Source organism: Blautia sp. CGZ-1-C1 (assembly GCF_056504575.1).
In genome coordinates this window covers 1-42,348 of the sequence record NZ_JBWLUT010000171.1, presented here as the reverse complement: position 1 = coordinate 42,348, position 42,348 = coordinate 1, and the positions used below count along the sequence as shown (strand labels likewise).

31 protein-coding genes, 1 pseudogene and 2 riboswitches are annotated in these 42,348 nt (G+C 40.8%); of the genes and pseudogenes, 7 read left to right on the top strand and 25 right to left on the bottom strand.

The window, feature by feature from the left end:
• The 11 genes from AC058W_RS15820 to AC058W_RS15770 form a co-directional block, all read right to left on the bottom strand.
• Positions 1 to 2,442, bottom strand: a 2,442-nt coding sequence (locus AC058W_RS15820; protein WP_479390299.1) for a hybrid sensor histidine kinase/response regulator, incomplete at its 3' end; no start/stop codon positions are given.
• A 247-nt stretch (positions 2,443 to 2,689) separates the two neighbouring features.
• Entirely contained in the window at positions 2,690 to 5,638 is a 2,949-nt protein-coding gene (locus tag AC058W_RS15815; RefSeq protein ID WP_117675971.1) for a hybrid sensor histidine kinase/response regulator, read from the bottom strand.
• A 5-nt stretch (positions 5,639 to 5,643) separates the two neighbouring features.
• Complete coding sequence (locus AC058W_RS15810) at positions 5,644 to 7,494, bottom strand: ABC transporter substrate-binding protein (protein WP_118630571.1); 1,851 nt, start codon at positions 7,492 to 7,494, stop codon at positions 5,644 to 5,646.
• On the bottom strand, positions 7,494 to 9,677 hold the full coding sequence (locus tag AC058W_RS15805; RefSeq protein WP_117675967.1) for an ATP-binding response regulator: 2,184 nt from the start codon (positions 9,675 to 9,677) through the stop codon (positions 7,494 to 7,496). Before AC058W_RS15805 ends, AC058W_RS15810 begins: the two co-directional genes overlap by 1 nt.
• Positions 9,661 to 10,476 carry a substrate-binding periplasmic protein gene (locus tag AC058W_RS15800; protein ID WP_118630570.1) on the bottom strand — a complete coding sequence of 272 codons (816 nt, stop codon included), beginning with the start codon at positions 10,474 to 10,476 and terminating at the stop codon, positions 9,661 to 9,663. Before AC058W_RS15800 ends, AC058W_RS15805 begins: the two co-directional genes overlap by 17 nt.
• A 13-nt stretch (positions 10,477 to 10,489) precedes the next feature.
• The gene (locus tag AC058W_RS15795; RefSeq protein ID WP_479390298.1) at positions 10,490 to 12,688 is read right to left on the bottom strand and encodes an ATP-binding protein; all 2,199 of its coding nucleotides are present in this window, start codon (positions 12,686 to 12,688) and stop codon (positions 10,490 to 10,492) included.
• Between the two features lie 146 nt (positions 12,689 to 12,834).
• Positions 12,835 to 14,679 carry an ABC transporter substrate-binding protein gene (locus AC058W_RS15790; protein WP_118137257.1) on the bottom strand — a complete coding sequence of 615 codons (1,845 nt, stop codon included), beginning with the start codon at positions 14,677 to 14,679 and terminating at the stop codon, positions 12,835 to 12,837.
• Positions 14,680 to 14,779: 100 nt separating this feature from the next.
• A riboswitch (cyclic di-GMP riboswitch) is annotated at positions 14,780 to 14,855 on the bottom strand.
• Between the two features lie 171 nt (positions 14,856 to 15,026).
• Positions 15,027 to 16,016 (bottom strand): Gfo/Idh/MocA family protein, encoded by a 990-nt coding sequence (locus AC058W_RS15785; RefSeq protein ID WP_117845906.1) that lies wholly within the window; start codon positions 16,014 to 16,016, stop codon positions 15,027 to 15,029.
• Between the two features lie 103 nt (positions 16,017 to 16,119).
• Positions 16,120 to 17,178: a threonine aldolase family protein gene (locus tag AC058W_RS15780; RefSeq protein ID WP_117845908.1), complete on the bottom strand. Its 1,059-nt coding sequence runs from the start codon at positions 17,176 to 17,178 to the stop codon at positions 16,120 to 16,122.
• A 151-nt stretch (positions 17,179 to 17,329) separates the two neighbouring features.
• Positions 17,330 to 18,661 (bottom strand): MATE family efflux transporter, encoded by a 1,332-nt coding sequence (locus tag AC058W_RS15775; RefSeq protein ID WP_117675955.1) that lies wholly within the window; start codon positions 18,659 to 18,661, stop codon positions 17,330 to 17,332.
• 9 nt (positions 18,662 to 18,670) lie between these two features.
• Positions 18,671 to 18,886, bottom strand: a complete 216-nt coding sequence (locus AC058W_RS15770) for a DUF1284 domain-containing protein (RefSeq protein ID WP_279219948.1) — start codon at positions 18,884 to 18,886, stop codon at positions 18,671 to 18,673.
• Between the two features lie 104 nt (positions 18,887 to 18,990).
• On the opposite strand from AC058W_RS15770, the gene AC058W_RS15765 reads away from it, so the two are divergent.
• On the top strand, positions 18,991 to 19,428 hold the full coding sequence (locus tag AC058W_RS15765) for a MarR family winged helix-turn-helix transcriptional regulator (protein ID WP_117675951.1): 438 nt from the start codon (positions 18,991 to 18,993) through the stop codon (positions 19,426 to 19,428).
• The gene (locus AC058W_RS15760; protein WP_118137265.1) at positions 19,421 to 20,071 is read left to right on the top strand and encodes a YczE/YyaS/YitT family protein; all 651 of its coding nucleotides are present in this window, start codon (positions 19,421 to 19,423) and stop codon (positions 20,069 to 20,071) included. Before AC058W_RS15765 ends, AC058W_RS15760 begins: the two co-directional genes overlap by 8 nt.
• 184 nt (positions 20,072 to 20,255) lie before the next feature.
• Here the strand turns inward: AC058W_RS15760 and AC058W_RS15755 are convergent, their stop codons facing one another.
• A complete protein-coding gene (locus AC058W_RS15755) occupies positions 20,256 to 20,708 on the bottom strand; it encodes a family 1 glycosylhydrolase (RefSeq protein WP_445291950.1) in 453 nt (150 codons plus the stop codon).
• Between the two features lie 29 nt (positions 20,709 to 20,737).
• The gene (locus AC058W_RS15750) at positions 20,738 to 20,863 is read right to left on the bottom strand and encodes a DUF6783 domain-containing protein (protein WP_334295146.1); all 126 of its coding nucleotides are present in this window, start codon (positions 20,861 to 20,863) and stop codon (positions 20,738 to 20,740) included.
• Here AC058W_RS15750 and AC058W_RS15745 point away from each other — a divergent pair.
• Entirely contained in the window at positions 20,816 to 21,061 is a 246-nt protein-coding gene (locus tag AC058W_RS15745; protein WP_334295145.1) for a DUF6783 domain-containing protein, read from the top strand. The two genes, AC058W_RS15750 and AC058W_RS15745, sit on opposite strands and share 48 nt — an antisense overlap.
• Here AC058W_RS15745 and AC058W_RS15740 read toward each other — a convergent pair.
• The 4 genes and pseudogenes from AC058W_RS15740 to AC058W_RS15725 all read right to left on the bottom strand — a co-directional run bounded on the left by AC058W_RS15740 (position 21,024) and on the right by AC058W_RS15725 (position 27,300).
• The gene (locus AC058W_RS15740) at positions 21,024 to 21,899 is read right to left on the bottom strand and encodes a DMT family transporter (protein WP_117675947.1); all 876 of its coding nucleotides are present in this window, start codon (positions 21,897 to 21,899) and stop codon (positions 21,024 to 21,026) included. The two genes, AC058W_RS15745 and AC058W_RS15740, sit on opposite strands and share 38 nt — an antisense overlap.
• A gap of 241 nt (positions 21,900 to 22,140) precedes the next feature.
• Positions 22,141 to 23,031, bottom strand: a complete 891-nt coding sequence (locus tag AC058W_RS15735) for a ribokinase (RefSeq protein WP_117675945.1) — start codon at positions 23,029 to 23,031, stop codon at positions 22,141 to 22,143.
• A 208-nt stretch (positions 23,032 to 23,239) separates the two neighbouring features.
• A pseudogene (locus tag AC058W_RS15730) lies at positions 23,240 to 23,740 on the bottom strand (hypothetical protein); the annotation flags it as partial.
• Between the two features lie 257 nt (positions 23,741 to 23,997).
• On the bottom strand, positions 23,998 to 27,300 hold the full coding sequence (locus AC058W_RS15725) for a DUF5107 domain-containing protein (protein ID WP_117675943.1): 3,303 nt from the start codon (positions 27,298 to 27,300) through the stop codon (positions 23,998 to 24,000).
• Positions 27,301 to 27,587: 287 nt separating this feature from the next.
• On the opposite strand from AC058W_RS15725, the gene AC058W_RS15720 reads away from it, so the two are divergent.
• Positions 27,588 to 28,457: an AraC family transcriptional regulator gene (locus tag AC058W_RS15720; RefSeq protein WP_117675941.1), complete on the top strand. Its 870-nt coding sequence runs from the start codon at positions 27,588 to 27,590 to the stop codon at positions 28,455 to 28,457.
• Between the two features lie 133 nt (positions 28,458 to 28,590).
• Here the strand turns inward: AC058W_RS15720 and AC058W_RS15715 are convergent, their stop codons facing one another.
• The 3 genes from AC058W_RS15715 to AC058W_RS15705 all read right to left on the bottom strand — a co-directional run bounded on the left by AC058W_RS15715 (position 28,591) and on the right by AC058W_RS15705 (position 32,163).
• Positions 28,591 to 29,586 (bottom strand): arabinose ABC transporter substrate-binding protein, encoded by a 996-nt coding sequence (locus tag AC058W_RS15715; RefSeq protein WP_117675939.1) that lies wholly within the window; start codon positions 29,584 to 29,586, stop codon positions 28,591 to 28,593.
• A 68-nt stretch (positions 29,587 to 29,654) separates the two neighbouring features.
• Positions 29,655 to 30,662, bottom strand: a complete 1,008-nt coding sequence (locus AC058W_RS15710) for an ABC transporter permease (RefSeq protein WP_117675937.1) — start codon at positions 30,660 to 30,662, stop codon at positions 29,655 to 29,657.
• The gene (locus tag AC058W_RS15705) at positions 30,655 to 32,163 is read right to left on the bottom strand and encodes a sugar ABC transporter ATP-binding protein (RefSeq protein WP_118517010.1); all 1,509 of its coding nucleotides are present in this window, start codon (positions 32,161 to 32,163) and stop codon (positions 30,655 to 30,657) included. Before AC058W_RS15705 ends, AC058W_RS15710 begins: the two co-directional genes overlap by 8 nt.
• A 388-nt stretch (positions 32,164 to 32,551) precedes the next feature.
• Between AC058W_RS15705 and AC058W_RS15700 the strand changes: the two genes are divergently transcribed.
• The gene (locus AC058W_RS15700) at positions 32,552 to 33,802 is read left to right on the top strand and encodes an aldose epimerase family protein (protein WP_118517011.1); all 1,251 of its coding nucleotides are present in this window, start codon (positions 32,552 to 32,554) and stop codon (positions 33,800 to 33,802) included.
• A 117-nt stretch (positions 33,803 to 33,919) separates the two neighbouring features.
• Here AC058W_RS15700 and AC058W_RS15695 read toward each other — a convergent pair whose 3' ends face one another.
• On the bottom strand, positions 33,920 to 35,503 hold the full coding sequence (locus AC058W_RS15695; protein ID WP_118517012.1) for a GxxExxY protein: 1,584 nt from the start codon (positions 35,501 to 35,503) through the stop codon (positions 33,920 to 33,922).
• 172 nt (positions 35,504 to 35,675) lie between these two features.
• A riboswitch (TPP riboswitch) is annotated at positions 35,676 to 35,779 on the top strand.
• Positions 35,780 to 35,838: 59 nt separating this feature from the next.
• Here AC058W_RS15695 and thiW point away from each other — a divergent pair.
• Both thiW and thiM read left to right on the top strand, forming a co-directional pair.
• Positions 35,839 to 36,426 (top strand): energy coupling factor transporter S component ThiW, encoded by a 588-nt coding sequence (gene thiW / locus AC058W_RS15690; RefSeq protein WP_117675929.1) that lies wholly within the window; start codon positions 35,839 to 35,841, stop codon positions 36,424 to 36,426.
• Entirely contained in the window at positions 36,356 to 37,147 is a 792-nt protein-coding gene (gene thiM / locus AC058W_RS15685; protein ID WP_117845913.1) for a hydroxyethylthiazole kinase, read from the top strand. The genes thiW and thiM overlap by 71 nt, the downstream gene beginning before the upstream one ends.
• Before the next feature lie 278 nt (positions 37,148 to 37,425).
• Here the strand turns inward: thiM and AC058W_RS15680 are convergent, their stop codons facing one another.
• From AC058W_RS15680 to AC058W_RS15665, 4 genes are all read right to left on the bottom strand, one after another.
• A complete protein-coding gene (locus AC058W_RS15680) occupies positions 37,426 to 38,754 on the bottom strand; it encodes an MATE family efflux transporter (protein ID WP_118248032.1) in 1,329 nt (442 codons plus the stop codon).
• A 405-nt stretch (positions 38,755 to 39,159) separates the two neighbouring features.
• Positions 39,160 to 40,311 (bottom strand): double-cubane-cluster-containing anaerobic reductase, encoded by a 1,152-nt coding sequence (locus AC058W_RS15675; RefSeq protein WP_117675925.1) that lies wholly within the window; start codon positions 40,309 to 40,311, stop codon positions 39,160 to 39,162.
• 39 nt (positions 40,312 to 40,350) lie between these two features.
• Positions 40,351 to 41,112, bottom strand: a complete 762-nt coding sequence (locus AC058W_RS15670) for an acyl-CoA dehydratase activase (protein ID WP_294441442.1) — start codon at positions 41,110 to 41,112, stop codon at positions 40,351 to 40,353.
• Positions 41,113 to 41,355: 243 nt separating this feature from the next.
• Positions 41,356 to 42,348, bottom strand: a 993-nt coding sequence (locus AC058W_RS15665) for a chloride channel protein (protein WP_479390297.1), incomplete at its 5' end; no start/stop codon positions are given.

Sequence of the window (42,348 nt, the reverse complement as noted above, 5' to 3'; positions counted from 1 at the left end):
CATCAGAATCACATCAAAGTATCCGGGCTCTGAATTCTCAAATATTTCTACAGCTTCCCGTCCATTCCATGCCTTTGTCACTATCATTTTTTCTTCTTTCAGCAGGAACTCAGCAATTTCCATATTCAGCTCATTGTCTTCCACCAGCAGAACCTGAATTCCTTCCACTGAACAGTTCTGATACATCTGGGATCTCTTTTCCGATTCCTCAGCAGAGATTTCAAAAGAAATATGAAGAATAAATTTAGTTCCCTTTCCCTGTATACTCTCAAAGGAAAGGGTTCCACCCTGCAGCTCTATCAGCTTTCTGGCAATGGCAAGTCCCAGACCGGTACCTGCATAATTTGTTCTGGCTGACTGCCCTTCCTGGGCAAAAGGCTCAAATGCCTTTTTCTGAAATTCCTCACTCATGCCGATTCCGGTATCTGTACAGGTCAGTTCATATTCCGCAGTGGTATCCGTATAGGAAACCTCACGACAGGTAACTGTCACAGAACCACCATCATAATTATATTTTACTGCATTGCTGCCGATATTCATCAATATCTGCTGGAAATGCACCGGACTTCCTATCAGCTGTGTATGGATGATTTCTCCATCTTCTACATAATAATTAATGCCGGATTCATTTGCCTGCATCCTGGTGATTTCATTCGTGTTATGCAAAAGTTCCAGCAGATTAAAGTGCTTTCTCTCCAGCTGTATATTGCCGGATTCCAGCTTATTCATATCCAGCACATCATTGACAAGATTTAAAAGATAACCGGAAGCAGTCCTGATTTTGGTACGTGCTTCCTGCTGAAGCTCCAGATCATCGGGATAACGGTCTGCAATATCCACACATCCCTGAATCCCGTTGATCGGTGTGCGGATATCATGACTCATTCTCCTAAGGAAATCTGTCTTTGCCAGATTGGCTTTCTCAGCCTCCTGGGCAGTTCTTCTCAGTTCTTCCCGGCTCTCCAGCTCAGATATTTTCTGGTCATTAATATCTCTCGTCACATAGAGAACATTGGTCACTTCCCCTGCTTCGTTTCGCAGTTTCACAATAAATCTGGCCTGGTGCCAGACTCCGGTTATGGCTCTGTATTCTGTGGAAATCTCCTCTCTGTTCTTCAGACGTTCTGCCAGCGTGGAAACATCCAGGAATTCTCTCATTCTTTCCTGAAATTCGGGAGCTACGATTTTCTCTCTGGCTTTTGTAAACTGAACAGAAATCTTTCCACTTCTGCCGGTCAGACGGTGCATGGATTCCTTGCTGGAAATCTCCTCATAGGTATCATGGATCAGATCCATCCGGTAGATGATCCAGTACATTTTGCTGATTGCAGAGATGATCTCATTATTCATTTTCAGATCAGCCATAGTCTCTTCCATCTGCTGCTTCTTTTTCATATCCTCCTGCACAATATCATCAATATAGCGAAATCCCATAATGATCTTATAATCATCTCTGTTGCCTGTCTCCAGACGGATCACCTGCAATTCAAAATACTCATGCCCGGCATGGTTTTTCACTGACTGATAACGATATGCAAAACGTTTGTGATTCCGCAGATACTCTATGAGAGCGTGACGTTCCATCTTCCGGAGAAAATCCGGTGCTGATTCCCGGATTACATAATGATCATAATAATATCTGATTCCAGAGGTATAACTGGATTTCAGCTCCGGCATCTCATCAATCTCTGCCCAATTGGAATGTATGCTCTGTTTGATCATTTCCAGAGTATCATTTGCCAGATCACATAAATAAAATGAGGTATAATCTACGCAGAGAGCTTCCAGGATATGCTTCTCCTTCTGAAGTTCCTCCAGATTGCTCTCCAGTGTTTTCTGTTTTTCCTCAAGCATCCTGAACATACGCAGATTATTCAGTGTACTGGCAAGATGTCCGCCTGCATTGGAAAGAAGCGATATGGAAACACCGGGATTAACCAGCTCCGGATTATCCAGACCGATAAAACCGCTCAACTGCGTATTTGCAAACAAAGGTAAAACCAGCAGAGAATGAATGTCCTGAACCTTCAGGATATCATATTCCGAAGGCATGGTTTCGCGTATTTTCTCCAGATCATGAATAATTATGGTTTCTCCACGAAGAAATTTCTCATGCCACACCGGCATACTATCGACAGAAATACGAATCAGATTGTCAATCTGTGGGATGATCCCTTCTCTGCACCATTCGAAGGTATTGCTGTAATAATCCTGCTTTTCAGACATCAGTTCAAAAATATATACTCTGTCTGCATCTGTATATTCACCGGTGTATTGAAGCAATGCAGGAATACAGTCCTTCACTTCTTTCTCATCCGACGCCTGATTGATGTCTGATATCAGAGACAGAATCTGATTCAGCAGTTCCAGCTTTTTGTTAAATTGTCTGTAGTTAATCTCATGTTCTTCACTCTTATTATCATTTGCCTTAAACTTTTTCATATAATCTCCCAACATCATCATATAGAAAATATCACCTATCATATCACATTTGCCGTCATTGCAATGATAGGTATGCATGTTTTATCCTTATCTGGCAGATACCTGTTTGCCTGCGTTGCTTTATAACTGTTCATTTTGGACATCGGGAGGATTCTGATGAAGCATTCTACGTTTTCCTGTATCCTCAAAACAAGCTGATTCATTTTTCTTACTTGAAAGAACAATGTTTATCACTTTAACACAAAACTCACTTTAGGTTATTCTGTAATGTATTGATCAATTCTTCAATAACTATCGGCTTGGATAAAAATCCATTCATACCACATGCCAGTGCTTTCTTTCTGTCTTCGTCAAAAGCATTGGCAGTCATGGCAAGGATCGTGATTCCCGCCAGTGAAGGATCATCCAGTGAACGGATCTGCTCAGTAGCCTCATATCCATTCATTACAGGCATCTGCACATCCATAAGCACCAGGTCATAATCACCTTGTGTTGAATTCTTAACTTTCTCCACAGCCTCTGCTCCATCTTCCGCTGTATCAACCCGAAAACCATATTCACTAAGGAGCGCTACTGCAATTTCACTGTTCAGTTCATTATCTTCCACAAGCAGTATGCGCCTGCCTCTGAAATCTGAATCTGCTGCCGGAAGGATATTATCCTCTGCCTCAGCCTGCTTCTGGCCGATAGCAGCCATCAGAGTCTCTCTGATATCTGACATAAACATAGGTTTGGCACAGAATGCAGTCACCCCTGCTGCCCTGGCTTCCACTTCAATATCTGACCAGTCATAAGCAGTCAGGATAATGATCGGCGTATCGTCACCAAGACTGCGGATCTGACGGGTAACTTCAATGCCGTTCATATCCGGAAGACGCCAGTCAATGATATAAGCATGGAATGCATCACCCATTTCCACAGACTGTCGTGCGCGGAGAACAGCCTCCTTACCGGAAAGTGTCCATTCCGAACGCATTCCAACCTTCACAAGCATCTTAGTCACACTGTCACAGGTATTGAAATCATCGTCTACGACCAATGCCTTCAGACCTTCCAGCTCTGCGATTTTCTCTATACGGTGGTTCTCAGGCTGAATCCGCAATGGCAGACGGATAATAAATTCAGTACCTTTGCCCTGTTCTGTCTGAACCTCAATGGTTCCGCCCATCATATCCACGATGTTCTTGGTAATGGCCATGCCCAGTCCTGTACCCTGAGTCCTGCTTACAGTGGAAGTCCGCTCTCTCTCAAAAGGAGAAAAGATCTTCTGTACAAATTTCTGACTCATGCCGATTCCGTTATCCTTTACCCGGATTTCGTACAATTCACAGCCTCTCTGTGTACCCGGATACTCTCTCAGCCGGACAGAAACGGTTCCGCCTGCAGGAGTAAACTTGATCGCATTGGACAAAAGATTCAGGAGCACCTGATTCAGCCTCGTCTTGTCACAATAAACATCCTCATTGGTAACATCCATGACATCCATGTAAAGCTCCAGCTGTTTCGCATGGATCTGTCCGCTGATAATGGTTTTCAGATCATGAAGAACCTCTGACAGACTGACTTCCGTTTCTTCCAGATGAATCTTTCCGCTCTCAATACGGCTCATATCCAGGATATCATTGATCAGTGAGAGCAGATGATTACTGGAGGAAAGAATCTTACCCAGATAATCCCGTACCCTTTCTTTATCATCAATGTTGCTTACAGCCAGTGTGGTAAAACCAATGATCGCATTCATTGGTGTCCGGATATCGTGAGACATATTGGAAAGGAAGGTGCTCTTTGCCTTGTTTGCAGTCTCCGCAGCGCGGACCGCCTCAGAAAGCGCCTGATTCATTTTTCTGTCAGAGGTACGATCTGACATAACCAGGATATATTTCTTTTTCCCGTTTACCTCGCTGCCCATTGCAACATTATGAAACCAGCGGTGTTCTCCTGTTTTCTGATGAACATATTCAAAATCCCATTCCTGCTGCTCATGAACCTGGATTTCTTCCAGATAATTCTTCTCCGGATCTTCAACATCCCCGGGATGCAGTTTTCCCAGGACACAAATATCTTTACGGATCTGTTCTACTGTAATACCCAGCAATTTTTCCACATTGGGACTGACGTAATCTGCTTTATATGTTTTGGCATCCAGCATCAGGAAAACATCATCCACACTCATTGACAGCTTTTGAAACAGCTCGTCCCTGTAAAGGATCTCCGTATCCTTTCTCTTCAGGTTTACCCTGTTTTTCCAGAGAATAATTCCAATAAAAAGACCGGCAATACACACCGCTACTGCACTTACAAGCAGCATAGTGCTACGCTGCAGAACATTCATACTGGCATTAACGATATCAGCCTGGACAAGTCCCAGAAAGATCCAGTCCTGAGGTTTGGATTTCTCATAGACCAGATAGTAATCCTTTCCATCCAGATTTATCAGCATTGCATCTGTATGTCCTTCCTTAAACTCTTCTGAAAGTTTAAGGATCTCTTTTTCAGACATATTGGAATGCTCTCTCAGAATCCCAAAGAAATTATACACCTCTCCCCATGACTCAGAGGAATGATCCACAACAACACGACCATCCGGATGAACCACATAACTCTGGGCATTTCCATTAAAAGCAGAAATATTCAGCACATTTACGATATCGGAGTTTTCATAGGCAATGGCAATTGCATCATATTCAAAGCCCTGATAACTTCCATGAGGCTTGGGAGTGGCAAAAACAAGGAGCTGGGATTTTCCGGGAACTGTTGCATTGGTTATCACATCATTTCCCTGCCGGATCTCATCTTCAATATTTTCCTGTAATCCCAGATAGCCGGTTTCACCTGTTACCATCTTATAGTTCCCGTCCGCTGACAGGAAATAAAAATCTAAAAAGCCTGCATCTTCCTGTGCTTTCTCTATATACTCACGAATTTCACTTTCATCGGAAGTATTCTGCAGATATTCCCCCCATATATGGAGATAAGTCAGATTCTTATTTGTCAGCTCACTTAGCATATTATCAGACTGATGAAAAATTTCTGTCAGGTGAGAAACACTTTCCTCATAAACAGTCTTCGATACAAACTCCAAATATCGGAAAACAGTCAAAAGGATTCCAATGAATAGAACAATAAGAACTGCTGTATTCCATCGTTTTCTCACAACCCGTTTCTTTCTGTTTGTATTATGATTCTTAACATCCATTCTTCTCACCTCAGAGTAATATAGTCTTCAGGCTCTGCAAGAATGGCATTACCATCTGAAACATATGTTGTCCAGGTATCTTCCACAGAGGTATCCCCTCCATCAAATGCAATATTTTCCTCTGCCGCATAAGCTTCCATATATTGTGGTTCTGCAAGGCAGGTCACAGTAAAAGTATCCTTGTCCTGAATCTGTTTTCCATTCTTTGTAACTTTACTCAATGTATAACCATCATCCGTTTCCTTAATTTCTACAGAAATACCACTGAACACAGGCAGAGAGCCTCGATTAAAGGGGATAAAGCCTCCCTGGCAGCCTTCTACGAAGTTTCTGACCGTTTCCTTCAGTTCTGCCCCACTTATTTCGCTGCTATAAGCGGAAAGCTCGTTTGGCATGATCATGTCGCCCGCCATTTTTTCTGTATAACCGGCCTTCAGTACATTTCCTGTAAAGCTGTTTCCTGTTGCAATCAGCACATCCGTCCCATAAATACCGCGCAAAGTGTTTGCCATAACAGAATAGGCTTCATTGCCTCCGCTGGTATGGAAGCGATTGGAATAAGTTTTCTTTGAATCCAGCACAATATCCTCAGAAGTGGATTTTTCCTCAAGAAGCTGGGTGTTAAATGACTGATAAGCCTGCTCTGCATTATATTCTCCTGAAATCATCTTAGACACCACATCCCTGGAAATGGAGAAAAAGTCATTTGACGCAATACGGATATACATATGGTTTTCTTCAATCACAGGTTTCACATCCTTCAGATATTCTGTAAGCTTGAGACCCACATCCTGGCTGTAGCTTAACAGATCCTGTCCATCATAAATGATCCGGTTCTGCGCATCCTCTGAAAGCATTGTGTTCAGTACCTTCATTGCTTTCTGCCGGCGTGTTTCATCCTTTGTCAGGTCACGGTTTAAAGCTATCTGGAAATATGGTGTAGTCATCAGCCACTTTTCGCCGTTCTGCTGAAAGAATGGCAGGAATGTTGTGTTAATCCCCTGATCCTGGAACATTTTTACGCCGGAAGAACTGCCGAAGTACATGGCAAGCTTACCACTTTTGTACATCTCAACCACATCATCATAATTCATATCCAGATCATCCTGGCTCAGCCCTGTATCCTGAATAAACTGCTCCATACGTTCAAAAGCCTCCGGCCAGACGGTACTGTCCAGACCTTCTCTCTTTGTATTATCCGGGTCACTGTAGGTGGTACGCCACTTACGTCCATCCACAGAAGACAGCTCTGATGCAGACAGACCCTGCAGTGTTTCCATACAGGTATAATCATAGTAATAGTCTGCAGTAAACCCACGGATACCCACCTCATCAAATGCCTGGCAGGCAGAAACGAAGCTTTCATAATCCGTTGGAAGAGGAATATCATACTTTTCAAAAAGGTCTTTGTTCACTACAAAGCCATGGGTATCTGCACACACAGGAAGCCAGTTTACGGTGCCATCCTGATTTCTGAAACTGTTAAGGTATGTATCATAGACAGCACCTGCCTCATTGGTTGTGGAAAGATCCATCAGGCTGTCCTTCAGGGGACTTGCATCATGGAGGGAAAACCTGCAGCAGGTTATAATATCCGGTAATCCGCCGTTTTCATCCAGAAAACGATAGAAATCCAGATTATTATTGCCTACTACAAATTCAATGTTGATATCCGGGAGCTGTTCCTGGATGTATGATGCATATTTTTCATACAGACTTGTGGTCCATAAATACACTGTGATGGTTTCTGCGTCTTCTTTTTCCGCACTTTTCCCGCCACAGCCAGACAGAAGTGACATAACCGTCACCATCACCAAAAGTCCAGAAACTAACTTGTTCCATTTTTTCTTTTTCATTATAACTGCTCCCTCTGATTGTGTTTTACTAACTCATTGATTACTTTTACTAATAATTTCCTATCAACAGGCTTGGCAATATGTTCATCCATTCCCGCTTCCTTTGCTCTCATTCTGTCCTCAATGAACGCATTTGCTGTCATTGCAATGATCGGTATCACTTTTGCATCCTCTCTGTCCAGAGAGCGGATCATCTTTGCTGCTTCATATCCATTCATGACAGGCATCATAATATCCATAAGAATGACATCAAATTCACCAGGACTGCTTTTTCTGAATATGTCAACAGCCTCCTGTCCATTCCATGCTTTGGTCACCACAGTGCCTTCATTCCGAAGTACAAATTCTGCAATCTCCATATTCAGCTCATTATCCTCTGTCAGAAGAACATGGAGCCCCTGGATAGATGTTTCCGTTTTTTCTTCCGTTTCAGTCCTGTCCTTCCTATCTGTGTCAATCCGGAATGGAATCCGAATCACAAATGTAGTCCCTGTGCCTTCTTTACTTTCAAAGGAAATGGTTCCGCCCATTTTCTCCACCAGTTTTTTTGTAATTGGCATTCCAAGTCCTGTTCCGGCGAATTTTGTGCGGCTTCCTGCATGTTCCTGTGCAAATGGTTCAAAAATGCGTTTCTGGAATGCCTCTGTCATTCCAATCCCGGTATCTCTGCAGACAAATTCCAATGTGGTCATTGCTGTCTGTTCCGATGGGATTTCCCGACAGCTGATATAGACATATCCGTTTTCTTTGTTATATTTCACCGCATTGGACAGAATATTCATCAGAACCCGTTTTACATGCCCCGGACTTCCGATAAGATTCCAGTGTGTAACTTCTTTTTCTTCCCAAAGGATCCGGATATTCTGCTCTGTGGCCATCTGTTCGATCACACCCAGTATTTCCTCAGAAATACTGTTCAGATTAAATGGGATTTCTTCCAGAATCACTTCATCTGACTCCAGTTTGCTCATGTCCAGAACCTCGTTTATCAGTTCCAGCAACAGATGGGATGCCTCTTTGATCTTTGCCCTGCATTCCGTCTGTTTCTTCATATCCTCTGCATAATGGTCTGCCACATCGATCATGCCGCAGATTCCATTGATCGGTGTCCGGATATCATGGCTCATTCGCTGTAGAAACTCGGTTTTTGCCTCATTGGCTGCTTCTGCTTTTTTTGCTGCTCTCAGAAGTTCTGCTTTATATTTTTCATCTTTTTCCTGTTCATGTTTCCGGTGTGCCAGATCCGCTCTGTATCCCCAGAAGCAGAATATACCGAATATGAGTAAATAAAGAAAAACGACAGCTGTTACACTTAGCGGCAGGTTACGGAATACTTCTGTATCCGGAAGATATGCGTAGATATAATAATCACGCTGCTTCAGCATGATTCCATAACATCCGGTTCCTTCCTTCCTCAAATGATAGATATGCTGACTGTCTGTATGCTTTTTCATTGCCTGAACAACTTCGTTGTCGGCTGTATTCTGCCCCAGCAGACTCTCATCATTGCTGGCAACAACAATCCCATCGTCTGCAACAATAACCGTTCCATCTTTCTGGATACTATAACCATTTAAAAGCCCTTGTATCGTCAGTGTATAGTTTCTGGCAAATTCAGGAGGTGTGTAATAGTAGATTGCCACAATACCCGGTGCATCTTTTCTGGCACAGGCTGCAATATCAATATAGGATCCGTCTTCCCTGGTAAACCGTTCCGAATAAGATCTTTCTTCATATCCGGCAAAATCCATGATAATGTCCTTTTGCAGATATGCCGTAATCTCACCGGTCAGAGACTCATCCATGCTGTATTCGCAGTCCGTCTTTCCAACTGCATCCAGCACAAGGATACCATCCACCCAGAGAGTCTGAAGATTTTCTTTCAGGAACTCCTGGCTCAGATGACCGCCGTTTTCTATTTCCATATCAATATTCGTACTCATCTGTCTGGCACTTTCAATCGCACGGAGGAGACTTTTGGATTCCGAAGATTCATTATAATGGGTGTAGGTGGAACACTGCACTTTGACATAATTTACAATCTCTACCATTCTTTTCTCTGCTTCCGCTTTCTCCGTATGAAAGAAATAAAACAGAGAAACTAATGCCACACAGATTCCAATCAGACCACCGAACAGCTGGATTCGTTTTTCTTTTTTCTTTCTCTTAATATCCAAGATCATCCACCTCCAGATACTTCTGGGGATCATCCAGATATTTTTTAATGATTTTCAGGGAGGTGCCATCCTGCCCCATTTCTTCCAGCGTCTGATCCATCTGCTCACAGATTCCCCTGTCATCCTCTTTTGCAAAAGCGACACCTATTCCGGTGATCATCAGAGGCTCTTCCAGGATACGGAAACTTGCATCATAATCCTTCATATACTGAACGATAGATTCCTCGTGTGCTGCAACTGCATCTACATATCCTTTCCCAAGAAACGTATAGATCAGCTCCCTGTGTCCAAGACTGATCAGATTGCCCAGTTTGGGGATTCTCTCATCCGTCCGGTTCAGAAAGATGCTTTCCGGTTTGGTTGTGGACTGAACAGCCAGGTTCTTTTCCTCCAGATCACTCAGTTTATAGATATCACTGTTCTCATTTACAGCAACCACCTGACGGCTTGCTATGTACGGTCCCGCCCAGCGGTAATCATCAAGACGCCCTTCCATGGAAAAACAGCCCATGATACAGTCAATCTCTCCGCTCTCCACCAGTTCTTTTTTCTTCTCCCAGTTGATCCGGACAACCTCCAACTGATATCCCATTCTTTTGAAAGCTTCCGTAGCCAGTTCTACATCGATTCCCGTCGGTACACCATCCTCATTCAGATAATTGTATGGTGGATAGTTGTCGCTGCCGAGGGTAATAACAGGCTTTTCGTTTTCTTCTTTCGTGTTATCTGTGTTTTTACACCCTGCCAGGGTGACCGCTAAAATTCCCGCAAGCAGAATGCCTGCAATCATTCTTTTTCCTTTCATTTTCTATCTATCCCTAACTATCCTTTTCGATTCTTTTATGTCTGGTTACTTTCCATTTGTCACTGTACAGTGACCTGCGGTTCGATACCCCCCCCCCGCCGGATTTTATGCTTCTTATTGTCTTTTCCAGCACCTTCATCTCAACCGGTTTTGAAACATGTGCATTCATACCGGCTGCAAGGGAATGCTGAATGTCTTCTGAGAATGCATTGGCAGTCATGGCAATAATCGGAATCGTCTTTGCCAGTTTATGGGAACTTCTGCGGATTGCCTTCGTTGCCTCATAGCCATTCATAACAGGCATCTGCACATCCATCAGAATCATGTCATAATCACCTGGAGCAGACTGTTCAAATGCTTTCAAAATCTCTTCGCCATTTTCACAGATGGTACATTCCGCACCTTCAATCTTTAACAGTTCCGTCAGGATCTCAGCGTTCAACTCATTATCTTCTGCACACAGGAATTTCATTCCCTGCAGGATATTACCATCCTGCTCATCTGTTTCTTCTTGTGCCGCCAGAGCAACTGTTCTATCCTCTGCAATTTTCAAATCTATGAGAACCTCAAAGCAGCTTCCCTGCCCCAGTTCACTCTCCACGTCAATGGTTCCTCCCATTGCCTCAACCAGATTTCTGGTAATCGCCATTCCAAGTCCGGTTCCCTGTATTTTATTTGTAAGGGAACTTTCCGCACGGGTAAACGCATCAAAAATTGTATCCATGAAATCTGCCGACATTCCCATACCATTGTCACTGACTAAAAAGCGGTACTTTGCATAGACAGATGACTTTGTCTCGCATTCTTCTACCAGAAGCTGAATTTTTCCACCTTCCTGCGTATATTTTATGGCATTAGACAGCAGGTTGCTGAAAATCTGCATCAAATGAACCTGATCACCATTCACCCACTCATGCTTGATATTTTCTTTTATAATTGTAAAAGTCTGCTGCTTTTCATATATTTGAGAATGAACTATAGTGTCAAGCTCCTGTACAAAATCCAGAATAGAAAAGTCAGAATACTTGAAGACTGTTTTTCCTGCCTCAATCTTACTCATATCCAAAACATCATTAATAATTCCTAACAGATGCTGTGATGAAATATCTATTTTATCTGCATACTCTATAACTTTTGCTTTATTACCTGCATCATGTCTGATCAAAGATGTGATACCAATGATTGCATTCATAGGTGTACGAATATCATGTGACATATTAGACAGGAAATCCGTTTTCGCCTTATTTGCATTTTCCGCTGTCTGTAAAGCCTCTGTTGCAGCGTTCTTTGCCTTTTTCAGTTTTTGATTGACTACTTCCATTTCCTTCATTGTTTGTAAATGAAGTTCATTATTTCTTTTTTCATATTCTGCTTTTTGATCTGCAAGACTAAGTCTGGAAATACTGTAGAATAATCCGACAAAAAGTAAAAGTATAAAACCTGCCATAAGTATTGTTGTAAACAGCACCGTTTTCTGGTAATCCATCAGCACATTGTCAACAACTCCCTTTGCCACAATGCATACCAAAATGGTGTTGTTGCTTTCTATCGGACAATACCCCAGATAATAGGGGTTCTGTTTTCCCAAAAGTGCAACTCCGGATTCTCTGTTATCAAACTTCTTTTTGAACCAATCAGCCTCTTCTTCTGTAATGGCCTGTTCCCCTTTTAAATGTTTTAACAAAGAATAATTACGCAGGTATTTATCTCCACTCTGGTTCGTATACGTAATATTTCCGTCATTATCCAGCATGAACAAATATGCTTTCCCGTCATAACCTTTCAGTTTTAACATGGAATCCAGTTTCGAATGATCATACACAGTTCCAATTGCCGTATAAGTTTCCCCATTGATCGTATATTCCTGACATGGAATTGCAACCAGATAACCGTCTTTTTTCTTCTGATCATAATCAAGACGCACCAGTTTTCCAATATTATATCCATTCTTTAAGTCCAGCAGAAGTTTACTTGGCATATCAATCCGCATTTTTGTTCCACCTGCTGATATTGCCTGACCATTCTCCTGAATGAATATAAGGGTACTTTCCGATTCTTTTTCCCATGCTTCAAAGAAACTTTTGTTCACATCCGTTTCAAGAGACAGCTCCCTCTCATAAAGTAAAAATTCCTCAACCAACTGCAGCTGGCTGTAGTATCCACTCACCTGAAGATCATAGGTCTGCTGTATCTGTTCAACAACAGCTCCCATACTGCTTTTTCCGTTTTCGCTGATATACTTGCTAGACTTACTTATAAGATACTTTATACAACCTAAGCTTAAAAGAATAATAAGTAGTATAAGCAACAGCCTTGTTATTTTTTTTCTTTTATTTACCGTTTGTTCTATCTCCACTTTTACTGTTCAACCTCTATATAGTCTTCCGGTGCTGACGGCTGCTGTCCTTTTGACATTGCTTCGATCCATGCACTTGATAATGTTGTCTCTTTAAGCTGCTCAATTTCACATTTCGGATTTATTTTTTTCAATACAGACATTGTGGTGTCTGTAAGAAGAATAGAGTATTCCTTTTCTTTGTCTATTTTCTTATCATTAACTGTTAAGTCCTTTAACGAAAATCCACTTTCCTCTTGATTGACGATCATTTTCATACCGGATGCAATTGGTAATTCGTATTTATTGGTTACGTAAAAATTCTCATCCGCATCGGCGAGATAATTTTCCACGAGTTCACAAACCTGTTTACCATTGATTTTTGCAACATATAATGCTGTATCTGAACTCTTCGCTGTCATCATGCCAACCCGGCTGCTGGTGCATTCTCCTTTGTACATAGAGGAAGTGAAATAATAATATGGTGTCAGAGCCAGCTGTGCATCATTTTCTTCTCTGATCGTAGTTAAAATGGAAGATGCTGCATCACGGCCATTTCTATCGTTCAGTGAAATGGAATATTCATTTTCAAAATTCACCGTTGCTTTTTCTTCTGGATCTTTACGATTCATTACACTGCGAAAAGTATCATAAGCCTGTGTTTCATCCATTTCCCCTGACAGTAATCCGTGAACAGCCTCAAGACTTGCATCAAATGATTTTTGAGCGGAATATCGGATATAAACAGCATTATTATTAATTTCCTCTTCCAGTCCAGGCACATCCTGCATCATGGTTGGAACATCTGTATTCAATGAAATAACACCGATTCCATCTGCAATCAGCTTTTGCCCCTCTTCTGAAATCATACAATCCAGCACATCCAGTGCAGTATCCAGTTTCTCCCGGTCTTTTTCCAGGTTTTTGTTAAATGCAATGTTTAAGGACGGAGTCATGTACACATAGGATTCATCCGATGTCTGTGAAAAGTAAGGAATACGGATCAGATCCGCATCCATCTGTTTCTGCAGCTGCTGCATAACCGTCGGATGTCCATGAAACATTGCTGATTTTCCCTCGACAAACATCTGGATTCCTGTATCGACGTCAATATTGATATCTTCTTTACCAAAGTGCGAATCCTTAAGAAACTGACTGGTTTCTGAAAAAATACGTTTCCATAATGTATCATCAAACTTTGTTTCATCCGCTGCAGTCTCTGCACCGTTTCGCCATTCAATACCATCCAGGCTTGTAAACTCACCGATTGCTGCAGCCTGGATGATTTCATTATTAGACCAGTCTTCACCAAGATCCATGGAATACGGTTTTATGCCATTATCATAAAACTGCTGACAAGCCTGTACATATTCCTCATAATTTTCTGGAATCTTTACGCCATACTGATCAAACAGTGTTTTGTTGGCAATGATCGTCTGCGGAATACCACAGATTGGCAGCCACTGGATTTCATCCTCCTCATTCTTATAATATTGCACCGCATAAGAATAGTACTTGGAAACAACATCATAAGAAGCAAAATCCATAAGATAAGGCTGTAAGTCCTGTGCATCTGTTCCGGAGAATCGACGTACTGTTATGATATCCGGTAATTCATCATGTTCTTTAAAATAACTGTATAAATCGGTATCATTGTTACCAATAATAAATTCAATATCCTGATCAGGAAACTGTTCATGGATATAGGGTGCAATATTTTTCATCAAACGATTTTCCCACAGATAAACTGTAAGATGATCATCATTTTTAGATACTTCTTTCTTTGACTGTCCACATCCAGACAAGACAGCAGATGCTACAAGTACACCTGACACCAATGCCATCAGACAATATTTAGCCTTTTTCATACGCTCATTTTCCTCATTCTTTCCTGATAAAATCATTTATTGTTACGTCTATGAGATAGCACCGTAAAAAAGCACTGTCAGACAGACAGTGCACCTCATTTTATGCAACTGGCTGCCATTTTACAGGCCCTGTAGCTTTGCGTCCCAGACTTTCATCTGGTTTGCCGATTTCCTTATTATAGCTTTAATCTTATTCAAAAAACTGATTTTATTATACTTTAATGCTCTGCTATACACAAGAAAATAATTACCGTTTTAACGTTTATTATCTTTCCCCTGGCGATTTCCGGTTACCGTCCTGTCATCATTAAGTCTGTCTGCAAGTCGTTTACCGGTTACAGATCTGCTTATTTTATATCTGCCGGAAATGAAATTCCGCATTGCTTCCGCATCTCATCCATCAGCTCCAACGCATTCAGAGAACGCTGTGTATGTCTTACTGCTGATTCCTTCCCATGAAGCATTTTCAGGAAATGTTCCAGTTCATACTTCATGGCATTTTCTGTTTCTCTATGGTAAAGGATTTCTTCTCTTCCGTCTCTGAAAACAATCTTCACGTTCTCAGGACTGTTGCTATTTCCCCAGAACTGCAGCACTCCGTCCTCACCCTGAATTTCATTTGGCAATAGAGAATCTGTGATTTTGGAATAAGACACTTCCGCTATTTTATCGGGATATTTTGCAAGGATTGTTCCTGCTCCGTCGATTTCTCCCCTGAGCATTACAGAAAATCCACAGATAGTATCTGGCTTTCCAAGCAGATCCAACAGTGTATGTATACTGTAAACACCGATATCCATCAAAGCTCCTGCTGAACATTCCCTGCTGAAGATATTATGCTCTGTTCCTTCTTTAAAGCTGTCATATCTGCTGGAATACTGACAATATATAAATGTCGCTTTTCGAATCTCACCAATTCTGTTCAAACTCTTTTTTATAACTTCCATACCTGGATCAAAAGCTGTGCGCATAGCCTCCAAAAGAACGAGTTTCTTTTCATATGCGAGTTGAAACATCTCTTCTGCTTCCCTGTGATTTGATGCAAGAGATTTCTCACAGAGAACATGTTTCCCTGCATTCAGAAGCTTCATTACCTGCTCATAATGCATATGATTGGGCGTTGCCACATAAACAGCTTCCACCTCCGGATCTGCCGACAACACATCCAGACTGTTATAAGCTTTTTCTGCTCCATGTATGCCGGCAAATTCCTCTGCTTTTTTTATGTCTCTGGAATAAGCAGCTACATACTGAAACTCCGGATATTCTTTTGCCGCCTGCAAAAATTTCTCTGTAATCTTACTTGTGCCGATCGTGGCAAATCCTGTTTTTCTCATGTACAGCCTCCTTGTTTAATTTCTTGATTAACCAGGTATGTCCCGTTTATTTATGCAACTTTCCACGAATCTTCGGTCCTGCTGCCTGTAAATTAATCATTTTTTATTTTCTAATATCATCCAGCAATCGAATCAACTTCTGCGTATCTTCCATCGTAGTAGCCCAGCTTGTGGCAAATCGGATCACGGAATGTGTCTCATCATATTTCTCCCAGAATCCAAATTCCACATCCTGGGCTATTTTTTTCATTACCTCATTGGACACAATACAGAAAATCTGATTTGTTGGTGTATCCAGAGCAAGCTTATATCCAAACTTTCTCAACGCTTCTTTAATCTGCTCTGCAGCATCAATTGCCGGTTTTCCAATTCTCTCATAAAGTCCATCTGTAAAAAGCTCATCAAACTGAATCCCCGCAATCCTGCCTTTCGCAAGCAACGCACCATGCTGTTTGATAATCGTAAAGAAATGCGGAATCAATCCTTTCTGTGGAATCACAACTGCTTCGCCGAATAATGCCCCACATTTCGTACCACCAATATAAAATGCATCACAAAGCTCTGCCAGATCCGATAACGTCACATCATTCTCCGGACTTGCCAGTGCATAGGCAAGACGTGCTCCATCCACATAAAGCGGCAGCTGATTTGCCCGACATACTTTACTGATTTCGATTAACTCCTCTTTTGAATACAAAGTTCCATACTCTGTCGGCTGAGAAATATATACCATTCCAGGCATTACCATATGCTCATAGTTGGCATCATCATAGAAATCCTTTACCATCTTTTCAATCTGCGCCGCTCTGATTTTCCCATCCTTCTGCGGTAATGTCAGTACTTTATGACCACCAAATTCAATCGCTCCTGATTCATGTGTCGCAATATGTCCTGTCTCTGCCGCTACAACTCCCTGATAAGATTTCAGCAGTGCATCGATCACCGTTGCATTCGTCTGAGTTCCACCCACCAGCAGAAATATATCTGCATTCAGTGCATTACAAGCTGTTCTGATCTTCTCTTTCGCACTCTCTGTATAAGGATCCAACCCATATCCTACAGTCTTCTCCAGGTTTGTCTCCACCAGTTTCTGCATAATTGCAGGATGTGCGCCTTCCATATAATCACTGGCGAAATATAAACGTGATACAATATTATTCATTTTCCTGTTTCATCCTTTCTGTACTTCCATCTTTTACACTTTCCTGTTTCATATAGATCTTCCATTTTTCCAATCCAGAAAAATCAGCAATTATAAACTCATCCAAGTTATGCTTATCCTACTCCCACAGGAGTATAGCTTATATCTTTTGTTATTCCCGAATCTCTTTATAAACACTCGTACGTACCAGCACAATTGCCACAACTGCCGTAATGAAATCCGCCACCGGCTGTGCAGACAATACGCCATAATATCCCACAGTCTTTGACAAAATAAAAATCACTACCGCAAAGATCACGCCCTGTCTGCTCACTGAGAGGATAAACGCATTCAATGCTTTTCCCGCAGACTGAAATGTACAGGTACTTACCAGTGTTACTGCTGTAAACACAGCTCCCAGAAGCTGTAAGCGTAGCATCGGAACACCTGCACTGACGATTCCACTGTCATCCATGAATGCAGAGATTAATGGACGTGCAGCCAGACATAAAACTGCTGCAAATACTACACCTGCCGCACATTCAAATTTATAGCTGAATGCCAGAATCTCCCGCAGTCTCTTCTTATTTCCCGCTCCATAATTGTATCCAATCAATGGCTGAGAGCCAAATGCGAATCCAACCAAAATCAACATAGCAATCATATTGATTTTCATGACAATTCCCATTGCTGCCACTTTTTCATTTCCATAAGTCAAAAGAAATCTGTTCATCAAAGCAATTCCAAAACTCTGCATGAAATTCGTAACTGACGCCGGAATTCCGATGGCAAAAATATCTCCCAATTCTTTCCCGCTGATATGAAATCCTTTCAGATTCGCTGATAGTCTTTTACTCTTTGTCAGCAGGAATATAATATAGAAGATATCTGTACATATATTTCCGATAACAGTAGCGATTGCGGCTCCTGCCGCACCCATACCAAGTACAGAAATAAAAATCGGATCCAGAATAATGTTAACTACTGCACCCAGGACTGTTCCTGTCATAGAACCAACTGCAAATCCTTCTGTTCGTAACAGATTAGACGGTGTATACACCAGAATAATAAATGGTGCTCCAAGTACCAGCCATGTATAATACTGAGACGCATATACAATTGTATCACTATCTGCTCCCAGAACCTGTAAAATCGGTGCTCTGAAAATCATCATAACAGCAGCTACGATCACACCGCAGACAATCGCTCCATAAAAGCAGAAAACGCTGAGTCTCTTCCCATCTTCATCTTTCTTCTGTCCAAATAATCTGGAAATCACCGAGCTTCCGCCCAGTCCGAAAATATCACCCAGAGCAATCATCAGTGTAAAGATTGGTGCGCCAAGTGATACACCCGCTACCAGATTTGTGTTTCCGGTTCCTGCAATAAAGTATGTGTCTGCCATGTTATAAATCAGCGAGATCACCATACTGAAAACAACCGGCAACGCAAAGCTGAAATACGCTTTATGCACAGGAGCCTTTTCAAATAAATCGTTTTGCATTTTCTTTCCTCATCTTTCCTTTCTAGTTATTAACCTATTTCCACAGATTTCTTTTCTCTTTCCGGATGAGAGAATCTCCTTCTGCACTTTTGCAGTAAATGCATCGAAATCCATAACCTGTTCCTTCTTCAGGCCACAAAGATCAAGAACTGCTATATCATATTTCTCTACCAGTGAACAACAACTATAATTTATCATTCCTGCAACTTTCTGGCAATGTTTTATTCTCTCAAATATACCCTTGACATTCCCATTTTATATTGTTATAATTCTAATCGTTTCAATTCTAACAGTTTGAAACATAACAATATATTTAAGGAGATTCCCCCATGGAAGAATCATTTCACTATCTGTCAATGGCAAATCAGATGCTGATTCAAAAAAAGCTAATGGAAAATGTCAAATCAACTGGTCTCACCTTAGGTCAGCCAAAGGTGCTCGATTATCTGAAACATCACGATGGTGCAAACCAGAAAGAAATCGCCGCCGGATGTCATATTGAAGCCGGATCCCTCACTTCTATCCTTAACCGCATGGAAGAAAAAAATCTGATTGAGCGAAAAACACTGAATGGAAATCGGAGAAGCTATCACATTTTTCTTACCGATCAGGGAAAAGAATCCATTAAAATAATATCTGACGAATTTAAAAAAATCGAAGAACAGGCATTTGACGGAATTGCCGAGGCAGACAGAGAGGCATTCATGAAAATGTTTACCCAAATCTATAACAATCTAAAACGAAAAGAGGAGAAAAATATTGAATAAAGTAAAACGCTATCTTATATTTTTTATTGGATTATTTGTAAACTCACTTGGAGTCAGCCTGATTACAAAAGCTAATCTGGGAACATCTCCAATCTCATCCATCCCTTATGTATTGAGTCTGAATTTTTCATTTACTCTTGGAAACTTCACTATATTTTTCAGTATCTTTTTAATTTTTCTTCAGCTTTGTATCCTTCGTAAAAACTTTAAGCTGGAGCACCTTCTGCAGATACCAATTTCCATCTTATTTGGATATTTCATTGACTTTACCATGGTTCTTCTGAAATCTGTAAATCCTGAAACCTATGTCATGAAATTTGTATATCTTCTGATTGGATGTCTTATTTTAGGATTTGGTGTATATCTGGAAGTTCTGGCAAACGTTGCAATGCTTCCTGGCGAATCCTTCGTACGTGCAATTGTGAATACATGGAACCGCGAATTTGGCAGCACCAAGGTTATGTTTGATGTTTCCATGGCAGTAATCGCAGCGGTTCTGTCATTTGTTTTCGCATACCATCTGGATGGCGTACGAGAAGGAACAATCATCGCAGCACTTCTTGTTGGTTTCATCGCAAGATTCTTTGGTAAAAAACTTGAATTCGTAAAACCGATTCTGTTCGCAGAAGAATATACTATGTAATTTATTCAGGAAGGAATCCTGCTTGCAGGATTCTCCGCCTGCAGTGAATTGCTTTAACAACATAAAAATTGCGTGTCAACCTCATTTAAAATAATGAGAATATGACACGCAATTTTTATGTTTATCATTACATTTCAAACTGTCTTGTTGGGTTCAGCTTATAGCTTCTCCCCATTACTGGAAATCACATCTTTATACCAGTAGAAGCTCTTTTTCTTATATCTTTCCAGAGTTCCACACCGTCCTCGATTGCCTCTCCCATCTCGCGGATATAGTCACGCAGATATGCAATACGATAATCATCATTTACAGTCTTTCCACCATGTCCGTCATCGACTAACTGATCCACTGCGCCCAGACTTAACGGTCCTGCAAAATAATACTTCTTTCCCGATTTCACGCAGATAAAATAAATACTGTCTTCCTCTTTATGAAGAAGAGGCAGATTCTGTCCATCTGCCTCTTTCATTAATTTCTGTCTAAGTTGTTTACTGCTGAAAATGGGATTTAATTTAGAATTTCTCTGACAGCCCACCAGAGTTCCCTCTGACTGACAGAAAATGTCAATTCGCAACAGTTCCGCTAGACGGCTTAATATATATTTCTTCTGTTCATTCATAATTAATCCTAAACCCATATGGTTATTTACTTCTCTCTACTTCCATATTATAAAGGAATATTCCCAAAGACACTAGAGCGTGTTTGAAAAATCATTCCCGCAATCTGCACGCCCCACTTTGCGGTATATTTTGCCCTCTTTCGGTTGGCGTAGCCCGCTACGCCGCCCTTAATCGGACAAAATCTCCCACAAATTGTGACGCACATCTTGCAGAAAGCCTTTTTCAAACACGCTCTAGCGCAAAATCCCCCTACTCATTTTGTTCCCATGTCATGCGGAATCATTCGCTTTCGCAACGTAGCTCTTACACTACTTTATACCACCAAAATAGCATCAACCATTTTCTTTCGCCATCTTCATATTGTAAATAAATGTTCCCAAAGATGCGAGAATGATCAACGCATATCCCGTAAAACTGTATTTATCCGGAATCTCCCCAAACAGAAAGAATCCCAGCAACGTTGCAAAAATAATCTGTGAATAATCAAAGATAGAAATTTTTCCGGCCGGCGCATAAGTATAAGCCGCCGTAATTGTAAACTGCCCACCTGCAGCAAACAGCCCAGCCATCAGTAATGTGACAAGCTGTTTCATACTCATCGGAGTAAAATGAAATACCATCCATGGAACCACCGACAAGCAGGAAAAGAAGGAAAAATAAAACACAATGACCGGGCCTTTCACCCCATGGGTCCCAAGCACACGAACCATCGTATACGCAATTCCAGCTCCAAGTCCACCGCACACTCCAATCAGTGCAGGCATCAATGCCGCATTATGAAATCCCGGCTTCACCACAAACAGACACCCAATAAACGCCAGCGCCACACATGCCGCCTGCGCCGGTTTAATTTTCTCCTTTAACAATAAGAAAGAAAAAACAATTGCAAAAAACGGAGACAACTTATTCAAAATCGAAGCATCTGCCACTAATAAATGATCGATTGCGTAAAAGTTACAAAGAATCCCCAACGTACCACAGACACAACGAAGAATCAACGGCCCCCAGTATTTCTTATCAACCTTCGGTGCTGTTCGATTTTTGCACAGAATAATCGCCGCAAACACCGCCGCCACCAGATTTCGGAAGAAACTCTTCTCCACTGACGGCAAATCACCTGCCAGACGTACACTCACATTCATACAAGCAAAGAAAAACGCCGACAGGATGATCATTATCATACCCTTTATGTAATTTTCCTGTTTCATCAGATTTAACCTGCCTTTCTGTACAGTTACATAATCGTGTTTCGATCCCCATTCAATCGGATATTCGCAATCCGCTTTCGCTACGTGGCTCTACACCGAATAACTGCTCCGCAGTTTATCAGGAGGGGCCTATACCCCTCCTGATACAAGCAAGTCCCACCCACTGCTTATTGCTCCTCGCAACCCCCGCAGGAGACTTGCTTGATTCGGTTAAATTTTCTGGTTATATGGTTAATTGATGTTAATTGATTCCCAGCTCCTTTTTTACTTCTCCAATTTCCGGAATAGACGGTGTCGCTCCCGGTCTTGAAACTGCAATGGAAGATGCCTTTGCAGCCATTCTCAAAGCTTCCTGAATGCTTCTTCCTTCAATAGTTGCCGCAATAAAATATCCTGTAAACGTATCACCGGCCGCCGTAGTATCCACCGCTTTTACCTTAAAAATATCCTGGAAAACTTTCTCTTTCCCATCATAATAAACTGCCCCATCACTGCCCAATGTCAGTACGAAGCGGGCATTCGGGAACTTCTCTGCCATGGCATCCAGAATCTGATCTTTATCTTTAAATCCGGTAATCTGCTCTCCTTCAATTTCATTCAAAAGAAACAGATACACCTTACTAAGATCGCAGGTACTCAGCTTATCATCAAACGGTGACGGATTCATTACAATTTTCATCTTTTTCTCATAAGCCTGGTCAATAATATAGTCCAGCATATTGATTTCATTCTGTAAAATCAGGTAATCGCCCTCTCCGAAATCTGCCAGAACTTCATCCACAAATTCCTTCGTCTGCATCTGATTAGTTCCACCATAAAGAATAATACAGTTCTGCGCATTCTTATCTACCTGAATCATGGTATGACCGCCTTTTACCGGCATTCTGCGGATATATCTGGTATCTACCCCTGCTTCCTTACATGCATCCAGAAGAATATCCCCATCTGTTCCAACAATCCCGGCATGATAAACAGGAACTCCCGCCTTTGCCAGAGCAATAGACTGATTCAGTCCCTTTCCGCCGCTGAAAACTTCCAGCTTAGACGAATGCTGAGTCTCACCGCCTACAATAATGTGGTCCACAGAATATACATAATCCACATTTAATGAACCATAGTTTAATACCTTCATGTAAAAATTCCTCCATTTATTTCGTTTTTACTGTACGAAATTTATCTGAACAGTGTTTATATCTATATTATGTTGTACAAGTCAACTTCCGTCAACCTTATTTTCTGAAAATTTTACTATAATAATTGATATAGATTTTTATAGAATTGCTATAGTTTTCTTTTGTAGTCAATCGGATATTCGCAATCCGCTTTCGCTACTTGCTCATAACCTTCAGTTCAAGGTTCGGTTCTCCTGTTAGATTCTCATAAGACTCTGACAGATAATCAATCCAGCTATCTTCTTTTTCCTCTTTCCCATTATAAAATACAATAAAATTTGGCGCAGAGATTCTCATACGAGTAGATGTATATAAATATTTCCAATTTACCAGTTTCTGATACTCACCAGAAATATAAAACAAGTCTCTTAGCGGCATATTAGGATTATATGTTGACTAATGTTCATACAAAAACAAATTCGTATTTATAATAAACGCCAGATCATTTTTCATTCCCATATAAATCGCATTTTCCAGTGTCACGATCTCCAGCTGTGTCTCATCTGTATATGCAGTCCCGTTAACTGCATTATATAAAGACAACAAGTTCTTCCTGTCTGAAAATAATTTACGAAATACCATATCTTTATACTTACGATTTGCAGCTACACCGCCATGTTCCTGCCGTTTCCTCTTTAAAGTAACTTTTCTGTTCTTTCTTTTTGCCATAGGCAACACCTCCTGTTTTTGCAGGAATGTAAAGAACTTATTGTACTAATCCATATTCCAGTACTCCTGCTTTTCGTCATAATTAATTGGATTTAAAAGCATGGATTTCTGAAATGTAGTTAGAATTATAAGATAGCAAAAATGCCTTGAAATATAAGAGAAATATGCTTTATAGTAATGTTAGCATTACTCTCTTATATTTGCAAGGCATTTTTATCATTGTTACATATTGTGTTTATTGTTATTCTAGAGTGTATTTATTTACTGTCACCTTCAATTCCTCTTAAATACAGTCTTGCCAGAAGATGATGCGGATCAAGCTGAAGTGTTTCTTCAAAATGTTCTTTCGCTTTCTCCAGGTTTCCAAGTCCCAGATTTCCAAGTCCCATCAGATAGCAACAATGCGCTTTGTTCTTTCGGGTAAAGTTTTCATCGAAGATCAGAAGATCCGGATAGGATACTGCGAAGTAATCCATTTTCACTTCATCATAAATATGAGCTTCCCCATAACTGATCAGTTTATAGAATCTGGAATTTGCGGCAACAGGTTCACCCATTTCCTTTAATGCAAGTCCCTGATACATGATCATATCTGCCGGCTGGTCATTATAGAACATCATTCCTGCCGGTTCATCCGTTCCTGTACTTGCTGCCGCGAAAAGCTGCTGTGCTTTCTCTGCATTTCCAAAAGCTTTCTCTGTCAGAGCAAGATAGTAATTAATATTATTATCCTTAGAGCCTTCCAGTTTACCTTCACCCAGATTTTCCGGATATACAAGCGCTTTTTCAAGTAATTCTTTTGCCTCTGTCCAGTCTTCCTTTACGATTGCTTTCTTAGCCATTTCGACAAGTGCGCGGGTATACTGGGTAGTTGCCTTACCTTCTCCGCCTTCCCATGGATGGAACTTTCTTCCCATAAGAAGTTCATACGCTTTTTCATGATTTCCCATATAATTCTGAAGAGTGATATATTCGATAAATACATCATCACGTTCTTCAAAAGTTTCCGGATATTTCTCATAGAATTCCAGACGTTTTTCTACGGAATAATCTAACTTCTTATATAACTGATCCAGTTCCAGGAATACTCTGCTGTCTGTGGTATCCAGCGCAAATGCATGTTCCAGAACTTCCTTCGCTTTCTGCGGTTCCTGACACTTGTTGTAATAAATCAGTGAAAGATTTCTGAACACTGTCGGGAAATTATTGTCCAGTTCTGCTGATTTTTCCCATACTTCTTTTGCTTTTTCATACTGGCGTTTATCATACCATAAGTTACCAATGTAATAATAAGCTTTTGGAAATTCCGGCTGAAGCTTCATTGCCAGTTCCAGTACTTTAATGTCCTCCAGACGGTTCGGGAAACAGCAATAGGAATCTGCAGCATCTGCTTTTGCAATCATCTCTTTTGCTTCTGCTTCTTTTCCAAGTTCATACAGGCATTCTGCACGATAGTAATACAGCATCGGCCATTCTTTATCGCAAATATTTAACAGACCAAGCGCTTCCTCGTAGCATCCGCTCTCCATATAATCAATAGCTGCCTGAATAAAGTTCTGGTGGAAATTACGCATACGGGCTTTCAGTGCCTGTTTCATATCATCCTGTTTCTCAACCTCTGCAAGAAGGATTTCCTCATATGCAGATACATAATCGAAACAGTCAACTTTTTCATTCTCTTTCAGCCATTCTTTTTCTTCTTCTGTTTTTCCCAGTTTACGGAGAATTGCTGCCTTTAATCCTCTTGCTTTAATGTTATGGCTGTTTTTCACAAGACCTTTTTCTACTAATTCAAGAGCTAACGGATAGAATCCTTTTCTCGCAGCAATCGCTGCAAGGAAATAGAAGGACATTTCCTGCTGTTCATTTGACCAGGTTGCTTTAAAGAATGCATCATATGCTTCGTCATAACGTCCCTGATAGAACAGTGTCAGACCAAGATCATAATATGCTTCGCTGTTATATGGATTCGGATTCTTCCATGTCATTCTCTCCAGTGCCTTGCGGAAGTATTTCTCACTTTCTTCCAGAAGACCGCGACGGAACAGAAGCATACCGTAAGCTGTATTCAGTCGGATATCTCCTTCATCTCGCTTCAGTCCTTCCAGATAATAATCATCCGGAAGATAGGTTGCATGACGATACTGCTCAATATGAAGTCCTGTCAGATAAAGTTCTTCACATGTCAGGATTTCCTGTGGATCTTTTGCCGCCTGTGCCGGTTCAGGAATCTTCGGAATCTTCTCTTCAAGTGGAGTAAATTCTACAAGTTCTCTTCCCTCTGCGTTAAATACGCGGACAGTGATATCTGTCTTCTTTTCTGCCTGAACGTTGACTTTCTTTTCATATACAGCTACCGGTGAAATATCAACAGTTTCTTCAAATACTACTTCATCTTTCTTCTCCAGAACTACTTTCGCATTCTTTTCTTCTCCGGTTGTATAAACACGTAAGAAAACTTCATTACCTTCAATTTCCATATTGACCATAGCATCAATCGTTGCATTCTTTACATAGCCAACTTTTTTGTATGGCATAAAGTACTGCTTAAATGTTTTCTCCTCGAAAGGCTTCAGCCATGTAAAATCTGGCTGGTTATCTGTATATACACCTGTCATCAGCTCAATATACGGACCGTCTTCATCTGTAAGATTTCGATCCCATGCTTTACCAAAATCACCACAGCCCCATGTCCACTGCTTCTTACCTGGAGAAATATGATGGTCTGCTACATGAAGGATTCCTGCTTCTTCTCTGTAATCATATCCACCAACAAAGTCAAAATCTGATTTTTCTGCCATGTAAGAGGTCGGAACCGGAATGTTTTTATAACGGGAAATATCCACACCGGCGCTGTAATCATGTTTATAATATACACCTGTAGCGATAGGGAATTTAGATACGTCTCGTTTTCCATGATCCATAACCGCATGTACATCTGGCGGAAAAACAGATTGCGTATAATCGTTTACAGGTACTGCCGGATTTGCCCACCAAAGAAAAGTCTGAGCCATTGGCGTACGGTTATAAAGCTGTCCACGAATCTCAATATACGCTTTATCAGGATACAGAGTGAAACTTGCAATTCCTTTTGTTCCATACATCTGATCCACGTCATTGACCATAACTGTTTTGCTTCCGTCTTCATGTTCAGTAACTGTATAGTCTACCGGAAGATATGTAGTCGGACGATGGTGCTGTGGCCAGTTAAATTCGATACCACCGGAAATCCATGGTCCTGTCAGACCAACCAGTGCCGGTTTAATTACATGATTGTAGTATACAAAATCATATCCATTTGTTTTATCATATGCTCTCTGAATTCTGCCGCCAAGTTCAGGAAGAACCATCACTTTAATATACTGATTTTCCAGATAAACAGCTTTCCATGCTTTATCCTTTTTGACATCTTCTATTTTTTCAATAACCGGATATGGATATACCCTTCCGGAACTTCCCTGATATACTCGTTTTTCAGAAAAAATCGGATTCTTTTCTGCTGCACCGATCTCATAAGTAGGGATGATTACTTCCTCTTCCCAGATTCTTACTTCTTCCATGTTACTTACCTCCCAATTTACATACCAGTGTATCAATTTGTCTGTACACTAGCTTTTTCTCAACTGCGAAAATACAAATCATTAATCTAACTACGTTACTATCCACTCCATTTTCAATAACGTAGCTAAAATTCATTCCAGCTTTCCTGTGACAATGAATTTTCATAATGTTTTTTTATTGCTTTCTATTTCTTTTTGTGATAGCTTAATTATATATGTTAATTACTGAATATTCATTACTGTAACTTGCTTATGAGTTTAAAAAAATTGCTATAAGGAGAGTCATTATGAGAACAAAAGAAAACTTAGTAAATCCCGCTTCTGATTACTATCTCTATCAGCCAAGCACGATTGCTTCCAAACTTTATCTTTATCCGAAAGAAATCGGATATTTTTACTATGAACCAGGATACTGGCGCTCCAGAATTCAATACAACAGTTTTCTTTTAATGTATATTGCCAAAGGAACCTGTCAGGTTCTTCTTCCAGATCAGCAACTTCAGAATGCTGTTGCCGGACAGGTTGTTCTTATTGACTGTTACGTTCCTCACGAATATGGCTTTGACTGTGACGCAGAAGTTTCCTGGATACATTTTGACGGTCCACTCGCCAGAGATTTTTATGATCTTATCACCGCCAGCCATGGAAACATTATTTCTCCTTCCAATTCATTTCCCATTACAAATGGTCTGGATCAGATGTTACATGTCTTTCGTAATTCCAAACCACTGAAAGAGGGAGAAGCTTCAGAAATGATCACGCAAATGCTTAATACGCTATTGTATACCCGGGCATATTCCGGAAATACCACTTCTCACTTCAAAGTAGTAGAAAAATCCCGGGCATATATCAATGAACACTTCAGCGAACCTCTAACCTTGGAACAACTTGCCAAAAATGCCAATATGAGCCCTTTTCATTTTTCGCGTGTGTTTACTGCTCAGACCGGCTTCACTCCTCATCAATACCTTATTGCCACAAGAATCAATTCTGCCAAATTCCTGTTAAAGCTGCCTGATGTCCCTGTTAAGGAGATTGCCTTTGGTTCAGGATTTAACAGCGAAAGCAGTTTCTGTTCCACTTTCCGCAAGTGGGAAAATATGACTCCAAGTGAATACAGGCAGCAAATGATTCTGTCTTCCGAAGATACTAAATAAGTCCCAGTCTGCGAACCAAATATAAAAAGAATCAGAAACTGCCACTCGCAATCTCTGATTCTTTTTTTATTAAACATTATTCTTAACTGATACCGATTATCTTTCAGAAATAAAAGACTGAAAATATAATCTCTTAGTTAGCAGCATCGCCCATTACATCTTTGTAGTTTTCAGGTGTAACAATTTCTGCATCTACTGCTGTTTCCATATCAACGTCATCTCCATTGATCAGTTTCATCAGAACATCTACAGATCCCTGACCTACAGAATCAGATGAGAAATAAGCAGCTGCTTTCATACATGTTCCATCAGCACCTTTGTCATTCCACTCATCTTTTGCCATATAAGCACCAAGACCTACTACACATGCATTTGCATCCAGACCAGCTGTTTCAAGAGCGCGGCATGCACCAATAGTTCCTTCTTCATTTGCACCCATTACCATCCATGTTGTAATCTGTGGATTTGCTGTAAGTACAGCTGCTGCTGCAGTATTTCCTTTATCTGTAGTTCCATCATAGTCTGCATAGAAAATATTGTCTTCATTGAAATCCGGGCATACTTCTTTGAATTTATCATATTCGCCTTCTGCACGCGGTACGCAGCTGGAAACAGTATCCATAGTCATGATAAGAAGACCAACTTCATCTTTTCCAACAAGATCATTGTCCTTTGCATAATTTGCCATCCACTCACCATTTGTCTGTCCGATTGCATAAGCATTAATTCCTACCCATGGAGCTAATTTCTCTCCTGCATCATCCTGAAGTGCATCATCACATGCAACAATCGGAATATCTGCATCTTTTGCCTTATCAACGGCTGCCTGAGAAAGTGTCTGGTCAGGTGTACAGGTAATGATACCACTTGCATTGTTTGCAACTGCATTATCAATTGCTTTTAAATATTCTTCCGGACTCATCTTAGCATCTACATAGATGAATTCTCCACCGGCATCCTCAACAGCTTTCTTTGCCGCATCACCTTCATCGATAAACCATGTCTGATCACCGGCTTTATAAATTCCATATACTACCAGCTTATCTGCTGCGCTTGCTGATACTGCAGGTACTACCATACTTACTGCCATTGCTGCTGCCAGAACTACACTCATCACTTTTTTCTTCATGTCATTTTCCTCCTTAGGATATATATGTTTTGCTATATTCAGTCACACCCCACGTGTGAAAGTTTCTCTTATTTAATGTTCTTCATGCTTGCTTCCAGAAGCTCTTTCTCACGTTTCTGCTTACGGATAAAGTCAGATGTCAGAGCGAAAAGAAGAAGTGCACCTCTTGCTACATACTGCCAGAAAGTAGAAACATTTACCATAATCAGACCTGTATTAAATGCCTGAATCAGGATAACACCAAGAATCGTTCCGAACATGTCACCTACACCACCGGCAAAGGAAACACCGCCAAGGATAACAGCTGTGATCGCATCAAACTCAAGGTTAATATTTGCTGCTGGCTGTCCGGAGTTCATACGGGATGAAAATACGATTCCACCTAATGCTGTCAAAGCTCCAATGATAACGAAACAACTTGTAACAATTTTCTGTGGATTCAGACCTGCAAGTCTTGCTGCCTCCTGACTTCCACCGATTGCATATACGCTACGTCCAAATTTAGTCTTTGCAAGGATAAATCCAAAAATTACAAATGCAAGGATCATCAGCCATACAGATACAGGAATCGTCAGTAATCTTGCTTTTCCGATTGTCAGATAAGCTTTATTACTGATAGATACTGGTTTACCATCACAGATAATGTAAGCAAATCCTCTCATAATGTTCTGTGTTACCAGAGTTGCAATGAATGCTTCCAGTTTAATCTTATTAACCATCCATGCATTAAAGAAACCTGTTGCCACACCGGCAAGTAAAACAACAGCTATTGTAAGAATAAACGGAACATTTTTTGAAAGTAACAATGCTGCCAGTGTTCCGCAGAAAGCTGCCAGAGAACCAGGTGACAGGTCGTTCTGTCCTGCAATGATCAGATATGTATGTCCAACCGCTACCAGACCGACCAGTGAAGCGGCAACCAGCAGGTTTACCATATTCGCCCATGTCAGAAAGTTCTTATTTAAAAATGTAAATAATGCAAATACAATAATGATCGCTGCTATCAAAATCAGCTTATCACCACCGATTTTATTTAAAATGCTTTTTTTCTCTTTTTTAGTTTCAATATTACTCATTTGCTTCCTCCCCCATCATTCCCAGGCTTAACAGCTTGTCTTCGGTAGCCTCTTCTCTCATTACCTCACCGGAAATACGTAAGGATTTCATAACAATAATTCTGTCTGAAAGTCCGATAACTTCCGGCATTTCTGAAGAAATAAGAATTACGCCGAGTCCCTGTTTTGCAAATTTACAGATCATACTGTAGAATTCTGATTTTGCACCTACGTCAATACCCTTCGTAGGCTCATCCAGGATCAGGACTTTCGGATTCGTTGCAATTCCTCTGGCAACAATACATTTCTGCTGATTACCACCGGAAAGCTCTACAATCTTTTTATCAGGGGATGGTGTTTTAACTTTAAACTCTCTGATTCCCCAGTCAGCTTCCTCCGCTTCTTTCTTCTTATCTATCACACCAAGTTTATTCGAATTCTTATCCATCAGTGCAATATTGATGTTTCCTGCAATACTCAGGTTACTTAGAATACCTTGCAGTTTACGGTCTTCAGGCACCAGTACGATACCGTTATCCATTGCTTCCTTCGGAGATCTGTTTACGATTTTTTTACCTTCCAGATAAACCTCACCGGTTTTCATTTTATCTGCGCCAATAATGGCTCTCATCAATTCTGTTCTTCCGGCTCCTACCAGACCTGAGAAACCAAGTACCTCTCCTTTATGAAGTACAAAGGAATTCTCTTTTACATAATCTGAAGATACGCCTTTAACTTCCAGAAGAACATCACCAATCTTATCGTTTCTGTCCAGGTTCTTAAAGATATCACCCAGATCACGTCCAACCATCATCTTGATCAGCTGCTGTTCCGGAACTTCTTTTGTAATTACTGTATCTACATAATGACCATCTTTAAAGATTGCTACTTTATCTGCAATCTGCTGAATTTCTTTCATTCGATGAGATACATAAATAATAATCTTGCCCTGAGCTTTCAGTTTCGCTATAACTTCAAAAAGGCTGTCAATCTCTGCATCACTTAAACTGGCTGTAGGTTCATCAAAACAGATAACTTTAAGATTTTCACGACTGTATGCCTTCATAATCTCTACCATCTGCTGATATGCAATGCTTAAATCTTTAACCTTGGTTGTCGGCGATATTGGAAGCCCAAAATCATCAATAATTTTCTGTGCCATCTGATTTGCTTTAGCTTTATCAATAATTCCAAATTTCTTTGATGGCATACGTCCCAGATAAATATTCTCAGCCACACTCAGTTCCAGCAGAATCTGGCGTTCCTGGTATATTACGCTGATTCCTTCCTGAATTGCTTCGTGGGGGGAACTGAAATGTTTCTGTACACCATCCAGAAGATATTCTCCATTTGTCGGTTGATAATCTCCATTAAGTACTTTCAGCAATGTGGATTTTCCGGCACCATTTTCTCCAAGAAATGCAAGTACCTCTCCGCCATATGCTTTGAAACATATATTATCCAGCGCTTTTACACCAGGGAAATACTTTGAGATATTTTTAAACTCGAGTACACTACTCATGTGCTTTCCCTCCTTCTCTTATCTGATTACCGTTCACTCTGTAACCAGTAACCTTATCTGAGTTTTATTATAGACGTGATGCTTCCGTATTGCATTACTTGAAATTGCTATGGAGTTTAAAAAAATTGCTATTTTTGTGTAGCTTGTTTATAATTTCACGAAATGATTTTCGTTTTTATACACTTTTTACATTTTATAGATTTATATTTTGTGCAATTATGTTTTCTTTATCTGTTTCTCCCTTGTTTTTTTTATCTTTCTCCGTCATTTTTATAACTGTCATTTTATTTTTTCTTGAAAAAATACTGTTTTTACGTTACAGTATGGCTATGTACCATAATAAAAAAGTACAATCTGAATTGTAATATGAAAGTGAGGAATATTTGATATGTTAATCAGTCAAAGTACTAAAAAATCACCATTTTCTGATATATGCAGGCAATATATCACTGTCAGACTGACCTGTAATGACGGTTTTTCTGTAACCTTATGCTCCATCGGAGCCTCCATACGTCAAATTCTTTTCCCTGCTTCTGATGGTGGCTTAAAAAATATTGCGCTTGCTTTTGATGAGGATACCGCTTATTTTTCCAATTCACTCTATGCCGGTGCCACACTTGCCCCATGCGCAGGACGTATTTCACATGGGAAACTTTCTATAAATGACAGCGTTTACTCTTTGTCTCTTAATGAAAATAATACTCATACTCTTCATGGTGGATCTCATAATGCATCTTTTAAAAACTGGGAACTTGTATCTGCTGAGATTGATACTAAAGATAACTTTGATAACAGGCTGATTTCTTCCGATAAATATTCCACTCACACTAATGCTACCGATGCCTTTTCTATCGAAACTACCACTGATATATGTCCCGCTCAACATAACCATACTTTAGTAGAAAGTGCTACTGTAGTTTTTAGAATCATATTAGAAGACGGTCTGGATGGATTTCCCGGAAAACGGGAAATAAAAGCCATCTATACACTAAAAGAAGATCATACTCTCACCTTACGATATGAGGCAATTTCTGATAAAGATACATATTTTAATATTTCAAACCATACATATTTCAACCTATCCGGTGATTACTCAAGTTCTGCATTAACTCATAAACTGCAAATTCAGGCAGACAAATATATATGCAATACACCTGAATTCATTCCTGAAAGCATTGTATCAGTTAAAAACACACCTTTTGATTTTCGTCGGTCCATATCACTTCTGGAACAGATGCAAGCATATCCGGACGATATACAGCTGAAACGAAACAAAGGATTTAATCACGAATTTATCCTAAACCATGATAGTCCAAATCATGATAAAAATGAAAGAATTACAATGCCGTTGTCTTCACCAAATACGCCTGACCTGACATGCACTTCCCCAGACAATTCCATTCAACTTCAGATTACATCTGACGCTCCTTGCGCAGTTATATACTCTGGAGGTTATTTTGAAAACGGAATAAAGCTGAAAGATAATCAACTCACAAGCCCAAGCTGTGCTCTTGCATTTGAATTTCAAAGTTACCTGGATGCCCCAGGCAATTTTGACTTTCCATATCACATTACAAAAGCAGGAGAATTATGGAACAGACAAATCTGCTATCGATTTCTGAATCCTTCTGGAATGTAATCAGAAGTATAAAGTAGCAAAATGCCTTGAATATAAGAGTATATATAATATATCCTCTCAAATTTTCAAGGCATTTTATTTCCAAATCTTTCTACATAAAACTTACCAAACCGACATCTACACCACAACCTCAAGAATCTTTTTCTCTTTGTATCTTATCTCATGAATCCCTGTCTTCTTCTGCTTATTAAAATTAAAGCTCAAAAGATATCCTCTCTCCTGCTTATAAGCTTCCAGATACTCAAACAACTGCTTTTCCCCACGTTTATTATACTCATCACCATGCCAGATTTTCAGCTCAATGATAAACTGCTTTCCCCTATAATCAACAATAATATCTGTTCTCTTATTATCTCGCGTTCTCGCCTCAATATAATAATTTCCTGTCCCATTAATGATTGGTTTTAAATACAGCAGGAATAATTTTCTTCCATTTTCCTCAATAAATTTCTGATCATTATCGGAATAAATTTCTTCAAAATGCTCATAAAATTTCTTCATAACCAGATCCATCTGAAGCATTCCGGAAATAATAAACTGATTCCGGTCAGAAACCGACGCCACATACATCGCATCATTAATTGCCATCTCAGCTAAGAACAAATCATACAACTGTGTCTCAAAAATTCTGTTAGAAATCGCAACAATTCCATGATTATCCTTAAGAAATCCAAATGTCACTCCCAGATCAATTAACGGAGTTTCTCTCTTAAACGGAAAACTTACTCCTGAGAACAAAATACTCTGCATCATCTCTTTCAATTTAGGATAATCCAGCAATTTCTTCGTCATATCATCAAACAATGTGTTTGGCTCTTTTAATAACAATTTCACTGCTGCCAGAACTCCCTCTTTTGTCCATACCAACACATTTGTCAAAAATTCATCCGTTCCCAAAATCCGCTCATCCATAATCTGGCACATCCGCGAAACCAGATACGGATAACCACTTGTATAATCATAAATCAGCTGGCTGATTTTCCGAATATCCATTCCCGTCTGATGATCCTGCTCATATTCATTCAGCATGCTTTCAATATCTTTAACTGAAAAGCTCATATCCAGGCGAAAATCTACCGCAATATTCCATGGACTGTTATACTTCGATTCCTCCTGTGGATGCAGTTTTAGTTTTAAAGTTTTTACATCATGCACACCTGCCAGAACCACTGACTGAAATGTAGAATCCTTCCCCTGCTGCCATTTCAGATATTTCTCTCTCAGCAGTCCGAGAAAAGAAAGAAAAATCTGATTATCAGAACTTTTATCCACTTCATCTATCATCAAAACTATCTTTTTTCCACATGATTTACACAATGATGTGATTTTCATTCCAAGCGAACGCATTGGAAACTTTTCAGAAAGAGGGCTGATCCAGTCATTTACCGTTTTCTCCGCAACATTCTGTTCCCGAAGACATTCTCCAATATCAAGCACCAGTCCTTCTGCCAGACTGGTCAAAGATTCAAAATATTCATCTGCCGCCTCGAAACTCAAACTCAATACCAGATAATCTTCCCTGAGTTTTCTTTCCAGTAAAAATAAAGTCGTTGTTTTCCCATACTGCCGCGCACGGTTTATCGTGAAGTATTGTCCTTGTTCGATGTAATCTTTTGTGATGCGGTCAATTCTGTCACTGATATCTACCATATAGTTTTTCTCTGGAACACAAGTTCCTGTAATGCAAAATTTTTTCGCCATGACCGTATCCTCCTGACCTAGTTTACAGACCAGACGGATATACACAATCCGTCTTCGCTACTTGTTTGATTTGATTAAATTGTAACACGAACCAAAACCGGTTACAATCATCTCTCATTGACTTTTCCATACTGTTGTGTTACCCTAACAGCAGTAAAAAAATTTGCATATGGATAATAACAACGGGAGCCTGTGTGACAGGCTGAGAGGAAGATATATCTTCGACCGCACCTGATATGGATAATGCCAGCGTAGGGAATGTATGAATGAATCGAAATCTGCCAGTGTATTATTCCGGCAGATTTTTTATATTCTACAACTTAAGGAGGTTCACAATGAACACAGACAGAGCAAAAACATTCCGAATGGTTATGCTCGCCATGATGGTTGCCATCGGCGTAGTCATTTCACCAATTCTGAGAATCGAGGGAATGTGCCCGACCGCACACCTGATCAACATCGTCTGTTCCGTACTTCTGGGACCATGGTATTCACTTCTGTGTGCCACTCTCATCGGAATTATCCGTATGATGTTTATGGGTATCCCACCACTGGCACTGACAGGTGCCGTATTCGGTGCATTTTTATCCGGTGTTTTCTACCGCGCATCCCATGGAAAAATCATCTGCGCAGTGATCGGTGAAATCTTCGGAACCGGTATTATCGGTTCTCTGGTTTCCTATCCTGTCATGGCATTTCTTATGGGAAGAAGTGGACTGAACGCATTCTTTTACACACCAATGTTTCTGGCAGCAACCTGCATGGGCGGTACCATCGCCTACTTCTTCCTGAAAGCATTAAGCCACTCAGGAATGCTTGCCAAATTTCAGCAAAGCCTTGGAGCAAAAGTATATGATCGAAAATCAGACAAGAACCAGACAACTCACCAGAGCAGCACAGCCGCTGATTCACTGCATCACTAATCCGATTTCTATCCATGACTGTGCCAATATCATCCTGGCGGCAGGAGGCCGCCCAATCATGGCAGAACACCCTGCGGAAGTAGCCGAAATCACCAGCCACGCGCAGGCACTGGCATTAAACCTCGGTAACATCACCGATGCCCGTATGGAGTCCATGCCGAAGTCCTTAAAAACTGCTGGCATCATTCACATTCCAGTCATGCTCGATCTGGTAGGAACTGCATGTAGCACTCTTCGCTATGAATTTGCGCAAAAACTTATGAACATTCATATGCCAGAACTTCTAAAAGGAAATATGTCCGAACTCCTTGCGATGTCCGGACAGACCGCTCACGCGATCGGTATCGACGCAGGTACACAGGATACGCTCACAGACGCCAACCGTTCCCACCTGCTGGAACTCTTCCAGGAAAAAGCAGCTCAGTGGAACACCACACTCCTTATTACCGGAAAAGAAGATATGGTTGTCTCAGCCGACAAATGTACATTCATTATGCGCGGCACTCCTGCCATGTCGCAGATTACCGGAACCGGATGTATGCTTGGAATGATCTGTGCTACTTATCTGGCAGTTACCGATCCGTTCACTGCTGCCGTATCTGCTGCTACAGAATTTGGCATTGCCGGGGAAAAAGCAGAAAAAAACAGCTCCGGTCCCGGAAGTTTCCAGGTGGAACTGTTCGATCAGTTTTATAATCTTACACAGCAGGATATTTTTTAGCCGAATCAAGTAAGTCTCTCCGAATAAACTGCATAACAGTTATTCCGTGTAAAACTATGTATCGAAAGCAGCTTAAAAATACCCTCCTATTAAAAAAGTCCTTCCAGATGCTTCAGATAAATTCTTATCTCATTAATCTCGGAAGGACTTTTTCTTTTACTAAAATAAAAAATTTCTTATTCTATATGCTTTTATAACAATCAATCGGATATTCGCCATCCGCTTTCGCTACTTGATTCGGTTAAACTCTTGCTATTCTATTATATTTCTTAAGTATCTTACGCCTCCGCTCCACGCATCTTCGCCAACTCTCTTCTGGCAAACACAATCGCCAGCACAAATGCCGCAGCATCAGCAATCGGACCTGCATACATCACGCCATCAATTCCCATAAATAACGGGAAGATAACAATCAATGGCAACAGGAAAATTACCTGTCGTGTCAGTGACATAACAATACCCAGCTTCGCCTTTCCAATAGATGTAAAGAATCCGGATGACATTGGCTGAATTCCATTTGCAAATGTCATAAACATAAAGATTTTCAGATAACGTTCCGCAAACTGGAAATACAGATCACTTCCTGTTCCAAAAATCCCCACAATCTGGTGTGGAAACAGCTGGAAACATAAAAAGAATATCGTTGCGATTACCGTACAGGCAGTTACAGAATAACAATACGCCTGTCGAACTCTGTCATATTTTTTCGCTCCGTAATTAAATCCCCAGATTGGCTGACTTCCCTGAGAAATTCCAATGCAGATAGCCATAAATACCTGATTTACCTTAGAAATAACTCCAACACACGCAATCGGAATATCACTTCCATAAACCGAATTTCCACCATAATAACGCAGAATATTATTCAGCACGATCTGCACAATTGCCATGGCAATCTGGTTAATACAGGAAGCAAGCCCCAGTGAAATAATTGCCTTCAGGTATCTCATTCTCGGTTTCAGCATCTCACTTGTCAGACTCATATTTCGGAATTTCCAAAAATATACAACTACCAGAATTCCAGAAACGATCTGCCCAATCACAGTTGCCCATGCAGCGCCCTTAATTCCCCATCCAAATACAAAAATAAATAATGGATCAAGAATCGTATTGATAACCGCACCTATCATAATACAAGTCATAGAATAAGTCGGGCTTCTGTCCGCTCTGACAACATGATTGCCGCCAACAGACAAAATGTAAAACGGAAGTCCAAATGCAGTAATTCCTGTATAATCAACCGCATACGGCATCACATCCGTAGTTGCCCCAAACAATATCAGCAACGGTTTCAAAAACACCAGAACAATCACCGCAAGAATCACACCACTGATTACCAGTGAAGATAAAGCCGTACCTGCAATCCCACTGGCCTTCTTCTCCCGTCCTGCTCCCATTTCCAGATTATAATTCGACGCACCTCCGATTCCCAGAAGCAACGCCAGTGCAGTGGCAATCGTCGTAACAGGAAATGCCACATTGGTAGCTGCATTTCCCAGCATTCCCACACCCTGTCCGATAAAAATCTGGTCCACAATATTGTACATTGCGCTGACCAGCATACTGATAATCGCAGGAATCGCAAACTTTGCGATCAGTCCACCCATCGGTGCTACACCAAGTGGATTTTGTCCCAGTGAATTCGCCTCCCGCGTACCTTGATTATTTTTTTCCAAGTAAAATTCTCCTTCTTTCCCTCAATTTTTCATAGGTTTTTCATTCGCAGCGTTATCCTTAATCTCCGTAACTGCCACTTATTTATAGTAAAATCCTATTTTTAATTTTATAGCACAGCATTTACTTTACCATTTCTTAATCTTTCCTGCAATGCAAAAAGCATGCAAACTCTTTCTGTTTTTAAAAGATTTGCATGCCTTTTCTGTTATTATTTACTTTGTATTTTCTGAGCTTATTCACCAAAACATAATTCACAGTGGATAAATGTATTCGTCCAGTGGATATTAACACTCAGCTTTCTCTACTGACAGAAATACACATACCCCACTCCTGAATTACAGCATCTCGATCAACGCAGCTATTCGTGTATTCAGCTGTCCCACATCCGACTGAGAATAATCAGTCTCCACATGAAGATACGGAATCTTCTTTTCTTCCCTTACAAATCTGCCAACCTTACCGGCTTCCACATTATATGTATGACAGGCCTGTAAAGTCATCTCCACAACTGCCTCTACCTGATATTCATCAATCAGCTCATTCAGAAGCTCAAAACGATTCGGATTCGGAGTCATAACTGAACATCCGATATTCAGATAACGTCTCGCAATTGCCTCATAGATATCCGGATCACTCTCATCAATCAGTCTGTCCACACTCTTTGCACCGGAACAGTTTTCAAAAGCAACAACCACGCCGCCGTTTTCTTCAATGGCCTTCACAACTTTCATCGTAGCTCCGCCCATTGGACATCCTGTGATCAGGATACGATGTTTCTTTCCTTCATTTTTGCCTGCTGCATATTCTTCTTTTACCTTCGCTGTCAGTGCATCAATCTCTGCCGGAACCTTAGAACGGTCAAATTTAAAGGTTGTTCCATACAAAACATTGTAAAGATTTTCTCCTTTCATCGGTGCCGGATCCATTTTCATCAACTCATAGAAATCTTTCAATGCGCGACGTCCTTCATTACTGATACGAACTGCTTCACGCAGTTTCTCCTCTGTAATTTCCACGTCAAATTTCTTCTCCAGATATTCCTTGAATCGGATAATTTCACTCTTCCAATACTGCAATGCAGCCTCTGTCTGTTTATGCGGAAGTTCCAGAATAAATACATCTTTAAACTCAGACATAAACTCATACATTTTCTTTTTACCATCACAGGTAGTCTCTCCAACTACAACATCTGAAAAATAAAAGAATGGACATTTATCCGTCACTGCAAAACCATAGCTTGCCTTGATCAATGGGCAGAGATTTTTCGGCAGTGTCTGCTCAGCCACCGGAATCGTCTCATCAGACATCGAACATAAACCTACAGAAGCCGCACCCATCGCCATCGCGATCTCCTGTGGAAAATAAGTACAGTAAGAACCAATAACCGGAATATTCTGGTCCTTAATCTTCTTAATTGCAAGGAATGAATTCTTCCTCTGCTCTGCAAACTCCTCAAATACTTCAGGTAAATCTTTAATTACTTCCATTTTATATGTACCTCTCTTTCTTATATAGTTTTATTTCATTTATTTCGTTTTCTCTCTTGCAAGTAATGCCGCGCCAAGTGCTCCTGCATACCTTCCGTCTCTCATAGCACTGACATTACATTCCAGTTTCTCCGAGAGAATCTCTGCAAAATACGGACATTCACTCAGTCCTCCCGTAAGAATCACTGTCCCATGAAGCTGTTTTCTCCTTGCAAGCTGAGCTACCTTTTCTGCCACAGAATGAACCACTCCCGCCGCAATATCTTCCCTGCTTCGTCCCTCTCCGATCATACTGATCACTTCAGACTCCGCAAACACCGTACATAGCGAACTGATTGATACCGCATTACCCTGTGAGGCCAGTTCAAATAATTCCTCAATCGTAACTCCCAGCCTGTTCGCCATAATCTCCAGAAACTTGCCCGTCCCTGCAGAACATTTATCATTCATAAGAAAATCCTGGATCATCCCCTGCTCTACCAGAATTACCTTCGTGTCCTGACCGCCTACGTCAATAATAGCGCAGTCATTTCCCGCCATTTCTCTTCCGCCTCTTCCATGACACGTAATCTCCGTTATCACAAAATCCGCATAATCCACCGCCACACGTCCATACCCTGTAGCGGCTACTCGAACCACTTCACCCTTTACATCAATTCCTTCAGCCAGAAGTCTTGAAGCAATTTCTGAAGCCGTCTCCTTACTACTCCAACCTGTAGGAAGCACAAATTTAATTTCCTTATCACCAGTCACAACCGTTTTAGAAGCTGTCGATCCAATATCAATTCCAACATAATACATTTTTCTCACCGCCCTTCTTATAATAATTCAAAAATATATTTCCTGTCCTTCTTATCCTGTTAAACTATAACTTTCATTATACTCTTGCAGTTAAAGAATCAGAAATTAAAAAATAAAATAAAAGCAGGAGATTTATTGCATTTATCAATAAATCACACCTGCTCTCAAATTATTTTCCTTCATTCAATCCTTCACTACCCATATTACTCTTCGTAATTACAGTAAAAGTCATTACTTATTCATTTAAAACCTCGTATGCCTATTCACATATTTCGCCTTATACTTTGAATACACAATCGTCTGATCCTTATACAATCCATAATATCCTGAAGCCGCATAGCTGATAGACACCGCGATCAGATAAAAAGAAACACCCTTAAATCCAAACATCTCAAATGCAATCAGAATCGATGTGATCGGACAGTTTGTCACTCCACAGAACACAGCAGCCATACCACATGCCGCACAGATAGACGGTGAAAGTCCCAGCCAGTTTCCCATCACACATCCAAACGTTGCCCCGATACAAAACGACGGTACAATCTCACCACCACGAAAGCCTGCACGCATCGTCAATGCGGTCAAAATCAGCTTCCAGAAAAAATCCAACGGCCTTGCCTGCCCTTCTTCCACTGCTTTCTCGATCAATTCCGCACCAGCTCCCATATAATCTGTTGTCCCAAGAAGCAATGTAATTCCAATTACAAGACAGGCACCCACAACTACACGGACATACGAATTTTTAATCCATCTTGTATAAACCCCTGCAACACCGTTCAATACCATACAAAATACAATACTGACCACTGCACATCCACATGCCACAACTCCCATTTTCAAGCCAGTCTCAATCGTCAGCTCCGGAATATCCACCACATGAAAAGCCTCCGGCGTAACTCCCATTCCGGCAGCAAACCCAGATGCGACCAATGAAGCGATCATACAAGGCATCAATGCCGTATAATACATAACTCCCACACTTACAACTTCCAGCGCAAACACAGCTGCCGCCATCGGTGTTCCAAACAATGCGGAGAAAGCTGCACTCATACCGCACATAACAATCACATGCCGATCCTCTTCATCCAGATGAATCCATCTTCCGAGCTGATTCGCAATACTTCCGCCAAGCTGAATCGCAGCTCCCTCACGTCCCGCGGAACCACCCGCCAGATGCGTAAGCGCCGTAGAAATAAAAATCAACGGTGCCGACAAAAGTGGCACATCATCCTGTGA

Bases quoted from the DNA above. Each gene is read 5' to 3' on its own strand.
- AC058W_RS15815 (WP_117675971.1), bottom strand. From the start codon at position 5,638: ATGGATGTTAAGAATCATAATACAAACAGAAAGAAACGGGTTGTGAGA.
- AC058W_RS15810 (WP_118630571.1), bottom strand. From the start codon at position 7,494: ATGAAAAAGAAAAAATGGAACAAGTTAGTTTCTGGACTTTTGGTGATG.
- AC058W_RS15805 (WP_117675967.1), bottom strand. From the start codon at position 9,677: ATGATCTTGGATATTAAGAGAAAGAAAAAAGAAAAACGAATCCAGCTG.
- AC058W_RS15800 (WP_118630570.1), bottom strand. From the start codon at position 10,476: ATGAAAGGAAAAAGAATGATTGCAGGCATTCTGCTTGCGGGAATTTTA.
- AC058W_RS15795 (WP_479390298.1), bottom strand. From the start codon at position 12,688: ATGGGAGCTGTTGTTGAACAGATACAGCAGACCTATGATCTTCAGGTG.
- AC058W_RS15790 (WP_118137257.1), bottom strand. From the start codon at position 14,679: ATGAAAAAGGCTAAATATTGTCTGATGGCATTGGTGTCAGGTGTACTT.
- AC058W_RS15785 (WP_117845906.1), bottom strand. From the start codon at position 16,016: ATGAGAAAAACAGGATTTGCCACGATCGGCACAAGTAAGATTACAGAG.
- AC058W_RS15780 (WP_117845908.1), bottom strand. From the start codon at position 17,178: ATGAATAATATTGTATCACGTTTATATTTCGCCAGTGATTATATGGAA.
- AC058W_RS15775 (WP_117675955.1), bottom strand. From the start codon at position 18,661: ATGCAAAACGATTTATTTGAAAAGGCTCCTGTGCATAAAGCGTATTTC.
- AC058W_RS15765 (WP_117675951.1), top strand. From the start codon at position 18,991: ATGGAAGAATCATTTCACTATCTGTCAATGGCAAATCAGATGCTGATT.
- AC058W_RS15755 (WP_445291950.1), bottom strand. From the start codon at position 20,708: ATGGGTTTAGGATTAATTATGAATGAACAGAAGAAATATATATTAAGC.
- AC058W_RS15740 (WP_117675947.1), bottom strand. From the start codon at position 21,899: ATGAAACAGGAAAATTACATAAAGGGTATGATAATGATCATCCTGTCG.
- AC058W_RS15735 (WP_117675945.1), bottom strand. From the start codon at position 23,031: ATGAAGGTATTAAACTATGGTTCATTAAATGTGGATTATGTATATTCT.
- AC058W_RS15725 (WP_117675943.1), bottom strand. From the start codon at position 27,300: ATGGAAGAAGTAAGAATCTGGGAAGAGGAAGTAATCATCCCTACTTAT.
- AC058W_RS15720 (WP_117675941.1), top strand. From the start codon at position 27,588: ATGAGAACAAAAGAAAACTTAGTAAATCCCGCTTCTGATTACTATCTC.
- AC058W_RS15715 (WP_117675939.1), bottom strand. From the start codon at position 29,586: ATGAAGAAAAAAGTGATGAGTGTAGTTCTGGCAGCAGCAATGGCAGTA.
- AC058W_RS15710 (WP_117675937.1), bottom strand. From the start codon at position 30,662: ATGAGTAATATTGAAACTAAAAAAGAGAAAAAAAGCATTTTAAATAAA.
- AC058W_RS15705 (WP_118517010.1), bottom strand. From the start codon at position 32,163: ATGAGTAGTGTACTCGAGTTTAAAAATATCTCAAAGTATTTCCCTGGT.
- AC058W_RS15700 (WP_118517011.1), top strand. From the start codon at position 32,552: ATGTTAATCAGTCAAAGTACTAAAAAATCACCATTTTCTGATATATGC.
- AC058W_RS15695 (WP_118517012.1), bottom strand. From the start codon at position 35,503: ATGGCGAAAAAATTTTGCATTACAGGAACTTGTGTTCCAGAGAAAAAC.
- thiW (WP_117675929.1), top strand. From the start codon at position 35,839: ATGAACACAGACAGAGCAAAAACATTCCGAATGGTTATGCTCGCCATG.
- thiM (WP_117845913.1), top strand. From the start codon at position 36,356: ATGATCGAAAATCAGACAAGAACCAGACAACTCACCAGAGCAGCACAG.
- AC058W_RS15680 (WP_118248032.1), bottom strand. From the start codon at position 38,754: ATGGGTGGACTGATCGCAAAGTTTGCGATTCCTGCGATTATCAGTATG.
- AC058W_RS15675 (WP_117675925.1), bottom strand. From the start codon at position 40,311: ATGGAAGTAATTAAAGATTTACCTGAAGTATTTGAGGAGTTTGCAGAG.
- AC058W_RS15670 (WP_294441442.1), bottom strand. From the start codon at position 41,112: ATGTATTATGTTGGAATTGATATTGGATCGACAGCTTCTAAAACGGTT.